This window comes from Streptomyces sp. NPDC019937, from assembly GCF_040631655.1.
Classification (GTDB): Bacteria; Actinomycetota; Actinomycetes; order Streptomycetales; family Streptomycetaceae; genus Streptomyces.
In genome coordinates, this window is record NZ_JBEYAL010000033.1 from 55046 (window position 1) to 104745 (window position 49700).

43 protein-coding genes and 1 pseudogene (1 of these 44 cut by a window edge) are annotated in these 49700 nt (G+C 71.5%); 21 read left to right on the top strand and 23 right to left on the bottom strand.

The genetic code is table 11. From position 1 onward, the window contains the following. Window positions 1-2367, bottom strand: the 5' portion of a protein-coding gene (locus tag ABZ562_RS29390) for a D-alanyl-D-alanine carboxypeptidase (protein ID WP_361485282.1). Its footprint begins 219 nt before the window's first position; 2367 of the gene's 2586 nt are visible here — the first part of the coding sequence; it begins with the start codon at window positions 2365-2367; its stop codon lies beyond the left edge, outside the window. 256 nt (window positions 2368-2623) lie between these two features. On the opposite strand from ABZ562_RS29390, the gene ABZ562_RS29395 reads away from it, so the two are divergent. From ABZ562_RS29395 to ABZ562_RS29405, 3 genes are all read left to right on the top strand, one after another. Then, window positions 2624-3370, top strand: a complete 747-nt coding sequence (locus ABZ562_RS29395) for a GPP34 family phosphoprotein (RefSeq protein WP_361485284.1) — start codon at window positions 2624-2626, stop codon at window positions 3368-3370. Window positions 3371-3782: 412 nt separating this feature from the next. Then, complete coding sequence (locus tag ABZ562_RS29400; protein ID WP_361485286.1) at window positions 3783-4655, top strand: helix-turn-helix transcriptional regulator; 873 nt, start codon at window positions 3783-3785, stop codon at window positions 4653-4655. A gap of 178 nt (window positions 4656-4833) precedes the next feature. After that, entirely contained in the window at window positions 4834-5043 is a 210-nt protein-coding gene (locus ABZ562_RS29405; protein ID WP_055557831.1) for a DUF397 domain-containing protein, read from the top strand. Window positions 5044-5186: 143 nt separating this feature from the next. On the opposite strand, the gene ABZ562_RS29410 is transcribed toward ABZ562_RS29405, so the two are convergent. Beyond that, a complete protein-coding gene (locus tag ABZ562_RS29410; RefSeq protein WP_361485288.1) occupies window positions 5187-6026 on the bottom strand; it encodes a hypothetical protein in 840 nt (279 codons plus the stop codon). 142 nt (window positions 6027-6168) lie between these two features. Here ABZ562_RS29410 and ABZ562_RS29415 point away from each other — a divergent pair, with 142 nt between their 5' ends. The 3 genes from ABZ562_RS29415 to ABZ562_RS29425 all read left to right on the top strand — a co-directional run bounded on the left by ABZ562_RS29415 (window position 6169) and on the right by ABZ562_RS29425 (window position 10348). Continuing rightward, the gene (locus ABZ562_RS29415; protein WP_361485290.1) at window positions 6169-6948 is read left to right on the top strand and encodes an SDR family oxidoreductase; all 780 of its coding nucleotides are present in this window, start codon (window positions 6169-6171) and stop codon (window positions 6946-6948) included. A gap of 315 nt (window positions 6949-7263) precedes the next feature. Then, window positions 7264-8835 carry a sodium:solute symporter family protein gene (locus ABZ562_RS29420; RefSeq protein WP_361485292.1) on the top strand — a complete coding sequence of 524 codons (1572 nt, stop codon included), beginning with the start codon at window positions 7264-7266 and terminating at the stop codon, window positions 8833-8835. Between the two features lie 202 nt (window positions 8836-9037). Further along, a complete protein-coding gene (locus tag ABZ562_RS29425; RefSeq protein ID WP_361485361.1) occupies window positions 9038-10348 on the top strand; it encodes a glycosyltransferase 87 family protein in 1311 nt (436 codons plus the stop codon). Here the strand turns inward: ABZ562_RS29425 and ABZ562_RS29430 are convergent. The 5 genes from ABZ562_RS29430 to ABZ562_RS29450 form a co-directional block, all read right to left on the bottom strand. Continuing rightward, on the bottom strand, window positions 10326-11450 hold the full coding sequence (locus ABZ562_RS29430) for an ADP-ribosylglycohydrolase family protein (protein ID WP_361485294.1): 1125 nt from the start codon (window positions 11448-11450) through the stop codon (window positions 10326-10328). The two genes, ABZ562_RS29425 and ABZ562_RS29430, sit on opposite strands and share 23 nt — an antisense overlap. Window positions 11451-11777: 327 nt before the next feature. Further along, entirely contained in the window at window positions 11778-12086 is a 309-nt protein-coding gene (locus ABZ562_RS29435) for an SCO5918 family protein (protein ID WP_361485296.1), read from the bottom strand. A gap of 6 nt (window positions 12087-12092) precedes the next feature. After that, window positions 12093-12476 (bottom strand): CBS domain-containing protein, encoded by a 384-nt coding sequence (locus ABZ562_RS29440; protein WP_361485298.1) that lies wholly within the window; start codon window positions 12474-12476, stop codon window positions 12093-12095. A 127-nt stretch (window positions 12477-12603) separates the two neighbouring features. Next, complete coding sequence (locus ABZ562_RS29445) at window positions 12604-14055, bottom strand: DEAD/DEAH box helicase (RefSeq protein WP_361485300.1); 1452 nt, start codon at window positions 14053-14055, stop codon at window positions 12604-12606. Between the two features lie 243 nt (window positions 14056-14298). Then, a complete protein-coding gene (locus tag ABZ562_RS29450; RefSeq protein WP_055557837.1) occupies window positions 14299-14502 on the bottom strand; it encodes a cold-shock protein in 204 nt (67 codons plus the stop codon). Window positions 14503-15415: 913 nt separating this feature from the next. On the opposite strand from ABZ562_RS29450, the gene ABZ562_RS29455 reads away from it, so the two are divergent. Together ABZ562_RS29455 and ABZ562_RS29460 are read left to right on the top strand one after the other, a co-directional pair. Continuing rightward, window positions 15416-15763: a MerR family transcriptional regulator gene (locus tag ABZ562_RS29455; RefSeq protein WP_055557838.1), complete on the top strand. Its 348-nt coding sequence runs from the start codon at window positions 15416-15418 to the stop codon at window positions 15761-15763. 57 nt (window positions 15764-15820) lie between these two features. Continuing rightward, window positions 15821-16081, top strand: coding sequence for a hypothetical protein (locus tag ABZ562_RS29460; RefSeq protein WP_361485303.1), 261 nt, complete (start codon window positions 15821-15823; stop codon window positions 16079-16081). 10 nt (window positions 16082-16091) lie between these two features. On the opposite strand, the gene ABZ562_RS29465 is transcribed toward ABZ562_RS29460, so the two are convergent. Further along, window positions 16092-16538, bottom strand: coding sequence for a GNAT family N-acetyltransferase (locus tag ABZ562_RS29465; RefSeq protein WP_361485305.1), 447 nt, complete (start codon window positions 16536-16538; stop codon window positions 16092-16094). Window positions 16539-16605: 67 nt separating this feature from the next. Further along, on the bottom strand, window positions 16606-16962 hold the full coding sequence (locus ABZ562_RS29470; RefSeq protein ID WP_361485307.1) for a metalloregulator ArsR/SmtB family transcription factor: 357 nt from the start codon (window positions 16960-16962) through the stop codon (window positions 16606-16608). A 66-nt stretch (window positions 16963-17028) separates the two neighbouring features. Between ABZ562_RS29470 and ABZ562_RS29475 the strand changes: the two genes are divergently transcribed. After that, window positions 17029-18990 carry a heavy metal translocating P-type ATPase gene (locus ABZ562_RS29475; RefSeq protein WP_361485308.1) on the top strand — a complete coding sequence of 654 codons (1962 nt, stop codon included), beginning with the start codon at window positions 17029-17031 and terminating at the stop codon, window positions 18988-18990. Here the strand turns inward: ABZ562_RS29475 and ABZ562_RS29480 are convergent. Both ABZ562_RS29480 and ABZ562_RS29485 read right to left on the bottom strand, forming a co-directional pair. Then, the gene (locus ABZ562_RS29480) at window positions 18970-21564 is read right to left on the bottom strand and encodes a bifunctional FO biosynthesis protein CofGH (RefSeq protein ID WP_361485310.1); all 2595 of its coding nucleotides are present in this window, start codon (window positions 21562-21564) and stop codon (window positions 18970-18972) included. The genes ABZ562_RS29475 and ABZ562_RS29480 overlap by 21 nt on opposite strands. A gap of 107 nt (window positions 21565-21671) precedes the next feature. Then, on the bottom strand, window positions 21672-22526 hold the full coding sequence (locus tag ABZ562_RS29485; protein ID WP_361485312.1) for an LLM class F420-dependent oxidoreductase: 855 nt from the start codon (window positions 22524-22526) through the stop codon (window positions 21672-21674). A 165-nt stretch (window positions 22527-22691) separates the two neighbouring features. Between ABZ562_RS29485 and ABZ562_RS29490 the strand changes: the two genes are divergently transcribed. Then, on the top strand, window positions 22692-24206 hold the full coding sequence (locus tag ABZ562_RS29490) for a CehA/McbA family metallohydrolase (protein ID WP_361485314.1): 1515 nt from the start codon (window positions 22692-22694) through the stop codon (window positions 24204-24206). A 14-nt stretch (window positions 24207-24220) separates the two neighbouring features. Here the strand turns inward: ABZ562_RS29490 and ABZ562_RS29495 are convergent, their stop codons facing one another. The 3 genes from ABZ562_RS29495 to ABZ562_RS29505 form a co-directional block, all read right to left on the bottom strand. Next, complete coding sequence (locus ABZ562_RS29495) at window positions 24221-25798, bottom strand: AMP-binding protein (RefSeq protein WP_361485316.1); 1578 nt, start codon at window positions 25796-25798, stop codon at window positions 24221-24223. A 204-nt stretch (window positions 25799-26002) separates the two neighbouring features. Beyond that, on the bottom strand, window positions 26003-26794 hold the full coding sequence (locus tag ABZ562_RS29500; protein WP_361485318.1) for an APH(3'') family aminoglycoside O-phosphotransferase: 792 nt from the start codon (window positions 26792-26794) through the stop codon (window positions 26003-26005). Beyond that, window positions 26791-27477 carry a GntR family transcriptional regulator gene (locus ABZ562_RS29505; protein ID WP_361485320.1) on the bottom strand — a complete coding sequence of 229 codons (687 nt, stop codon included), beginning with the start codon at window positions 27475-27477 and terminating at the stop codon, window positions 26791-26793. The genes ABZ562_RS29500 and ABZ562_RS29505 overlap by 4 nt, the downstream gene beginning before the upstream one ends. Before the next feature lie 276 nt (window positions 27478-27753). Between ABZ562_RS29505 and ABZ562_RS29510 the strand changes: the two are divergent. The 4 genes and pseudogenes from ABZ562_RS29510 to ABZ562_RS29525 all read left to right on the top strand — a co-directional run. Next, window positions 27754-28044, top strand: a pseudogene (locus ABZ562_RS29510) (Scr1 family TA system antitoxin-like transcriptional regulator); the annotation flags it as partial. 824 nt (window positions 28045-28868) lie between these two features. Beyond that, a complete protein-coding gene (locus ABZ562_RS29515) occupies window positions 28869-30209 on the top strand; it encodes a VCBS repeat-containing protein (protein ID WP_361485322.1) in 1341 nt (446 codons plus the stop codon). A gap of 473 nt (window positions 30210-30682) precedes the next feature. Next, window positions 30683-30844: a hypothetical protein gene (locus ABZ562_RS29520; RefSeq protein WP_361485324.1), complete on the top strand. Its 162-nt coding sequence runs from the start codon at window positions 30683-30685 to the stop codon at window positions 30842-30844. 63 nt (window positions 30845-30907) lie between these two features. Beyond that, on the top strand, window positions 30908-31081 hold the full coding sequence (locus ABZ562_RS29525) for a hypothetical protein (protein WP_361485326.1): 174 nt from the start codon (window positions 30908-30910) through the stop codon (window positions 31079-31081). Between the two features lie 6 nt (window positions 31082-31087). On the opposite strand, the gene ABZ562_RS29530 is transcribed toward ABZ562_RS29525, so the two are convergent. The 5 genes from ABZ562_RS29530 to ABZ562_RS29550 form a co-directional block, all read right to left on the bottom strand. Then, the gene (locus ABZ562_RS29530) at window positions 31088-31837 is read right to left on the bottom strand and encodes an SDR family oxidoreductase (protein ID WP_361485328.1); all 750 of its coding nucleotides are present in this window, start codon (window positions 31835-31837) and stop codon (window positions 31088-31090) included. Between the two features lies 1 nt (window position 31838). Beyond that, window positions 31839-33581, bottom strand: a complete 1743-nt coding sequence (locus ABZ562_RS29535) for a D-aminoacylase (protein ID WP_361485329.1) — start codon at window positions 33579-33581, stop codon at window positions 31839-31841. A 62-nt stretch (window positions 33582-33643) separates the two neighbouring features. Further along, the gene (locus ABZ562_RS29540; RefSeq protein ID WP_361485363.1) at window positions 33644-34771 is read right to left on the bottom strand and encodes an LLM class flavin-dependent oxidoreductase; all 1128 of its coding nucleotides are present in this window, start codon (window positions 34769-34771) and stop codon (window positions 33644-33646) included. A gap of 105 nt (window positions 34772-34876) precedes the next feature. Further along, window positions 34877-35671, bottom strand: a complete 795-nt coding sequence (locus ABZ562_RS29545) for a glucose 1-dehydrogenase (protein WP_361485331.1) — start codon at window positions 35669-35671, stop codon at window positions 34877-34879. A 10-nt stretch (window positions 35672-35681) separates the two neighbouring features. Then, complete coding sequence (locus ABZ562_RS29550; protein WP_361485333.1) at window positions 35682-36629, bottom strand: LLM class F420-dependent oxidoreductase; 948 nt, start codon at window positions 36627-36629, stop codon at window positions 35682-35684. A gap of 173 nt (window positions 36630-36802) precedes the next feature. On the opposite strand from ABZ562_RS29550, the gene ABZ562_RS29555 reads away from it, so the two are divergent. Beyond that, window positions 36803-37885, top strand: a complete 1083-nt coding sequence (locus tag ABZ562_RS29555; RefSeq protein WP_361485335.1) for an AraC family transcriptional regulator — start codon at window positions 36803-36805, stop codon at window positions 37883-37885. Between the two features lie 21 nt (window positions 37886-37906). Here the strand turns inward: ABZ562_RS29555 and ABZ562_RS29560 are convergent, their stop codons facing one another. Then, window positions 37907-39133 (bottom strand): amidohydrolase family protein, encoded by a 1227-nt coding sequence (locus tag ABZ562_RS29560; protein ID WP_361485337.1) that lies wholly within the window; start codon window positions 39131-39133, stop codon window positions 37907-37909. Window positions 39134-39389: 256 nt separating this feature from the next. On the opposite strand from ABZ562_RS29560, the gene ABZ562_RS29565 reads away from it, so the two are divergent. The 3 genes from ABZ562_RS29565 to ABZ562_RS29575 all read left to right on the top strand — a co-directional run bounded on the left by ABZ562_RS29565 (window position 39390) and on the right by ABZ562_RS29575 (window position 43209). Next, window positions 39390-42326, top strand: coding sequence for a BTAD domain-containing putative transcriptional regulator (locus tag ABZ562_RS29565; RefSeq protein ID WP_361485339.1), 2937 nt, complete (start codon window positions 39390-39392; stop codon window positions 42324-42326). Window positions 42327-42541: 215 nt separating this feature from the next. Then, window positions 42542-42799 (top strand): hypothetical protein, encoded by a 258-nt coding sequence (locus ABZ562_RS29570; RefSeq protein WP_361485341.1) that lies wholly within the window; start codon window positions 42542-42544, stop codon window positions 42797-42799. A gap of 230 nt (window positions 42800-43029) precedes the next feature. Then, window positions 43030-43209: a hypothetical protein gene (locus ABZ562_RS29575; RefSeq protein WP_361485343.1), complete on the top strand. Its 180-nt coding sequence runs from the start codon at window positions 43030-43032 to the stop codon at window positions 43207-43209. Between the two features lie 65 nt (window positions 43210-43274). Here the strand turns inward: ABZ562_RS29575 and ABZ562_RS29580 are convergent, their stop codons facing one another. After that, window positions 43275-44876, bottom strand: a complete 1602-nt coding sequence (locus ABZ562_RS29580; protein WP_361485345.1) for a FadD3 family acyl-CoA ligase — start codon at window positions 44874-44876, stop codon at window positions 43275-43277. Window positions 44877-44979: 103 nt separating this feature from the next. On the opposite strand from ABZ562_RS29580, the gene ABZ562_RS29585 reads away from it, so the two are divergent. Genes ABZ562_RS29585 through ABZ562_RS29595 form a run of 3 tightly spaced genes read left to right on the top strand, consistent with a single transcriptional unit; the run spans window position 44980 to window position 47348 of the window. Further along, window positions 44980-46125 carry a lipid-transfer protein gene (locus tag ABZ562_RS29585; RefSeq protein ID WP_361485347.1) on the top strand — a complete coding sequence of 382 codons (1146 nt, stop codon included), beginning with the start codon at window positions 44980-44982 and terminating at the stop codon, window positions 46123-46125. Between the two features lie 9 nt (window positions 46126-46134). Then, complete coding sequence (locus tag ABZ562_RS29590) at window positions 46135-46584, top strand: OB-fold domain-containing protein (RefSeq protein WP_361485349.1); 450 nt, start codon at window positions 46135-46137, stop codon at window positions 46582-46584. Continuing rightward, on the top strand, window positions 46581-47348 hold the full coding sequence (locus tag ABZ562_RS29595) for an enoyl-CoA hydratase/isomerase family protein (RefSeq protein ID WP_361485351.1): 768 nt from the start codon (window positions 46581-46583) through the stop codon (window positions 47346-47348). The genes ABZ562_RS29590 and ABZ562_RS29595 overlap by 4 nt, the downstream gene beginning before the upstream one ends. A 26-nt stretch (window positions 47349-47374) precedes the next feature. Here the strand turns inward: ABZ562_RS29595 and ABZ562_RS29600 are convergent, their stop codons facing one another. Both ABZ562_RS29600 and ABZ562_RS29605 read right to left on the bottom strand, forming a co-directional pair. Continuing rightward, window positions 47375-47953, bottom strand: a complete 579-nt coding sequence (locus tag ABZ562_RS29600) for a hypothetical protein (protein ID WP_361485353.1) — start codon at window positions 47951-47953, stop codon at window positions 47375-47377. A gap of 131 nt (window positions 47954-48084) precedes the next feature. Continuing rightward, window positions 48085-49700, bottom strand: a 1616-nt coding sequence (locus tag ABZ562_RS29605; RefSeq protein WP_361485355.1) for a PQQ-binding-like beta-propeller repeat protein, incomplete at its 5' end; no start/stop codon positions are given.

The window sequence follows — 49700 nt, forward strand, 5'->3', positions numbered from 1 at the left end:
GACCGGGGTCGTCCCGCCGAGGCCGTCGTCCACCTGGCCGACGACATCGCCCTTCTTGATGACGGTCGCCGAGGTCAGGGCGTCCTGCACGGTGCTGATCAGCTTGTAGCTCTCCGTCTGGGCCAGCTGGAGGCTGGCGTCCAGCGTGGTGGGCGCGCGCTGCTCGAGCACGACGCCGAGGATCCGCTGCTTCTTGCCGTCGATCGTCCGCACCGCGCCCCACATCAGCGCGCCGCCGGCCGGGGTGGACGAACCGGTCTTGATGCCGATCACGCCCGGCTTCACCAGCAGATTGTTGTTGTTGTAGATCTTGCCGTCGAGACCGGGGATCTCGGTGTTCGGCGTCGCCACGACCTCGCGGAACGCGTCGGACTCCATCGCCGCCTTCGCCAGCTTGAGCTGGTCGGCCGCGGTGGACTTGGTGGACTCCTTGAGCCCACTGGGGTCCGTGTAGGTGGTGTTCTTCATGCCCAGGCTCTTGGCCGCGTCGTTCATCTTCTTGGTGAACGCGTCCAGCGACCCCGCGTCCCAGCGGGCCAGCAGCCGGGCGATGTTGTTGCTGGAGTTGATCAGCAGCAGCTGGAGCAGCTGGTGCTGGGTGAAGCTCTGCCCCTTCTTCACCGACGCCCGCGACTCGTCGGCGGACTCCGCCTCCTTGGCGGCCGTCGCGTCGATCTCGATGCGCGGGCCCTCGTCGTCACCCTTCAGCGGATGGTCCTTGAGCACCACGTAGGCGGTCATGACCTTGGTGACACTGGCGATCGGCACCGGCTTCTGCGCCCCCGACGTGCCCAGGCTGCCCACGCCCTGGACCTCGGCCGCGGACTGGCCCTCGCCCGGCCACGGCATGGCCAGCTTGTCGCCCTTGAAGGCGTACGACGCGTCGGACGTCAGCTTCAGCTCCGGGTCCGGCAGCGGCCGCACCGCCTGCGCGATCCCCAGCAGCACGACGAGCAGCAGCACCAGCGGCGTCCAGATCTTGACCCGCCGCACCGCCGTCCGGACCGGAGTCTCGGGTTTCGGCGGCTTGTTCGTCAGCTGCGCCAGCAGATCGAGCGGTGCGGGCTGCTTCCCGTCCGGCGTCTGCGGCGGCAGCGGCTGCTGCTTGGTGCGCTCGGTCTCCGGCAGCTCGCCCGGCTTCGCCGGTGCCGCCGTCTCCGGCTTCGCCGGTGCTTTCGCCTCTGCCTTCGGCTCGGTCTTCGGCTCTGCTTTCGCCTCGGTCTTCGGCTTCGCCTTCGCGGGGGCGGGATCGTCGGCGGAGCGCAGCGGTACGAACTTGCTGGTGCGCTCGTTCTCGCTCTCGGCCCGCTTCTTGGTGCCCTTGGCGTCGTCGCCGGGGAGCGCCTTGATGGCGGTGGTCGGCTGGTCGACGCCCTTCTTCTTCTCCGGGAGCACGCCGAACGCGGCGGTGGGCCGGTCGATGGGCTTGTCGTCCACCTTGGGCGCGCGGAAGACGGCGGTCTTCTGGTCGACGGACCGGCCGGCCGACGGCTTGTCGTCGCCGTCGTCCGACGCGGCCTTCGCGTCGCCCTCGTCCTCGTCCCCGTCGTCATCGGCCCACGCCGGACGCCGCCCACCGGAGGCGCGCTCGTCGTCGGCCTTGGCGGCCTTGGCGTCCTTGGCGTCCTTGGCGTCCTTGGCGTCCTTGGCGTCGGCGTCCTCGGCCTCGTCCTTGGCGCTGGAGGCGTCGTCCTTGCCGTCCTCATCGCCCGCGTCGTCATCGTCGGCGCCCGACGTCGCCTCAGCCGTCCCCTTGGCGTCGGAGGGTACGTCCGTCGTACGGAACACCGCGGTCTTCCGGTCGACCGGCGCCTCCGAAGGGGCATCGCCGGACGTGGCCTCTTCGGCGTCGTCGTCGCCCTTCGGCTCAGCGGGCACGTCCTTCGTACGGAGCGATGTCGTCCGCTGGTCGACCGGCGCGTCCGACGGCTTGCCCTCGTCCTCCGCCTTCGCGTCCGCGTCCGCGTCCGGATCGTCGGACCCGACCCGCTCCGACTTGTCCGTCTCACCGGATTCGCCGGATTCGTCAGACTTGCCCGCCGCATCCGACGAGGGCGCCTCGCCCTTGGGGCGGACCGGCGGCCCCGACTCGGCCTCCGCGTCGCCCGACTCCGCTTCCGCTTCGACCGATTCACTGCCTTCGCTTTCGCGAACACCAGGCGTATCGTCGCCACCCACAGCTTCCGGACGCTCCGATTCCGGTTCCGCGGGAGCCGGCTCGGACGCGCCCTCGGCGACGGCGACCGCCGAACGCCCGCCGTCGGCCTCCTCTTCACGGGAGGCCGTGAGCCGCGGATCGCGTGCTCCCCTGGCCGTCTCCCCCGACGACTTCTGCTGATCCGACTTGCCGGGGGACTCGCCCGCCACCGATGCCTCCTCGATACGTCACACGGGACGCCGGGCGCCTCCTGACGCCGCGTCCCGCATTACAACCATCAACCAGTGTCCTGTGTGTCCGGCGCGCAGCCGCGCAACGCCACCGCCGGAGAGCGCCTCAGAGTGATCACTCACCTGCTAGACGAGAAAGACATACCTACCGGTTCCCATCCAAATCCCCCAGGCACTCTCGACAGACCAATGTGGCAGGGGTCACCCTGTCATTCATCCACGCGGGGAGGCATGGATGGGCAGGAGCCGCAGAACAATTCCGGAGGAGCTTCTGCTGCTCGCCTTGGACCCGACCACGGGTACCACGGCGCAGCCGCAGTCGCTCGACCTCGGTCTGGCCGGGGCACAGCTAGTAGAGCTGGCCTTGGCCGGACGGATAGCCCCTGACGGGGATCGTATCGCCGTGGTGCTGCCACGGCCGACCGGAGATCCAACTCTGGACTCCGCACTGGAGCTGCTGCGTCGTCGCGGCAGCCCGGTTCGGGCCGTCCACTGGATCGGCGGGCCCCGGCTGGGGCTGCGCCAGACGTATCTCACGCACCTGGAGCGGTGCGGCATGGTGCATGCCGTGGCGGGCCAGATGTGCGGGGTGCTGCCGACGACTCGCTACCAGGCGACGGACACGGCGATCAGCCGGGAGATCAGGTCCCGGCTGGACAGTGCGATCCGCACCGGCGTACCGCCGGACCCGCGGACCGCGGCGCTCGCCGCCCTGGCCCACGCGGTCGGGCTCGGCAAGCACCTGTATCCCGGGAACGAAGGGCGCTCCTCGCGCTCCAGGCTCCGGGATCTGATCAGGCACGACCCGATGGGCGGTCTGGTGGCGCACGCCGTGATGGACGTGCAGAACGGTGTCGCGGCGCAGCCACGGCGCGCACCGGCCCCGGGCCGACAGCCGGCAGCACGCGCCGCGGAGCCCGCGGCCGGGGTTCCGGCTCAGCCGTCCCGCCGCGGGAGCATGGCCCGCGTCGGAGCGCGCTGACCCCTTGACCGGAGGCCCCCAGGGCGCCCCAGGACGCCGCGCAGCGCCGCGAGCGCCCCACCGCACCCCGAGGAGCCCCCGGAGCACCACAGCGCACGACAGGGCAGCACAGGGCACGCATCCAGGGCACCACCCGGGCTCGCCAGAGCCCGCAGAACCGATACAGCACCACCGAGCACCAGTCCGCTCCACCGACCGCACCGCAGTCCCCACCGACCCGGTCCGGGAGCCGCTGAAGCGCGGGGTGGTGGGACGGCCGTTCCGGACGACCGGCCGTCCCGCCGCCCCGCGCGCGCGTTCGACCGCCCTTTGTACGGTCTTTGTCGGGCCATTTCCCAGCGCGGCCGGGTCCGGTAGTGGCAGGCTGCTGAACAGCATGTATCAGCAGTACGAAGCCGGAGGTGCACGTCCCGTGACATCGAACGTCGGCCCCACTGTCCGGCGACGCCGGTTGGGCCAGGAACTGCGCAGGCTCCGCCAGGAGAAGGGCATGACGGCGGAGGAGGTGGCGGAGGAGCTGATGGTCTCCCAGTCGAAGATCAGCAGACTGGAGAACGGCCGTCGCAGCATCAGTCAGCGCGATGTGCGCGACCTCTGCCGGACCTACAAGGTCGAGGACAAGGCCCTGGTCGATTCCCTGATGCAAATGGCGAAGGAGTCGCGCCAGCAGGGCTGGTGGAACGCCTTCGGCGACGTCCCGTACAGCGTCTACATCGGGTTCGAGACGGACGCGGCGTCCCTGCGGGTCTACGAACCCCAGGTGATGCCGGGGCTGTTGCAGACCCCGGAGTACGCGGAGGCGGTGATCAGCGGGGCGCTGCCCGAGGTCGCCCCGGACCAGATCGCCCAGCGGGTGCAGGTGCGGCTGCGGCGACAGGAGCGGATCACCGATCCGCTGGCCCCGCTGCGGCTGTGGGCCGTGGTGGACGAGGCGGCGATGCGGCGCGTGGTCGGCAACCACAAGATCATGAGCGATCAGCTGGAGTATCTGGTCCGCATGAGCCACGAGCCGCATGTGACCGTGCAGGCGCTGCCGTTCGGCATGGGCTCGCATCCGGGCATGAGCGGGCAGTTCACCATCCTGGAGTTCTCCGACGAGTCGGATACGAGCGTCGTCTATCTGGAGGGCGTGACGAGCGACCTCTATCTGGAGAAGCTCACCGATGTGCAGAGCTACAGCATGATGTACGAGCATCTGCGGGCCCAGGCGCTGAACGTGGACCAGAGCCGTCAGTTCATCACCGAGGTGGCGCAGGACCACGCGCGTCGGCACGGGGAGGGCTGACGACGCCGGTCGGGAGCGAGCGCGGAGCGTACACCTCCGCACTTCGCCGCGGAAGGGGCCGGTGGAATATGCCACCCGGTCGAGTGAATGGCCACCTTTCCTGACGATGTTGACGAGTAACGTCGGCCTCGCCTCCAAACGGGGGTGCATCTCGTCAACAAAACGCATCGGAGCAATTGTGTCCATTCAGCAGGGAAAGACGAGTACCTGGGTGAAATCCTCGTACTCCGCAGGAAACGGCGCATGCGTAGAGGTCGCCTCCCCGGTCGTCGACGAGATCGCCGTGCGCGACTCCAAGGACCCGCACGGACCGACGCTCAGCTTCGCCCCCGCCTCCTGGTCGGCCTTCGTCGCCGACGTCCACGGCGGAGCCTTCGACCTCGGCTGATCCTGCTGTTCGACCGGCCGCGGCAGCGCGGTCCGGCCCCGCAGAACCGCAGTTTCGCCGCAACGCCACCGAGCCCTCTCGACCGGCCGCCGTCCCTGCCGAGAGGGCTCGTCGCATGCCTTCCCCCGCCTTATCGCCCGCCGTCATCGAAGTTCCGCGACGTACCGGTCCGTCCCGGGAATCGTCGGAATGAACGGCGCGACGAATTCCACCCGGCCCAGACCGGACCGTTCCACATCGGTGTCGAGACCCGTCATGAATTCCTCCCAGCACATCCGTGGATCGCGCTGCAGGAACCACAGCAGCGTCAGCCTGGTGTCGACGCCCTCCACCTGCTTGACGTACGCCATGCGGTCCGACGGCAGCGGGGTGGGGCGGAAGACGGTCACCAGCGCGGCGGGCGAGCCGGCCAGGCGGCGGGGCAGATGGCGGGCCGTGAGCCAGTCGAGCAGCTCCCCGCGCCGCTCGGGGCTCTCGCTCTCGATGACCTCCAGGACCAGCCCGGCGTAGGGGTGGTCGAGGGCGTGGTGGTCGCGCGGCCCGGCCGCGCCGTCCCGGTAGACGGTCGCCTCCCGGTCGTGGAAGGCCGTCAGGACGTGCGTGCGCTCCTGGAACACCCGGCCGTCCCGGTTCAGCCGCTTGTTGATGCCGACCGTCCACCGCATGTGCTCCGCGTAGCGGTCCTCGGTGAGCCAGTAGACGGTGAGGTAGCAGCCCGCGGTGACCGGCTGGGCGACCGCCGACTTCGCCGGGTAGCGCAGCCGCTGGAGGTCGCGGGTGGCGACCCAGCGGCGCCCGGCGTAGATCCACGGCATGGCCATCGCGCCCGCGATGAAGTGGTCGTCCTCGTACCAGCGGTTGTACGCGTACTCATGGCCCGGATGCGGCTCGACCATCGTGATCAGGGCGTGCCCCGGGCGCACCCCGTAGGGGCCGACGGAAGCCAATTGGGCGTACAGGTCGCCGCTCGCGTCGCTCGTCATGCCCATCAGGTGTAGCTGACGCGGCGTCAGCTTGGGAGAGGTGCGACACGATCCGCGCCGTACGGCATTCGGCGCGAACCGGGTCTGGTCATATCAGGTCCGCGCGCCTAGCCTGACGCCGCGTCAGCCCCGAGGAGGCCCCATGCTGAGCGGCAGAACGGTCATCGTCTCCGGTGTCGGCCCCGGCCTCGGCCAGCGCGTCGCCGCCGCATGCCTGCGCGAGGGCGCCAACGTCGCCCTCGGCGCGCGGACCGCGGAGCGGCTGGCCGAGACCGCCGTGGAGCTGGACCCGGGCGGCACGCGCACCGCCCACCGGGCCACCGACATCGCGGACGAGGCCCAGTGCGAGGCGCTGGCCGCGCTCGCCCTGGACCGCTTCGGCCGGATCGACGCCGTCGTCAACGTGGCCGCCCTGGACAGCCACTTCGGCGGGCTGGAGGACGCCGACTTCGCGTCCTGGGGGCGCGTGGTGGACGTCAACCTGTTCGGGACGCTCCGGATGACCCGGGCCTGCCTGCCCGCGCTCAAACGGAACGGTGGCGCGGTGGTGCTCATCGGCACGCAGTCGTCGCTCGCCGCCCCCACCGAGGTACGGCAGACCGCGTACGCGGCGTCCAAGGGGGCGCTCACCTCGGCCATGTACGCGCTCGCGCGCGAGCTGGGCCCGCACCGGATCCGGGTCAACACCGTGCAGCCCGGGTGGATGTGGGGGCCGCCGGTGCGGGCGTACGTCCAGTTCGCCGCGCACGCGGAAGGGCTGCCCGAGGCCGAGATCGAGCAGCGGCTCGCGGGCCGGATGGCGCTGCCCGATCTGGCGACGGACGGCGATGTGGCGGAGGCCGCGGTGTTCCTGGCCTCCGACCGGGCCCGGGCGATCACCGGGCAGTCGCTGCTGGTGAACGCCGGTGAACTGATGCGCTAGCGCGACTCCTGTCCGGCCTTTCGGGATCCCGCTCCCGTACCGACCCCTCGATGCGTGGGTGTGCGTCTGACGAAGTGCCCGCTCATCCTGGATTCACGGACGCGTGCACGACAACGCCTGAGAAGGTCAAGAAACCGTAAAATCGTTCTTCTCTCTGATTTGTGTTCACATTCGTGACCTCTCGAACCCTTGACCGGCCGCCCGGACAAGCGGTTCAATCCGGGAAGTACCCCGCTCCCGCTCGGGGGAACCGCCCCAAAGGAACGTCGCGGCGAAGTGCGCACCCGTTCACAAGGCGGACCCCTGGGAGGGGACATGAACAGTCTCGACTGGGCTGTACTCATCGGCTACTTCGGCGTCATGGTCGGCATCGGCGTCTGGTCCCACAAGCGCGTGGACAACGTCAGCGACTTCTTCACCGCCGGCGGCAAGATGCCCTGGTGGCTGTCGGGCATCTCGCACCACATGTCCGGCTACAGCGCCGTGATGTTCACCGGTTACGCGGCCATCGCCTACCAATACGGCATCACCTCTTATGTCACCTGGTCCTTCCCCATCGCCATCGGCATCGCGATCGGCGCGAACCTCTTCGCGCCGCGCCTCAACCGGGTGCGCAGCAAACTGGGCGTCGCCTCGCCCCTCGAATACCTGAAGAACCGCTACAACCTGCCCACCCAGCAGGCGCTCGCCTGGTCCGGGGTGTTACTGAAGATCGTCGACGTGGGCGCCAAGTGGGCGGCCATCGCCACCCTGCTCTCCATCTTCACCGGCGTCTCGCTCAACCAGGGCATCCTGATCACGGGCGCGGTCACCGCCGTCTACTGCACCGTCGGCGGGCTGTGGGCCGACGCGCTCACCGAACTCGGCCAGTTCGTCATCCAGCTGGTGGCGGGCATCGCGATGCTGATCGCCGTGCTCAACGAGCTGGACGGCTTCAGCACCTTCTGGACCGTCTGGGACGACCTCCCCGACAGCCACGCCGAACCGACCGTCGGCCCCTACACGCTGATCTTCTTGCTCTCCTACCTCTTCATCAAGACCTTCGAGTACAACGGCGGCATGTGGAACCAGGCGCAGCGCTACATGGCGACCGACAGCGCCCACTCCGCCAAACGCTCGGCCCGGCTGTCGGCCGTCCTGTGGTTCGTCTGGCCGCTGGTGCTGTTCTTCCCGATGTGGGTCGCGCCGCTCATCATCAAGACGGACAAGCCCGCCGACTCGTACGCCGAGATGGCCGAACACCTGCTGCCGCACGGTCTGCTGGGGCTGGTCATCGTCGGCTTCTTCTCGCACACCATGGCGATGTGCTCCTCCGACGCCAACGCGATCGCCGCCGTGGTGACCCGCGACATCATGCCCGCGATCTTCAAGTCCGTACGGCAGTGGAGCACCCGCACCGGCCTGCTCGCCGCCCGCTACACCACCCTGCTCTTCCTCGCCCTGTCCATGGGCATCGCCACCCAGGTGAACTCCGACTTCTTCGGCGACATCATCACCGTCGTCATCAAATGGGTCGCCGGTCTGATGGGGCCGATCGCGATCCCGCTGATGCTCGGCATGCTGCGGGCCTTCCGCAAGTCCGGGCCGACCGCGGCGCTCACCAGCTGGGGCCTCGGCCTGATCGCCTTCTACCTGGTCAACTACCCGATCAACGACGCGATCGACGGCGGCGTCAACCTGGAGTACCAGGTCGCCGTCCCGCTCGCGGTCTCGCTCGTGCTCTTCATCGTCGTCGGCTATCTGAAGCCGGAGGACACCCCCGAGCGCGACGCCATCCTCGCCTCGCTCAACTCGGACGGCGACGGGCCGGGTGCGGCGGGCGCCGCGCGCTCGGTTCCGGCACCGGACGCCACCGGCCGTACGACGGTCGCGGGCGCGTCCGACTGACGCCCCGCCGCGCGGCGGCAGCCCCACCGGGCCCCGGTCACCCTCGCTCCTTCGGTGACCGGGGCCCTGAAGTGGGGCTTTACGCACGTACAGGCAACCAACACCCCGCCACGGGCCATCATCCGGAACGTACTATCGTCGGCCGCCTGTGCCGTTTGCCGCCCTCACGCACCTCTGGAGCGACCCCGTGACCGCGACACAGATGATCGCCCGGCGTCCCGTCCTGTGCGCGGCGGTGTTCTGTCTGCTGTCCTTCACGGGCTTCTGGATCGCGCAGCGGGCCGCCCAGGTGTCCATGGTCGATCTGCTGGTCTACCAGGCCGAGGGCTGGACCGTACGCAACGCGGCGGACCTGTACGACATGCGGGCGACCGCGCACCATCTGCCCAACACCTACCCGCCGTTCGCGGCCATGCTGTTCACCCCGCTGACCGTCATGGGCACGGGCGTCCTTCGCACCTTCGGCACCGCCGCCAACCTGGCCCTGATGGTCGCCCTCGCCCATCTGTCGCTGCGGCTCGTCGGCCGCCCGCGCCGGGCGCCGCGCGCCGCCGCCGTGCTGGCCCTGGCCGGAGTCGCGGTGTGGTGCGAACCGGTGTGGACGACCCTGCGCTACGGCCAGATCAACCTGGGCATCGCCGTCCTCGTGCTGTGGGACCTGACCCGGCGGCCGGGCCACCGCTGGGCCGGGTTCGGCACCGGCATCGCGACCGGGATCAAGCTGACCCCCGGGCTCTTCGTGGTCTTCCTCGCCGCCGCCGGGCTGATCGACGCCGTCCGGCGGCTGCGGGCCGGGCACGGCTTCGCAAGCGACCACCTGCGGCGGGCGGGCGTCGCCACGGCCGCCTTCGCCTGGACGGTCTGCCTGGCGGCGCTGGCGCTGCCGTACGACTCGAACCGCTTCTGGACCGAGATCGTGTTCGCCACCGACCGGCCCGGCGACGTCGAGGGCTCGGGCAACCAGAACCTGCTCGGCGCCCTCGCCCGCCTCCTGCACACCCCCGACCCCGGCCCGTGGTGGCTCGCCGCCGCCGCGCTGACCGGCTGCGCCGGCCTGGCCACCGCCGTCGCCGCCCAGCTCGCGGACGACCGCGCCCTCCCGCACGCCCGCGCCTGGGCCGCCGTCAGCTGCGCCGTCACCGCCCTCATGGTCAGCCCGGTCTCCTGGTCCCACCACTGGGTGTGGGCGGTCCCGATGGTGCTGCTGCTCGCCGTCGAGACGGTCCGCCGGGCGTCCCGCGCCTGGGCGGGCTGGACGGCGCTGACCGGGCTGCTCTTCTGCTCCTTCATGATCTGGTACGCCCCGCACAGCGTGAAACAGCGCGTCGAGCTGCACCAGACCCCGCCCCAGATGCTGATGACGGCCGTCTACCCGATCATCGGCGTCGCCTTCCTGACGACCGCGGCGTGGGTCATCTTCCGCGCCCTGCGCGGCGGCGGGGGCACCCCCGCTCGGCCCGTGGCGCCGCGTCGTCCCCAGTCCCGCACGCTCACGCGCGCGGGTAGCGGCTGAGCCAGGCGGGGGCCGAGTTCTCGGGGCCGTGCAGGGCGGGGCCCTGGGTCATCTCCATCGCGAAGTCGTCCGCCAGCTCCAGGATCGTGCCGCGCCCCTCCACCTCGGCGAGCCACACGGGCGGCAGTGCCGTCTCGCCGTGCAGCACGCCCAGCAGATTGCCGCAGATCGCCGCCGTGGAGTCGCTGTCCCCGCCGTGGTTGACGGCCAGCAGCAGACCGTGCCGCACGTCCTCGGCGACCAGGGCGCAGTACAGCCCCATGGCCAGCGCCTCCTCGCCGGTCCAGCCCTCGCCGAGGGATTCGACGCGCTCGGGCGTCGGCAGCCCCTGGCGTACGGCGCCCAGCGCCCGCCGCAGCGCGTCCGTGGTCTCCTCGTGGCCGGGGCGGCCCGCCAGATGGGCCAGGGTGCGCTGGACGGCGCCGTCCAGCGCCTCCCCGCGCGCCAGCCCGTGCACGATGAGGGCGAACGCGCCGGCCGCCAGATAGCCCGTGGGGTGGCCATGGGTCTGCGCCGCGCACTCGATGGCCAGCTGGAACACCAGCTGCGGCTCCCAGCCCACCAGCAGCCCGAACGGCGCGGAGCGCATGACGGCGCCGCAGCCCTTGGAGTCGGGGTTCTTGGGGGCCTCCAGGGTGCCCATGGTCGCGTCCCCGAGCCCGGTCAGACAGGCCCGCCCGGGCGCGCGCTGGGCGTACAGCCACTCCTGGCGGGCCAGCCACCCGTCACCCTCGCGCCGCTCGTCGGGGCCCCAGTCGCGTTGGGTGGCGTACCAGCGGCGGTGCGCGGCGTGGATGTCGGTGGGCGGATGCCAGGCGCCGGTGTCGCGGCGCACCTGGGCGCGTATCAGGCCGTCCACGGTGAACAGCGTCATCTGGGTGTCGTCGGTGACCGCGCCGCGCCGCCCGTACGCGGGCAGGAAGTCCGTCACGCCCTGCGCGCCGTGGTTCGCCCGGATGTCGGCCAGCGAGGAGAACTCCACCGCCGCCCCCAGGGCGTCCCCGATCGCCCCGCCGAGCAGACAGCCCCGTACCCGGCTACGGAAGTCCTGCTGTTCGGCGCGGCCCCAGACGCCGGTCGCTGCGCTGGCGGTTGCGGTCACGACCTTTCCCCTCTTCTTCGATATGTGTATGGCCCTGGAGTGTCTTTGAACTGTAATGGACACTCTTTGATCGAATCCGGGTGCCGTCCATGGGGCGGCGAATGGTGAAGGCGTCATCACGGATAGTGCGACGGACCTCCTCATTCCGAAATGACGCACCGGATAACGGACAGCGCACAACGCGCAGCGGCGTTCCCATCGCGCGGCAGATCTTACGGGGAAGCCCGGCATTCCCGAGACGGCGGAATGCGACCCGCCGCGGGCACGGATGAGGGCCCCGACCGCCGTGCGGTCGGGGCCCTCATCGTGCGGGCGTGTCGGTCCCGGTCAGGCAGGTTCCGGGGAGCCGAGCAGCGCGGACGCGGCCTCAAGTGGCGTATGGCCCGCGTCGGGTGTGGATACGGGAAGGGAACGGCAGGTGAAACCGAGACGGGTCAGTGCTCGGGTGACCTCGTCGGCGGTGAAGTCACGGCGGTCCTGACGGGTGATGACCGCGCCCACTTGCTTGACGGGGTATTGACGGCGGCCGATGAGCACGGAGTCTCCCGTGACGGTTTCGGGTTTGATACCTGCCATCGCTTGCTCGACCTCACTCTTGATCAGATCGAAGGGGAAGCGGGCGATAACACAGCGCATAATGCCTCAACAGGGTCGAAGAGAGGCCGAAATCGGATGACCGGCCGGAGAGATCAGCGGGGCGAGGGCGAGGACTCCCAGGGCGTAACCGTCCTCGTCGACCACCGGTGAAGCCCGCAGCGCGCGCTCGCGCATCCTGCGTTCTGCTTCACCCACAGCCGTCACGGGCGAGGTGAAGGGCCCCCGGTCGTGCGGGATGTCCCGCAACCGGGTTTCCTCGGTGTACCAGGAGGCGCCGCGGTGGGCGCTCAGCTGGGCACGGGCCACCAGTCCGGCACACCGGCCGTCCTCGTCACGGACGAGGAGATGGTCGGCGCGGGCGCCCGCGAGGACCGACAGGGCCACGTCGACGAACATGTCGTCTCCGGCCTGCGGCCCGAGCGGGCTCATGGCGTCATCGGCTGTCCTGGGGGAACAGCTCGTCGGGCTGGGGTGCGGGTGAACCATCGTCAAGGAGAGCCTCCGTGCTGTGGTGGTCCGACGAGCCGTAACCGAGCGTCAGCGTCCGGTCCGGGGCCTACGCGGCCGAGCCGAGGGTGGACCGCCGCTGCGAGGCCCCCGCCCCCGTCCGGGTCGATCCGGCGGCGCGGCGGGCCCGGGCCGGTCGGCTGCGCCGCCCCCGCGAGGACGAGCCGCCCCGCTTGGCGCGTTCGACGACCGGCATGGCGATGGTGACGGGGATGCCGGAGGGGGCCTGGGCGCCGGTGATGCGGCTCAGTTCCGCTTCGCCGGAGCGGACCTTGGTGCTGTGCGGGGTGATGCCGGCCGTGCTCATGAGCCGGGCCATGTCGCGGCGCTGGCCCGGCAGGACGAGGGTGACGACGCTGCCGGACTCGCCGGCCCGGGCGGTGCGGCCGCCGCGGTGCAGGTAGTCCTTGTGGTCGCTGGGCGGGTCCACGTTGACGACGAGGTCGAGGTTGTCCACGTGAATGCCGCGGGCCGCGACGTTGGTGGCCACCAGTACCGTCACGTCGCCGGTCTTGAACTGGGCGAGCGTGCGGGTGCGCTGGGGCTGGGACTTGCCGCCGTGCAGGGCGGCGGCGCGGACGCCGCTGTTCAGCAGGTGCTGGGTGAGCCTGTCCACCGCGTGCTTGGTGTCGAGGAACATGATCACCCGGCCGTCACGGGCGGCGATCTCAGTCGTGGTGGCGTGCTTGTCCGCGCTGTCGACGTGCAGCAGGTGGTGTTCCATCGTGGTGACGGCCCCCGCCGAGGGATCGACGGAGTGGACCACCGGGTCGGCCAGGTAGCGCCGGACCAGAAGGTCGACGTTGCGGTCCAGGGTGGCCGAGAAGAGCATCCGCTGCCCTTCGGGCCGGACCTGGTTCAGCAGCGCGGTGACCTGAGGCATGAAGCCCATGTCGGCCATCTGGTCCGCCTCGTCCAGCACGGTGACGCCGACCTGGTCCAGGTGGCAGTCACCGCGGTCGATGAGGTCCTTCAGCCGCCCGGGGGTCGCGACAACGACTTCGGCTCCGCCGCGCAGAGCGCTGATCTGCCGGCCGATCGCCATACCGCCGACGACGGTGGCCAGCCGCAGCTTCAGCGACCGGGCGTAGGGGGCGAGCGCGTCGGTGACCTGCTGGGCCAGCTCCCGGGTGGGAACCAGGACCAGCCCCAGGGGCCGGCGGGTCTCGGCGCGCTGTCCGGCGGTACGGGCCAGCAGGGCCAGGCCGAAGGCGAGGGTCTTGCCCGAGCCGGTACGTCCACGGCCCAGGACGTCGCGGCCCGCGAGGGAGTTCGGCAGCGTGGCGCCCTGGATCGGGAACGGCACGGCCATGCCTTCCGCGGCCAGGGCCGCCAGCAGCGCGGGCGGCATGTCCAGTTCGGCGAAGGTCTCGGCCGGAGGCAGAGCGGGGGTGCGCGTGACGGGCAGGGCGAACTCTCCCTGCGGCGCGGCGGGACGACGGCCGTTCCCACCGGAGCGGGGGCGGACGGAACGGTTGTTCGTTCGGACAGTGCGTTTCATGCGGCCTTCCTCGATGCGGCACGTCGAGGAATTCTCGGCAGCAGTGAGCCGCGCAGAAAAGAATCGCAAGAACGAACCGAATAGGTAAACGAAACGAAGTGGGGCGGAAGAGGTGCGCCCACCGCTTCGAAAGATGATCGACGTACACCGGCAAGGCGGACGCTCAAGATGCCGGATCGCCGGGGAAAACGAGTGGGGCCCGCACCCAAGGTGCGGGCCCCAGCGTCGCTGTACGCGTCAGCGTCAGGCGGGAACGATGTTCTCGGCCTGCGGGCCCTTCTGGCCCTGCGTGAGGTCGAAGTTCACCTTCTGGCCCTCCTGCAGCTCACGGAAGCCCTGGGCGGCGATGTTCGAGTAGTGGGCGAAGACGTCGGGGCCGCCGCCGTCCTGCTCGATGAAGCCGAAGCCCTTTTCCGAGTTGAACCACTTCACGGTGCCAGTAGTCATGCTATATCTCCTTCGGGCGCAGTGCCCGGAGCCCACACTTTGCGGACCCCGCGTCGCCGCGATGATCACCCCTCCGGAAATACACCGGAAATACAAAAGCATTCCCGCCGTGTACGACGGCGAGGACACTTGAAGTCTGGGAACCACAACTGCAACTGACAACGACGGTAGCACGGCACGCCGGGTCCTGCACGATAATTGAGAGTCAAGCTCGGCACGGCAAAAACTCCCCACCAATTCAGAGGTTATTTCTGCAGTCGCGGCATTACATATTGGGCATCGGCGGGGAGAACGCCACCGAGGACCGGCGGGCCGCCGGGAAGACGGCCGCACGGTGGACGGCGGGGGTGACGACCGAGGCCCCGCCACCGCACCCTCACCTCCACCTCCCCGGCCCATGGGGTCGGGCCCCCTGGGCCTGTTACGGCAGTAGAGGTAAATCTGCACCGGCCGCAGTAGACATGCGGCGCTCCAGTGGCTAGTGTTTCTCGCGTAGCCAACGACGTCAGTCAGGCGCGGCAGAGACGAACTGCCGCGAGCAGAACACGGCACGACAGCGGAGTGGCGGGGCCGGGAAGTGCAGGAAGGTCCCGCCACTGGCTGCCGGGCCGGGTGGCCGCAGGGCCGCCACGCATGACGCACGACAGCAGTTCCAGCAAGAGCAGCGAGAGAAAAAGGAGAGGAGGAGACGCCATCAGGATCGCCCGGGCACGGACCTGGTCCGCTCGGGTACCGCAGGCCCCGGATTGGAAGGTGGTCCCCGGTCACGCAGCCGCGATCCCCGCGCCTCGCCCCCAGGGCAGGCAGCGGAAACAGAAGGCCGGCGCACAGCGCCGGTAGATGGTGTTGAACCCTCGGGGCCCTGGTGCCAAATGGCACCAGGGCCCCTCGACGCGTCCCACAGAGAGGTGCGATGAATTCGAAGCCCCGAGAACGAGCCACCGACAAATTCGATGACGACGATTACCCCGCGTACACCATGGGCCGCGCAGCGGAGATGATCGGCGCCACACCCGCCTTCCTGCGCGCCGTCGGCGAGGCCCGCCTCATCGTCCCCCTGCGCTCCGAGGGGGGCCATCGCCGCTACTCCCGCTACCAGCTGCGCATCGCGGCACGCGTTCGCGAACTCGTCGACCAGGGCACTCCGATCGACGCCGCCTGCCGCATCGTCATCCTCGAAGATCAGCTGGAGGAAGCCCGGCGGCTCAACGAAGAGCTGCGGGGGCCCGTCGCCGAATCGAACCAGCCCGAGGCTTCCTGACCATGCCCCCGCCCCGGCCCCCGGGGTGATCTGATGTCCTGATGTATCGTCACCCACATGGGAACCGGGGTACTGCGCTGCGGGGTATGCGGATCGAGTCGGCTGAGCCCGGTCGCTCAGCTCAGGACGCTCGAAGGCCAGAACGACCGCCTCCGGCTCACGTTCCCCCGCCCGCGCGCCTACAAGCTCCGCCCGGCGTTCGACGTCGACTTCGCCCGCGCCTGCCTCGACTGCGGCGCCGTGCTGCCGTTCCTCAGCGATGTGGACCTCAAGCAGCTCAACGACGACGCCGATGGCCTGACCGGCTACGACACCTGAAGCGCCGCCCCTACGGTTCGCCGGTCAGCCGCTTGAACAGGTGCACGTCCGCGTGCCCCCCGGGGATACCGGGCGTCCTGCCGGTCTCGGCGTAGCCGTGGCGCTCGTAGAATCCGGGAGCCTGAAAGGTGAACGAGGACACGGCAACGCGATCGCAGCCGCGCCGACGCGCCTCGGTCTCGGCCGCCCGCAGGATTCTGCCGCCCCAGCCGTCCTGACGACTGTCCTCGCGCACCCACAGCAGCTCGATGCCGCACAGGCCACCCCACGTCCACGCGGACAGCCCACCAACCAACTCGCCCGCTCGATCGGCGACCTTGACCGAGAACGCGCCACGATCGGCCGCGCCCGTGGCGGCCGTGTTGAAGGCGACCAGTTCCTCGGTCAGCCGCCTCTCGAGTTCGCTGTCACGCCCGCCGGTGGTCAGGGTGGGGCCAGGTCCGTCATCGGTTGTCATGGCGCGCAGCATGGCAGCCCGCCGAGCCGCACGGCACGCGTTTTCTGCCCGCCCGTCGGGCGCGGGCTCAGTCCGTGACGCCCAGGCGGAGGTGCTCGACGTGGTGGAGGGCCTGGTCGAGGAGTTCCGCCACGTGGTTGTCGTGGAGGGAGTAGACGACGGAGCGGCCCTGGCGGGTGCCGGTGACCAGGCCGAGGTTGCGCAGCAGGCGGAGTTGGTGGGAGCAGGCGGACTGCTGCATACCGACGGCTTCGGCGAGTTCGGTGGCCGGGCAGGGGCCCTCGCGGAGGTGGGCCAGGATCAGCAGGCGTGAGGGGGTGGCGAGGGCCTGGAGGGTGGCGGCGACCGTCGGGGCGTTATCGGGGGTGAGACGGGCGCGCGGGGCGGCGGCGTCGCCGGCGGGGGTTTGTGCTCCATGGCCCATGGGCTCATCCTACGGACCACTTATGCATGAATACTTGTTCAAGTGTTGCTGGTACGGTGTGCCGCCATGACGTCCACGCTCACCACCCGGTCCGCGCCCCCGACGGCCCGGCCCGCGGCCGTACCCCGCCGCCGTACCCACGTACTCGCCCTGCCGGAGGCCCGCTGGGCGCTGGCGGCGCTCGTGCTGTTCCTGGTCGCGCTGGCGGCGCAGCTCGGCGGGGCGCCCGGCTGGGCGTGGGGGCCGCTGTACGGGGCGGTGTACGTCACCGGGGGCTGGGAGCCGGGGTGGGAGGGGCTGAAGGCCCTCAAGGACAAGACGCTGGACGTGGATCTGCTGATGGTGGTCGCGGCGCTCGGCGCGGCGGCGATCGGGCAGGTGCTGGACGGCGCGCTGCTGATCGTCATCTTCGCGACCTCCGGCGCCCTGGAGGCGGTCGCCACCGCGCGGACCGCCGACTCGGTGCGCGGGCTGCTCGACCTCGCGCCCGCGACCGCCACCCGGCTGCTGCCCGGCGGCGGCGAGGAGACGGTGGCCGCCGACGCGCTGGCGGTCGGGGACACCGTCCTGGTCCGGCCCGGGGAGCGGGTCGGGGCCGACGGGCGCATCCTGGACGGCGAGAGCGAGGTCGACCAGGCCACCATCACGGGCGAGCCGCTGCCCGTCGCGAAGGCGGCCGGGGACGAGGTGTTCGCCGGGACCGTCAACGGCACCGGGGCGCTGCGGGTACGGGTCGAGCGCGACCCGTCGGACTCGGTGATCGCCCGCATCGTGCGGATGGTCCAGGAGGCGTCGGAGACCAAGGCGCCCACCCAGCTGTTCATCGAGCGGGTCGAACAGCGGTACTCCCTGGTGATGGTGGCCGCCACGCTCGCCCTGTTCGCGGTCCCGCTCGCGCTCGGCGCGGCGCTTCAGCCGACGCTGCTGCGCGCGATGACCTTCATGATCGTCGCGTCCCCGTGCGCGGTGGTGCTGGCCACCATGCCGCCGCTGCTGTCGGCGATCGCCAACGCCGGACGGCACGGCGTGCTGGTGAAGTCCGCGGTCGTCATGGAGCGGCTGGGCCAGGTGGACGCCGTCGCCCTGGACAAGACCGGGACCCTCACCGAGGGCACGCCCCAGGTGACCGAGGTGCGCCCGCTGCCCGGTGCGGGGCTGGACGAGGACGCGCTGCTGCGCCTCGCGGCCGCGGCCGAGCGGCCCAGCGAACACCCCCTGGCCCGCGCCGTCGTGGACGCGGCGACGGGACGCGGGATGCAGCTGCCGGACGCCGAGGGGTTCGCCTCCACGCCCGGGCTGGGGGTCTCCGCGACCGTGGAGGGGCGCGAGGTCCGGGTGGGGGCGCCCGCCCGGGTGCTGCCGGAGGCGTACGCGGAAGTCGCCGAGGTGGAGGCGGCCGGGCACACCGCCGTCGCCGTCCTCGTGGACGGCCGGGCGGCCGGGGTGCTCGACCTCGCCGACCGGCTCCGCCCCGGCGCGGCGGAAGCCGTCGACGGCCTCACGGCGCTGACCGGCTCCCGGCCGGTGCTGCTCACCGGCGACAACCGGCGCGCCGCCGACCGCCTCGCCGCGGAGACCGGCATCGCCGACGTACGCGCCGGGCTGCTGCCGCAGGACAAGGTGGCGGCCGTACGGGAGCTGGCGGGAGCCGGGCGCCGCGTCCTGGTCGTCGGGGACGGCGTGAACGACGCGCCCGCCCTGGCGGCCGCCCACACCGGCGTCGCCATGGGCCGGGCGGGCTCCGACCTGGCCCTGGAGACCGCCGACGCCGTCGTCGTACGGGACGAACTGGCCGCCCTGCCCGCCGTCGTACGGCTCTCCCGCACCGCCCGGCGGCTGGTCGTCCAGAACCTGGTCATCGCCGGTGTCTGCATCACCGCGCTGGTCGTCTGGGACCTGACCGGGCAGCTGCCGCTGCCCCTCGGTGTCGCCGGGCACGAGGGCTCCACGGTCCTCGTCGGCCTCAACGGGCTGCGGCTGCTGCGCGAGTCCGCGTGGCGGAAGGGCTCAGTCGCCGAGCACCGGTAGCAGCTCCGGAAGGTGCCCGTCCGAGGCGAGGGCCGCCGTCTGCCGCTCCTCCGGCACGTTGGCGTAGGTCGTCGTCCGGGGGCGGGCGGGGCGGCCCGCCAGGTCGGCGATGCCGATGAGGTCCTGGATGGAGCGGTAGGAGCCGTACGAGGAGCCCGCCATGCGGGAGATGGTCTCCTCCATGAGCGTGCCGCCCAGGTCGTTGGCGCCGGAGCGCAGCATCTCGGCCGCACCCTCGGTGCCGAGCTTGACCCAGCTGGTCTGGATGTTGGGGATGTGCGGGTGGAGGAGGATCCGCGCCATGGCCGTCACGGCGCGGTTGTCGCGGGTGGTGGGGCCGGGGCGGGCGATACCGGCGAGGTAGACGGGGGCGTTGGTGTGGATGAAGGGGAGGGTGACGAACTCGGTGAAGCCGCCCGTCTCCTGCTGGATCTCCGCCAGCAGCCGCAGATGGCCCAGCCAGTGGCGCGGCTGGTCGACATGGCCGTACATCATCGTCGAGGACGAGCGGATGCCCAGCTCGTGCGCGGTCTTGATGACCTCCACCCAGGTCGCGGTCGGCAGCTTGCCCTTGGTGAGGATCCAGCGCACCTCGTCGTCGAGGATCTCGGCCGCCGTGCCGGGGATGGTGTCGAGGCCCGCCTCGCGCGCCGCCGTCAGCCATTCGCGGATGGACATCCCGGTGCGGGTGGCGCCGTTGACGACCTCCATCGGGGAGAACGCGTGGACGTGCATCCCGGGGACGCGCTCCTTCACGGCCCGGGCGACGTCGAAGTACGCCGTCCCGGGCAGGTCCGGGTGGATGCCGCCCTGCATGCACACCTCCACCGCGCCCACGTCCCACGCCTGCTGGGCGCGGTCGGCGACCTGGTCCAGGGAGAGGGTGTACGCGTCGGCGTCGGTGCGGCGCTGCGCGAAGGCGCAGAAGCGGCAGCCGGTGTAGCAGACGTTGGTGAAGTTGATGTTGCGGGTGACGATGTACGTGACGTCGTCACCGACGGCCGCCCGCCGCAGGTCGTCGGCGATGCGGGTGAGCGCGTCCAGCGCGGGCCCGTCGGCGTGCAGCAGGGCCAGCGCCTCGGGGTCGGTGAGCTTGGTGGGGTCGTCGGCGGCCTGCGCCAGGGCGGCCTTCACGTCCGCGTCGATCCGGGACGGGACCATGCCGGGGGCGGCGGCCTCGCGCAGCGCCTCCCAGTCGCCGTACACCTCGTCGAAGTCGTCGCGCCGGTCGCCGGTGCGGCCCTCGGTGTCGATGGTGCGGTGCAGATCGGTGCGGCCCGAAGGGCTGAAGGCCTCGTCGGGCTCCTGCCAGGGCAGCCCGGCGGGCCGGGCGTCCGGGCGGGCGAGCCCGGTGGCCGGGTCGGCCAGCGCGCGCACGTGCGGCAGCAGCCGCGGGTCCAGCCACGGCTCGCCGCGCTGGATGAACTCGGGGTAGACCGCGAGCCGTTCGCGCAATGCGAACCCGACGGCGGCGGACCGCTCGGCCAGCTCGTCCACCTGGGGCCAGGGGCGCTCGGGGTTGACGTGGTCCGGGGTGAGCGGGGAGACGCCGCCCCAGTCGTCGATACCGGCGCCGATCAGCCGCTCGTACTCCGCGTCGACCAGGTTCGGCGGCGCCTGGATGCATCCGGAGGGGCCCAGGATGTGCCGGGCGACCGCGACGGTGGCCACCAGGTCGTCCAGCTCGGCGTCCGGCATCCCGCGCATCGCCGTGTCCGGCTTGGCGCGGAAGTTCTGGACGATGACCTCCTGGACGCCGTGGTACGAGCGGGACACGCGGCGCAGCGCGAACAGCGACTCGGCGCGCTCCTCGTACGTCTCCCCGATGCCGATCAGCAGCCCGCTGGTGAACGGCACGGAGCTGCGGCCCGCGTCCTCCAGGACGCGCAGCCGGACGGCCGGTTCCTTGTCCGGCGAGCCGTAGTGCGGGCCGCCGGGCTCGCTCCACAGCCGCTCGGACGTGGTCTCCAGCATCATGCCCATGGACGGCGCGACGGGCTTGAGCCGCTGGAAGTCCGTCCAGCTCATGACGCCGGGGTTGAGGTGCGGCAGCAGCCCGGTCTCCTCCAGGATGCGGATCGCCATGGCCCGTACGTACGCGATCGTGTCGTCGTACCCCTCGGCCTCCAGCCACTCGCGCGCCTCGGGCCAGCGGTCCTCGGGGCGGTCGCCGAGCGTGATCAGCGCTTCCTTGCAGCCCATTTCGGCGCCGCGCCGGGCGATGTCCAGCACCTCGTCGGGGGACATGAACATGCCGTGGCCTTCGCGGCGCAGCTTGCCGGGGACGGTGGCGAACGTGCAGTAGTGGCACTTGTCGCGGCACAGCCGGGTGAGCGGGATGAAGACGCTGCGCGAGTAGGTGATGACCCCGGGGCGGCCCGCGGCCTCCAGACCGGCGTCCCGCACGCGCGCGGCGGAAGCGGCCAGATCCATCAGGTCGTCCCCGCGCGCCTGGAGCAGCACCGCCGCCTCGGCGGTGTCCAGCGCCACGCCCTCGCGGGCGCGCTTGAGCGCACGGCGCATCGCGTTGGCCGTGGGGGGCGTCGATTCATTTCCCTGCGCGCTCGTGGTCATCCTCCGAGCATACGAGTGGTGTCCGACACCGCCAGACCGGCCGGGCCTGCGGTTTTGTGGGTCTGATCACGACAATTCGGCCCTGGTGCCGGGAATACGATTGCGCGCTACAAATACCGCGCGCAGGCGTCCAGGGTGTGCAGGACCTCCGTCTCGTCCCCGGGCGGGAGCTGCACGACGACCTCCTCGACGCCGAGGTCGGCGTAGTGGGCGAGCTTGCCGGGCGAGGGGCGCACCGCGTACGGCACCACCTCCAGCGCCGCCGGGTCCCGCCCCGCCTCCGCCCAGACGCGACGCAGTTCGGGGAGGGCTTCCGTGAGGCCACCACCGCCGATCGGCAGCCAGCCGTCCGCGTACGCGGCGATGTGCGCGAACAGCCGCGGCCCGGCCGCCCCGCCGATCAGGGTGCGCGGCCCGGTGAGCGGGTCGCCGGGCGGGCGCTCCCGGATCACCGGTTTGGGGTACGCCAGGCTCGCCCGCACCGACACGTACGGGCCCTGATGGGCCGTGGGCTCCTCCGCCCACAGGGCGCGCATCAGCGCCATCCGGTCGCGGACCAGCTCGCGGCGCTCCGCCCAGACGGTGCCGTGGTCGGCGGCCTCCTCGACGTTCCAGCCATACCCGATACCGAAGGTGAAGCGTCCGCCGGACAGGAAGTCGAGGGTGGCCACGCTCTTCGCGAGGCCGACCGGATCATGCTGGGCGACCAGGCAGATGCCGGTGCCAAGACCCAGCCGCTCGGTGACGGCGGCCGCCTGGCCGAGCGCCACGAACGGGTCGAGGGTGCGTCCGTACGGGCGCGGCAGCGGCTCGCCCATGGGGGCGGGGGTCTCGCGGCTGACCGGGATGTGGGTGTGCTCGGGCAGATACAGCCCGGCGAATCCGCGCCGCTCCAGCTCGCGCCCGAGCCAGGCGGGGCGGACGGTCTCGTCGGTGAGGAAGACGGTGGTCGCGATGCGCATGAAGGGGCCGCTCCTGCCGCCGGGGACGTGTGTGACGTACGAGAGACGCGTGGGGGACGTATGTTCCCTCTCCGCCTTCGAGTTATCCACAGGCCTTTCCGCGGATGTCATCGACGCGTACAACGGTGGGACGCGGGTGACACGAATCCGAGTGTGGGGGCAGGCATGCAGCGACGGGACGTACTCAGACTCTCCGCGCTCGCGGGGGCGGCGGGCGTGCTCACGCTCGACCCGGTGTCGTTCGCGCAGGCCGACGACGCGGACGATGGCGACGGGAAGTCCCGTACGATCACCGGCCATCTGCCCACGGGCTCCCCGGACTTCGTCTATCTGCCGGTGGAGGTGCCGTCCGGGGTCCGCGAGATCGCGGTCTCCTACTCGTACGACAAGCCGACCGTGCCTCCCGGCACACAGGGGAACGCCTGCGACATCGGCATCTTCGACGAGCGCGGTACGGAGCTGGGCGGGCGCGGCTTCCGCGGCTGGTCGGGCGGTGCTCGTACGGAGTTCGCGATCAGCGCCGCGGAGGCCACCCCCGGCTACCTCGCCGGGCCGGTCCGGGCGGGCACCTGGCATGTCGTCCTCGGCCCCTACACGGTCGCCCCGCAGGGCCTGGACTACAAGGTCACCATCACCCTGCGGTTCGGCCCGCCCGGCACCACTCCCAAGCCGGTCTACCCGCCGCAGCGCGCCAAGGGGCGCGGCCGGGCCTGGTACCGGGGCGACTCCCATCTGCACACCGTGCACTCCGACGGCAAGCGCACCCCGGCCGAGCTGGCCGCCGCCGCCCGCGCCGCCGGGCTCGACTTCATCACCACCACCGAGCACAACACCACCTCCTCCCACGGCGCGTTCGAGGGCCTGTGGGGCGACGACCTGCTGATCATCACGGGCGAGGAGATCACCACCCGGAACGGCCATGTGGTCGCCCTCGGCATCGCCCCGGGCACCTTCATCGACTGGCGCTACCGCGCCCGGGACAACCGCTTCGGCCAGTTCGCCCGCAAGATCCGCCAGGCGGGCGGCCTGGTGATCCCGGCCCACCCCCACGGCACGTGCGTCGGCTGCAACTGGAAGTTCGGCTTCAACGAGGCCGACGCGGTCGAGGTGTGGAACGCCGACTTCGGCCCGGACGACGAGGCGACCGTCCTGGAGTGGGACAACACCCTGGTCGCCGCCGCCCGCGGGGACGGCCGCTGGCTCCCCGCCGTCGGCCACAGCGACTCCCACCGCGAGCCCTCGCCCGTCGGCCTCCCCCAGACTGTCGTCCTCGCCGACGACCTGTCGCGCGACGCCCTCCAGGACGGCATCCGCTCCGGCCGCTGCTGGATCGCCGAGTCGTCCGAGGTCGACCTCACCTTCGAGGCGGTGGACGGGCGCGGCCACCACGCCGGCATCGCCGACCGGCTGGCGGTCGCCGCCGACGTGGAGGTGACGGTCCGTCTGAAGGTCACGGGCGCGGGTCCGGGCCGCCAGGTCCGCTTCATCACCGACCAGGGCCCGCTGCACACCACCACCCTGCCCGACTCCGGCTCCGGCACCGTCGAGTGGAAGACCACGCCCTCCTACGCCGCCTACGTCCGCGCCGAGATCCGCCACCCGGCGGCGGACGGCGGCGCGTCGGGCATACCGGGCCCGATGGTCGCCCTGACCAACCCGATCTGGCTGGGCCGGCGGTAGATGTCGAGCCCCCGTCAGGGCTGGTCCTGCGCGCGGGCCGTCAGCAGGGCCGCGCGGAGGGCCTTTTTGTCGGTCTTGCCGACGGCGGTCCGGGGGAGGGAGTCGGTGATCGAGTAGGAAGCAGGCTCGTAGAGATCTCCCAGAGCGTCCACGATCTCGCCCGTCAGCCGGGCACGATCCGGGGCCTCGGCAAGGTCCTGGGGCACCAGGACGACGTGCACGGTCTCCTTGTCGTCGTCGCCGGGCAGACCGATCGTGGCGGCTTCCTTGATGGCGGGGTGTGCGATGAGGAAGTCATCGAGGAGGCGCGAATAGACGTTGTCGGCCGTGTTGCCCGTCACGATGATGTCCCGTGCCCGGTCGACCAGGTACAGGTAGCCGTCGTCGTCCTGCCGGGCGATGTCTCCGCTGCGGAACCAGCCCTCGTCGTCCAGTACCTCGGCGGTACGTTCCGGGTCGTTCCAGTAGCCCTCCATCACCGACCGACTGCGCATGTACAGCTCACCGAGTTCCCCCACCGGCACCGGCTTGCCGTCCTCGTCGCGCAGCTCCACCTCGACTCCGGACACGGGGCGTCCGCAGCTGGTCAGCGACTCGGGGCGGTCCAGGTCGTGGTCCTGTGGGAAGAGCCGGGCGACGAGTCCGTTCTCGGACGCTCCGTACATTTGGTCCATCACCGGACCGAAGCGCTCGATCGCCTGCCTCAGACGGGCGGGGGAAGCCGCCGCACCGGTGTAGTGGAGGGTCGTCAGCGCGGGGAAGCGACCGGGGAGGCAGTCCGGGTGGTCCAGCAGCTCGTACAGCATGGGCGACACCAGCATCACCCTGCTGACGCGCTCCCTGGCCATCACCGACAGGGCCGTCCCCGCATCGAACGTCCTCAGCAGCACGATGGTGTAGCCGCCCAGGAGGCCCAGCAGGAAGGCGCCATGACCGCTGGAATGCGTCACCAGCGTGCATATCAGCCACACAGGGTCGGCCGCCTCGTTGGCGTTCGCTTCGGCGTCCTCGCTCGACGCCTCCACGTAGCCGTCGTAATAACCGCTGCGGTGAACGACCAGCTTGGGCACGCCGGTCGTACCGCCGGTGTAGAGAAGCGTCGCGACGTGGCGGCCATCGGCGGCCTCGTGAAGCGAGCCGACGGTGTCGGGGGCTGCCGTCAGGAAGTCGGGCGCGATCGAGGACGCGCCGATGCTGAAGACATGTGGAATGTCGATCCGGCTGGTGATCCGCTCGGTCCGCTCCTCGAAGATGGGGTCGAACAAGAGCATCTTGACGTCAGCGCGCTGGATCAGCGCTTCGAGTTCGCCGTTGCCGGGCTCCGGCGGAACGAAAACCAGTCGACAGCCCACGAAATGAACGGCCAGCTGGAGCTGTAGCGCCTCCGGAGAGTTCACCACGAACAGCGCGACTCCGTCCCCTTCCACCAGTCCGCTGTCCCGCAGCGCCGCAGCGAAGCGCAGGACCCCGCTGACGGCCTCGGTGCCGCTGATGCGCCGCTCGCCCGCGACGATCGCGTCACGACCGCCTTTCTCCGCAAGCCGTTCCAAGACCGAGACGGTGTAGTTCTCGCTGGCAGTGACTGTGTTCATGATCCTTCTTCGTGCTGGGGCTTGCTGCCCGGGGGGCGACCCCAGGCGTTGTGTGACCACCCATCACCAACGCTACGAAGGCTGCGAAAAGTCCTGGTCCACCCGGTGGACGTGCTCGCCCGGACCCCAGCGCCCCACTCGGGCCGATCGCTCTCCGGAGGCCGACGGCCGGCGAGGCCGCCTCATTGCTGGGCGAGCCTGTCGCTATCCCCAGGTGAGCGGGTCGAGGTGGAGGTAGAACCGCTCCCGGTCCCGGTCGAGGACGATGCCGTAGCGGTCGGCGAACGCCTCCTCCGCGGCGTCGGCCCGCCGGTCGTCGGCCCATGTCTCCCGGGCGGTGGCGAACAGGAGGGCGATGTCGGCGCAGGGGTCGGCCCGCCCGAGGCGGCCGAGGTCGATGAAGCCCGCCACGGTCAGGGTGCTCGGGTCGAGCACGATGTTGGGCAGGCACAGATCACCGTGACAGACGACCGCCTCGGCGGCTTCCTGCGCGAGACGGTCCTCGATCTGCGGGGCGAGACGCGCGAGCAGTTCCCCGGGCGGGGTGTCCTGCTGGTCGACGGGCAGGAACTCCGGGTTGACCGCGCCCCGCGCCACGACCTCGCGTGCGGTGGCGAACATCTGACGGAGGTCGCGGCTGAAGGGGCACGACTGGAGCGGCAGGTCGTGCAGTCGCCGCACGGCGTCGGCGATCGGCTCCCACGCCGCGTGGAGCGTGGCAGCCGGGACACGGTCCGCGGGGACGCCTGCCACGGTGCTGGTCACCAGGCAGCCGCCCGCATCGGTGACGCGCCAGTCGAGGACTTGGGCGCCCGGCACACCCCGCGCGTGAAGCCACGCGACCCGGTCCCGCTCCGCCTCCAGCGAGGCCACCTGGGGCGCGGGCACACACTTCGCGTACCGCGAGCCGTCATCGGAACGGAAGACGGCCGCCCCGGACTCCCCGGCGGTGACGGGCTCCCACCCGCCGCCCCAAGCGCCCGCGGGCGGCCTCAAGAGGCAGCCGCTTCGGCGAACTGGTTGGTGTCGAAGAGCTGGTTGATGTGTCCGCCGAGTTCGGACCAGTGCTGTCCGGAGAGTTCGGCGGCGGCACGCGCGTCACCGGTGGCGCAGACGTCGACGAGCTGGTCGTGGTGCTCGATGGTGTTGCGGCCGCCGAGCAGCGTGGAGAACTTGCGGTGGAGGATGCGGTGGATCTGGGGGTGGACCTGTTCGACGATGCGGCTGAGGACCGGGTTGTCAGCGGCCGCGATGGGGACGGCGTGGAAGCGGTCGTCGGCGGCGAGGACGGCGGCGATGTCGTTGTCGGCGACGGCGCGCTCGAAGTCCCGGTTGGCTTCGCGCATCTGCCGCAGATCCTGCTCGGTCATGACCGGCACGGCGGTCTCTATGGCCAGCTGGTCGAGTGCGCGCAGGACCGCGAGGGTCTTTTCGGCATCGCGACGGTTGAGGGTGGTGATGCGGGTGTAGACGCCCGGTTTGGCCTCGACGAGTCCGATGTCGGCGAGCCGGGCGAGCGCCTCGCGCACCGGGGTGCGGCTGAGCCCGAGACGCTCGGCCAGCTCGCTGTCCTTGACCTTCTCCCCCGGGGGCAGTTCACCGCGCACGATGGAGTCGCGCAGGCGGTGGAAGACCTCATCGCTGAGGAGGCGGCGGGACACGGGGCTGTCGAGTGACATATTGCGCACCATACATCGCCCTCTCCGTGGTGCACCGGCCTTCCTCATCGCTCAGGCTGCTCGGGCCCGACGGACGAGGGCCCGGGTCAGGAGGGCGGCCGGATCGATGAGGGGGACATCGACGGCGTCGGCGGGAAGCCCGAGGGGGATCCCGGCCCCCTGACGATACGTCACGATTACGCTCTGTAGCGACGCATGCGCCTAAAGTTAGACATGCAACCCCTACAGTCGCAAGTAATCTCATGCAAGCTTGCATTTTCGTGACCCTGTGTGATCGTGTCCTCCACGGCCAGGATTCGGCGTAGGCGGCGGTTTGCAATAGGCCATTACCGCAGGGCCGAGCACCCGCTGCTGAACTCGGAGATTCACCGGGAGCAGTTGTCGACCATCCTCGATGTCGCGGGCAGGCAGAACGTAACCCTTCAGGTCCTACCGTTCACTGCGGGAGTGCTGGCCGGTACGACCTCCGCGTTCTCTTCCTTCAGCTTCGATTCCGACCCGGCCGTTGAAGCCGTGGCCATGGAGAACCTGAGGGGCACGTCGGTGCTTGAGGACCCTGAGGATCTGAGCGCTTACACACTTCACCGGTGTAGGGATGGCGGGCGTTCCTCCTCGGCATCGAGCGCGGAAGGTTCGAGGTCCAGGAACAGCGCAGGCGCACGGTGGGCCCCGGCGCGCGCCGGGGCCCACGGCGTGCCGAACACCGTCAGTAGCGGACCTTGCCGTAGTCGACCAGCTGTTTGCGTCGCCGGTGGAGCAGAACGTACTGGCGGCCGTGTGCCCCATGGTCGAGGTGGGTGAGCGGCACGTCGGTGACCCTCCCGGCCTTCGCCTCGTCCGGCGAGAGTCGGAGCCACGCCCACGTCGTCGGGCGGTCCGAGGCACGGGCGTGACGCTGTGGCGAATCAGGTCATGGATCGCGCGATGGAAGGCGAGGCAACGGACGACGTTTCCGTGAGGAGCCCTAAGGCCTCGTCCCACATGGTGAGTTGGCGGAAGCGTCTGTAGCAGCACAGTACGGCTGCCAGCCCGAGAAAGGCCCCACCGCCCGCTTCCGTGAAAGCGATCTACCCCAACGCGCCATGGAGGGCACTGTCTCAAGCGTTGGGCCGCCCACATGAAGATCCGTATCGTCGGCCTTCCGGGCCCGGCCCGCGGCGTTGACGACCGCGTCGGCCCCGGCGTCGGCGACGAGCGCCGCGATCCGCTCCGGTCCTGCTGTCACACATCGAAGCCCGCGGGGCTACCCGGACGATGCGAGACCCGGCCGGAAGAAGCCCTGGCTCACCGCGTACCCGTGGGGCGAGGGGGCGGGACCGTGGTGCATCACCCCCGTAACGAAATGATCCACTTCCTTGTGCGGGCCCCGTCCACGCCCGTGAAGTGAGCTGATGCACTTTCCGACAGCAGGCGGTCCGTTCTTCCGCCACTTGCGCATGTGGCACGCCGTGGCGGCCTCCCTCGTCGTGGTGGCGGTGGTGGCGTTCCTCGTCCTCCGGCCGTCCGGCGGCGCGCGTGCGGTACCCAACAGTCCCTGCCGGGCGGTCGATTCGGCGCGCGAGGCCACGCCCGCGACCCCCGACCTCGACGGGGACGGCTTCGTCGATCTGGTGCACGAGATCTCCGAGACGGAGAACTTCGACCTGTTCGTCGTGCCCGGCTCCGAGCACGGTCCCGATCCCGACCGCACGACCGTCTTCGCCCACGACGACCTCGGTGTGCCGCACGACGTCCAGACGGGCGACGACCCGTTGCAGCCCACGGTCGCCGACCTGGATGAGGACGGCCACGCCGACCTCGTCGTGAGCGGCGCCGCCCAGGTCCTGTGGGGAGGCCCCAAGGGCCCGCGGGTCGGCGGAGCGCACGGGCGTGTGCCACTGCCGGGCAGCGGATACCACACCGCGCCGGTCGCCGGCGACTTCGACGGGGACGGCCACAGCGACCTCGCGGTGTTCAGGGACTCGAACGAGGCTCGGGAACTGGTCGTCCTCAAGGGACCGTTCAAGCGCTCCGGCGCCCCGGTCAGGACCGTGGAGATCCCCAGCCCGGTCCACGAGGGCGCGTCACCCGTACTGGTCGCCGGGGACGCGAACGACGACCGAGCCACCGATCTCGCGCTCTACGACTCTCCGTGGGATCCGCCCCTGCTGTTCACCGGCGGCGCCCGTACCGCCGGCGGCCTGAGCAAGGAACCCGAGCGGCTGCCGGAGGGCGAGAACATCGTCTTCGGCGATTTCGACGGGGACGGGCGCCAGGACATCGCCATCGGTCGGAGCTTCGTCGACAGCTACGACGAGGTCGACACACCGCACCGGCGCGGCCAGGTCAGCGTCCGCTACGGGAAGGAGCCGGGGAAGTGGGTCACCATGGACGGCGGCGACTTCAAGGAGGGCTTCGGCGCCAGGCTCGCCGTCGGGGACTTCAACGGCGATGGCTGCGACGACCTGGCCGTACAGCTCACCAAGAAGAAGGAGGCGGGGGACGCGCGGATCGAGGTGCTGCGGGGCGGCTCCGAGCACGGGCTCGGATCGAAACCCTGGCACTCCATCAAGCGGTCCGTGCCGGGTGACGACGGCCCCGACGACGGCACGCTCTTCGCCGTCCACGACTGGGACGGCGACGGCCGCGCGGAACTGACGCTTCTCGGCGCGGACAGATGGTGGATCACCGACGGTACGGGCCGCGACGAGGCTTCCTTCCCGGTCGCCCCCAGCAAGGATCAAAGTTCGTAGGTACATGCTTGCTGTCCCGGGCACGTAGTTCCGGGCCCGGTACCGGGTGCCGCTCTGCCGCCTCGGCGATCATGCCCTCCGGCAGAGCCTCGAAGACTCCGGCGTCCCGCCACTGGACTCCCGAGCGGAACTTCCAGATCACGCCGGGTCGAACTGCGGCCGCAGCCGCTCGCTGGGCTGTGTGAGTCGAGGAGTTGGGTGGTCAATCGTTCTGCCCCTGAGCACAACAGGCAGTGGGGGCGGTAGCCACTACCGCCCTGCAACGGCGAGTACGAGTGGTGAGCAATCAGCATGACTGAGCTCCTGCCCCTGCCGGCAAGTACATCTTCGGGCCCGAAGTTGCGGAAAAGCACACAGAACGGCAGGCAAATGGCTGCGTCTCCGTCGTGTGGGGCGTTTGCGCACTGAGCGCCAGCGCGTACATCGCATGGAAGCTGTCGGCGCACTACCAGCTGTCGACGGTACTCCGCGCCATGTTGGTAGCGGCAACAGCACTCGTCCCCGGTGGGGGCGCCGCGCTGATCTCCGGCCTGGTGGCGCGGCGCGGAACGGAGGACAAGCGGGTCGCACAGCTCCGCGCGGAGTACGGAACCGAGGAGAGCGACAGCGATCCGCAAGGGGACGCCGAACGATGAGCAACCGTGGAGGACTGCGCTGCTCGGGTCCAGCTTCGTAACTGCCGCTTCGGACTGGCGGGCATGCGCGAACGCGTCCTCCAGGCCGACGGCCAGTGCGACACCGGGCCGTCCGAGGCCGGGGCCAAGACCCACATCAACCAGATCTTCGCCAAGACGGGCAGCCGCGACCGTTCCCAGGCCATCGTCTACGCCCACCGGCACGCGATCACCGCGCCCGAGGAGTCGCATCAGTAGCAGGTCTTATACGGGGCGGTAGGCCGCGCGGACTCGGCGGCCGCCGTCGACCACCAGGTCGGTGCCGGTGATCCAGGACGCCTCGTCGGAGACCAGCCAGCGGACGGCGCTCGCCACGTCCTCCGGTTCGCCGATGCGGGCCAGCGGGAGGGTGGCGGCGATGGCGGGTTCGTCGCGGTCCCAGACGAAGCGGGCCATCTCGGTGCGGATCAGGCCCGGGGAGACGGCGTTGACGCGGACGGACGGGGCGAGTTCGGCGGCGAGTTGGCGGGTGAGGCGGAGGAGGGCGGTCTTGCTGGCGCCGTAGGCGCCGACGCCGGGGCCCACGCCGTGGGTGCCCTCGGTGCAGATGTTGACGATCGCGCCGCCGTGGTCGCGCATCCAGGCGCGCCAGGCCGCCTGGATCAGGCGGAGCGGGGCCTCCACGTTGACCGTGAAGGCCGCGCGCCAGGCGAGCGGGTCGGCGTCGATCAGCGGGCCGAGCGGGGCGTTGGTCGCGGCGTTGTTGACGAGGATGTCGAGGCGGCCGAAGGCGGCCAGAGTGCGGGCGACTGCCTCCTCGAGGTGGTCCGGGTCCGCCACGTCGCCCTGGCAGGCGAGGGCGTCAGGGCCCAGCTCGCGTACGGCCGCGTCCAGTTCGGCGGCACCACGTGCGGTCACGCACACCGCCGTACCATCGGCGGCCAGGGCCTTCGCCACGGCCAGGCCGATGCCGCGCGAGGCGCCGGTGACGAGGGCGACGCGGGGCGTCGGCACCTCAGCCCCGCGTGGACACGCTGTGGGTGTCACGGCCCGAGCGCAGCACCCTCCCCGGGATCGCGCCGGTGATCTCGTCGTCGCGGATGGTCTCGACGCCGCCGACGCGGACGCTCACCATGCCCGCCGCCCGGGAGTCCAGGCGGGGGCTGTCGCCGGGGAGGTCGTGGACGAGGCGAGCGGGACCTGCGTCGATGCGGTCGGGGTCGAAGAGGACGAGGTCGGCGTGGTAGCCCTCGGCGATCCGGCCGCGCTCGCGCAGGCCGAACAGCCGCGCCGGGTCGTCGGTCAGCATCCGCACGGCCCGCTCCAGGCCGACCAGTTTCCGGCCGCGCAGGCAGTCGCCGATGAAGCGCGTGGTGTACGGGGCTCCGCACATCCGGTCCAGGTGGGCGCCCGCGTCGGAGCCGCCCAGCATGACGTCCTCGTGTTCCCAGGTCTGCCGCCGCAGCTCCCAGCTGGCCGGGTCGTTGTCGGTCGGCATCGGCCACAGGACGGTGCGCATCTCGTCGGCGGCGCAGATCTCCACCAGGGTGTGGAAGGCGTCCTGGCCGCGCTCGGCGGCGATGTCGCGGACGACGCGGCCGGTGAGTCCGGCGTTGGCCTCGCTGTAGGTGTCGCCGATGACGTACCGCCCGAAGTCGGCGAGCCGCCGGAAGACCCCGGCCTCGGGGCTGTTCGCGCGGCGCAGCATCTCCGCCCGTACGGACCGGTCGCGGAGCCTCGCGATGCGCTCGGGGACGGGCAGGCCGAGGATGTCGCCCCAGCCCGGGATGAGGTTGAGCGCGCAGAACGTGCCGAGGGACATGTTCATGGGGGTGAGGATGGGCATGGTGAGGGCGACGATGCGGCCGCCCGCCGCACGGGCCCGCTCGCTCGCCAGGAGCTGGCGCGGGACGCGCTCGGGGACGGCGGCGTCGATGGTGAGGACGTTCCAGTTGAGGGGGCGCCCGGCGGCGGCGCTCATCTCCACCAGCAGGTCGATCTCCTCGTCGGCGAACCGGTCGAGGCAGCCCGCCACGATGGCCTCGATCTGGGTGCCCTCGTGCTCGCCGACGGCCCGGGACAGGGCGAGGAGTTCCTCGGGCTTCGCGTGCCGGGAGGCGACGGGCTGCCCGTCGCCGTCGGCGTGGGTGGAGGACTGGGTGGTGGAAAGACCCCACGCCCCCGCGTCCATCGCCTCGTGGAGGAGCCGCAGCATCGCCTCCATCTGGCCGGGGGTGGGCTGTCCGCCGATCGCGTCCGGGCCCATGACGTGGCGGCGCAGCGCGCAGTGGCCCACCATGAAGCCCGCGTTGACGGCGGTCCGGCCCTCCAGGGCGTCGAGGTATTCGCCGAAGCCGTGCCAGTTCCAGGGCGCGCCCTCCTCCAGGGCGACGAGCGACATGCCCTCGACCCGGCTCATCATCCGCCGCGTGTAGTCGGCGTCGCCGGGGCGCTCGGGGTTGAGCGGGGCGAGGGTGAAGCCGCAGTTGCCGCCCGCGATGGTGGTGACGCCGTGGTGCATCGAGGGGGTGGCGTACGGGTCCCAGAAGAGCTGGGCGTCGTAGTGGGTGTGCGGGTCGACGAAGCCGGGCGCGAGGACGAGCCCGGTGGCGTCCTCGCCGCCGCGGGCCGGTTCGGCGACGGAACCCGGCTCGGCGACGGTGACGATCCGGCCGTCGCGCAGGCCGACGTCGGCGGTGTACGAGGGCGCGCCCGTGCCGTCCACGACGGTGGCGCCCTTGATGAGGTGGTCGAGCACGGGTGGGGTCCCTTCTGGCGTCAGCCGTTATCTGTATGACATCAGCTGATATCTGTCAGCTGTCATCCGTTCGCTGTCCGGCGGAAGCGGGTCGTGCGGTGCACCGGATCGGTGTCGATCTTCGGGATGACGTGCTCGCCGATGAGCTTGATGGTGTTCATGGTGTCCTCGTAGCCGATGCCGATCGGCAGCCCGAAGGAGAGCTGGTCGGCCCCGGCCTGTTCCCACCGCTTGCACTGCCGGAAGACCTCGTCCGGGTCGCCGCAGATCATCAGCTCCTCGGCGATGAGCAGTTCGATGATCTCCTCCGTGTATTCGGGGAGGAGTTCGGGCCACTCCGGGATGCCGTCCGGGCGGGGGAAGGTGTCGTGGTAGCGGAAGAGGAGGGACTGGAGGTAGTTGAGGCCGCCGCCGAGCGCGATCTCGACCGCCTTGGCGTGGGTCTCGGCGCAGATCGCGGTCGAGGTCACCATGACGTTGTCGTTGACGAAGCCGCCGACCGGGTCGGCGTCCTTGACGGCGTTCTTGTAGGAGTCGAGGACCCACTCCATGTCGGACACCTTCTGGATGGAGAAGCCGAGGACGCCGAGGCCCTTGCGGCCCGCCATCGCGTACGAGGACGGGGAGCCGGCCGCGTACCACATGGCCGGGTGGCCCGCCCCGTACGGCTTGGGCAGCACCTTGCGGGGCGGGAGCGACCAGTGCTTGCCCTGGAAGCCCGGGTACTCGTCCCGCAGCCACATCTTGGCGAACTCGCCGATGGTCTCTTCCCAGATCTCCTTGGTGTGGTTCATGTCCGTGACGCCCGGGATGAACCCCAGGATCTCGTGGCTGCCCGCCCCGCGCCCCGAGCCGAACTCGAACCGGCCGCCGGAGAGGTGGTCGAGCATGGCCACCTTCTCGGCGACCTTCACCGGGTGGTTGACCTGCGGGAGGGGGTTGAAGATGCCGGATCCGAGGTGGATGCGCTCGGTGGCGTGGGCGAGGTAGCCGAGGAAGACGTCGTTCGCGGAGAGGTGGGAGTACTCCTCCAGGAAGTGGTGCTCGGAGGCCCACGCGTATTTGAAGCCGGATCGGTCGGCCTGGATGACGTACTCGGTCTCCTCGATGAGGGCGTGGTGCTCGGCCTCGGGGTCGGCGCGGCGTCGGCGCTCCGGCACGTATCCCTGTACGAACAGTCCGAATTCCAAGGGGGTCACCGCCTCTGCTCTATCTGACGTACCGTCAGATTTGGGTTCGACCATGGCACCGGCGGGGTTGGGCGTCAAGGGGCACGCCCGGCCCCGGGGGAGCCGTCAGAAGACCGAGACGCCGCACAGCCAGCCACCGTCGGCGACGAGCGGCTGGCCGGTGATGTACGAGGAGTCGTCCGAGGTGAGGAAGAGCGCCAGGCGGGCGACCTCCTCGGGGCGGCCGATGCGGCCCATCGGGACCAGCTTGCGATAGAGGCCGTCGACCGCCTCCGACGCCTCGGCCACCCGGGCCGTGTCCGCCGCCGGGTCGAGCCGGGCCGGGTTGCTCATGGGGGTGTCGATCGCGCCGGGGCACACCGCGTTGACCCGGATGCCCTTGCCCGCCAGCTCCATCGCGGCCACCCGGGTCATCCCGACGATGGCCGCCTTGGTGGCGGCGTACGAGGTCAGCAGGGCCATGCCGGAGAGGGCGACGTAGGAGGCGGTGTTGACGATCGTGCCGCCGCCCGCCGCCGCCAGCTCCGGGGCGACGGTGCGCATCCCGAGGAAGGCGCCGACCTGGTTGACCTGGACGACGGCCAGATACTCCTCCAGCGGGGTGCTGGTCAGCTCGTTGAAGCGGAGGATGCCCGCGTTGTTGACCAGCCCGTTCACCGCGCCGAAGGCGTCTTTCGCGAACGCCACGGCGGCCGCCCAGTCGTCCTCGCGGCTCACGTCCAGATGGACGTAAGCGGCGGACTCCTCCCCCAGCTCCTTCGCCACGGCGCCGCCCTGGTCGTCGAGGACGTCCGCGAGCACCACCTTCGCGCCCTCGGCTGCGAACAGCCGCGCCTCCTGTTCGCCCTGCCCGCGCGCCGCACCCGTGACGATCACGACGCGTCCGTCCAGCTTGCCCACGATGGCCTCCTCAAGGATTGAGTTGCGGGGCGACGTCGGCCGCGAAGGCCGCCATCTGGTCGGTCAGTTCGGCGCGGCTCCGGCTGCGGAACCGCACCTGGATCTGGTCCACGCCCATGGCCGCGTACGCGCGCAGGGACTCGGCCAGCCGCTCCGGCTTCCCGGTGAGCGTGCGGCACCCCACGCGCCAGGACGGCTCGCCCACGTACAGCGGCTCGGCGATGGCGCCGATCTCGGCGGGCTCCTCGATCCCCGCTGCCTCGCGCAGCGCGCGCAGCCGGGCGATCCGGGCGGGGAGCCGGTCGCGCGGGTCGCCCTGCGGCAGCCAGCCGTCGCCCCGGACGGCGGCCCGGCGCAGCGCGGCGGGCGAGGAGCCGCCCACCCACAGCGGGGGGCGCGGCGTCTGGGCGGGGCGCGGGGCCTGGCCGAGGTCTCGATACGTGAAGTGCTCACCGTGGAAGTCGGCGAACTCCTCCGGCCCCAGCGCCGCCTTCAGCGCGTCGACCGTCTCGTCGAGCAGCGGCCCGCGCGCGTCGAAGTCGACGCCGAGCGCGTCGAACTCCTCGCGTACGTGCCCGGCGCCGACCCCGAGGATCAGCCGCCCGCCGGAGAGGTGGTCGAGCGTCGCGTACTGCTTGGCGGTGAGCAGGGGGTGCCGGAGCGCGGCGACGGCGACATGGCTGAGCAGCCGCACCCGCTCGGTGGCCGCGGCCAGGTAGCCGAGGGTGGCGACCGGGTCGTACCAGATGGTGCCCATCGCGGCGGCCAGCCGCCGCGGGATCGCCACGTGGTCGCAGACGGCGACGTAGGCGAAGCCGGAGCGGTCGGCGGCGCGGGCGACGGCGACGAGGTCCTCCGGACCGGCGGCCGCCTCCCACGGTTCGGCGTAGAGGGTGCTCTGTGACTGGATCGGCAGCTGCATGCCGTAGCTCAACCGACCCCGGGGCAGGACGCGCATGCCGGGCCTCCTTGTCGGTGGACCGCAGTGGACCGTGGTGGACCCTCGGTGGACCGCCATCGTCGTATCTGACGGTTCGTCAGACAAGCCCTGGTGCTAACGTACGGTGGCTGTGGCCCGACCTTCACCCGCTGTAGCGCACACCCGTATGAGGGCAGACACGAGGGCACGTGATGATCGAGACGGTGTTCCGGTGCGACGAACTCCCCCGAGCCGACCGGTTCGACTTCTGGCGCGAGCAGATGGCGAAGCTCATGGCCCCCATGGAGATGAGCACCGAACACACCGCTGACTTCCGCGGACAGGTCCGCATCCTGGAGGTCGGCCCGGCCCACGTATGGCCCACGAAGTTCCACCCGATGACCTTCCGGCGCACCCCGAAGCTCATCCGGCAGTCGGACCCCGAGCTGTACCACTTCTCCTTCCTCGAAGGCGCGAACCTCCAGGTCTCCCAGGCCCGCGAGGAGGCGGCGCACTCCGCCGGCGGCCTGTACGTCGTCGACACCTCGCGCCCCTACGACTGCGTGGCCTTCGGCGGCCCTCCCCAGGGCGTGGGCCTGGAGATCCCCAAGGCGCTGATTCCGGTCCCCCACGACCGGATCGACCGGCTGCTCGCCCGGCCCATCCCGGGAAGCGAGGGGGTCGGCGCCCTGCTGACCGGGTTCCTCAGCCGGCTGTCCGCGGACAGCGGCTCATACCGCCCTTCCGACGGGCCGCGACTGGGGGCCGTGCTGGTCGACCTGGCCACGGCGCTGCTCGCGCACGCCGCCGAGTCCGAGGACGCCGTACCTCCCGAGACGCGTCAGCGGACCCTGTTCCTGCGCGTGCGGAACTTCATCCAGCGGAACCTGCACGACCCACAGCTGACCCCGGCCGCCGTCGCCGCCGCGCACCACATCTCCGTCAGCTATCTGCACCGGCTGTTCCGGGCCGAGGAGACCACCGTCTCCGCCTGGATACGGCAGCAGCGCCTGGACCGCGTACGGCGGGACCTCGACGACCCCGGGCTGTCCGCCGTGCCCCTGCACGAACTCGCCGCGCGCCGAGGCTTCTCCCATCCCGCCGTCTTCAGCCGCGCGTTCCGCGCCGCGTACGGGATGCCGCCGAGCGACTACCGGCAGCTGGCCCTCAGGTCGCGCGCACCGGACGCACCCCCGTGGCGTCCGGCACGCGGCGAACCCCGGCGCCAGGCCTCCAGCCTGCCGGAGCGCCCGGCGGGTGTCATTGACCGGCAGTGCACACTTCCTTGCTCCTGAGTGAACCGGCGCGCGTACCCGCTACGCGCCCGGTCCGGCCCAGAGCCCGTCCGCGGTCAGCCCCAGCAGCTCGATCGCGTTGCCCCGTACGATCCGCTCCACCACGTCCGGCGCGAGGTGGCCCATCTGCGCCTCGCCGACCTCCCGGGACTTCGGCCAGGTCGAGTCGGAGTGCGGGTAGTCCGTCTCGTACAGGACGTTGCCCACGCCGATCGCGTCGAGGTTCCGCAGCCCGAAGGCGTCGTCGAAGAAGCAGCCGTGGACGTGCTCGGCGAACAGCTCGGACGGCGGCCGCAGCACCTTGTCGGCGACCCCGCCCCAGCCGCGGTTCTCCTCCCACACCACGTCGGCGCGCTCCAGGATGTACGGGATCCAGCCGATCTGGCCCTCCGCGTACATGATCTTGAGGTTGGGGAAGCGCTCGAACGTGCCGCTCATCAGCCAGTCGACCATCGAGAAGCAGCAGTTGGCGAAGGTGATGGTGGAACCCACCGCCGGGGGCGCGTCGGCGGAGGTCGAGGGCATGCGGGAGGACGAGCCGATGTGCATGGCGATGACCGTGCCGGTCTCGTCGCACGCCGCGAAGAAGGGATCCCAGGCATCGGTGTGGATGGAGGGGAGCCCGAGGTTCGGCGGGATCTCGGAGAAGCACACGGCGCGCACCCCGCGCGCGGCGTTGCGCCGCACCTCGGCGGCGGCCAGCTCCGCGTCCCACAGCGGGATGATGATCAGCGGGATGAGCCGGCCCCGCGCCTCGGGGCCGCACCACTCCTCCACCATCCAGTCGTTGTACGCGCGCACCCCGAGCAGCCCCAGCTCGCGGTCGTCCGCCTCGGTGAAGGTCTGCCCGCAAAAGCGCGGGAAGGTCGGGAAGCACAGCGCGGACTGGACGTGGTTGACGTCCATGTCGGCGAGCCGGTCGGGCACCGCGTACGACCCGGGCCGCATCTGCTCGTAGGTGATGGCCTCCAGCCGGACCTCGTCGCGGGCGCAGCCGACGGCGGTGTCCAGCCGGGTGAGCGGCCGGTGCAGGTCCTCGTACACCCACCAGTCGGCGATCGGCCCGTCGTCGCCGGGCGCGCCCATCGTCGGGGCGAACTTGCCGCCGACGAAGGTCATCTCCTTCAGCGGCGCCCGGACGACGCGCGGGCCGGTGTCGCGGTACTTCGACGGGAGGCGGTCCCGCCAGACGTGAGGGGGCTCAACCGTGTGGTCGTCCACCGAGATGATCTTCGGGAAGCTCTCCATGCCGTTCACGGTAGCGCTGATCTGACGGAGTGTCAGTTATCGGGTGCGGGTTCCCTCCGGGTTCACCACGCGTTTCCCGCGCCCCCTCCCCCGCTCCCGGCAAGCCCCTCCCGTCGCAAGCGTCGCGCCACGCACCATGGCCACTTCGGCCAACTATGGCGGGCTTGTGGAGGACGTGGGGGCCCTACTGACGCGGACGGCGTTGACAAGGCAAACTGGCCCGTGCGAACGGGGAAGGACAGGCGAGGGGGAGACCATGGACGGCGAAAGGGAGCGGGTGCCGGGACAGCACTTGTACTTCACCGTGCTGGGCCCCGTCCGGGCCTGGCGGGGCGAAGAGGCGATCAACACCGGGTCGCCACAGCAGCGCGCGCTGCTGGCCGCGCTGCTGCTGCGCGGCGGGCGCACCGCGACCGCGCCGGAGCTGGTCGACGGCCTGTGGGGCACCGAGCCGCCGGAGGCGGCGATCGCCGCGCTGCGCACGTACGCCTCGCGGCTGCGCAAGGCGTTCGGGCCGGACTCCGAGATCCTGGTGAGCGAGTCGGGCGGCTACGCGATCCGGATCGGCCTGGGCGCCCTGGACACCGACGTGGCCGAGCAGCTGACGGCCGAGGCGGAGAAGGCGCAGCACTCCGGGGACCGCACGCGGGCGCGCGAGCTGTTCAACAAGGTGCTCGACCTGTGGGACGGCGAACCGCTGGCCGGAGTGCCGGGTCCGTACGCGGAGACCCAGCGCACCCGACTGGACGAGTGGTACCGCTCCCTGATCGAGACCCGGCTGGACCTGGACCTGGAGCTGGGCCACCACTCCGAGGCGGTCTCCGAACTGACCGCGCTGACCGCCTCGTACCCGCTGCGCGAGCGGCTGCGGGAGCTGCTGATGCTGGCGCTGTACCGCAGCGGACGGCAGGCGGAGGCCCTGGCCGTCTACGCCGACACCCGGCGGCTGCTCGCCGACGAGCTGGGCGTGGACCCGCGCCCCGAACTGTCCGCGCTGCACCAGCGGATCCTGGAGGCCGACGCGGAGCTGGCGGTCTCCGCGCACGCCGCCGAGGAGCCGAGCGGCGGCGCCGCGAGCTTCGTACGCCCCGCCCAGCTGCCCGCGACGGTCTCGGACTTCACCGGGCGGGCACCCTTCATCAAGGAGCTGAGCGATCAGCTCGCCACCGCCGAAGGGCGTGTCATGGCCGTGTCAGCGGTCGCGGGCATCGGCGGCGTCGGCAAGACCACCCTGGCCGTGCACGTCGCCCACGCCGCACGCCACCAGTTCCCCGACGGCCAGCTCTACGTCGACCTGCAGGGCTCGGGCCCCCTGGTCGCCGACCCCGGCGCCGTGCTGGGCTCCTTCCTGCGCGCGCTCGGCACCGCCGACAACGCCATCCCCGACGGCGTCGAGGAGCGCGCCGCGCTCTTCCGCTCCCTCCTGGACGGCCGCCGCGTCCTGACGCTTCTGGACAACGCCCGCGACGCCGCCCAGGTGCGCCCCCTGCTGCCCGGCACCCCGGGCTGCGCGGCGCTGATCACCAGCCGCCACCGGATGGTCGACCTGGAGAGCGCCCACCTGGTCGACCTCGATGTGATGAGCCCCGACGAGGCGCTGGTGCTGTTCACCCGCATCGTCGGCGAGGAGCGGGTCGGCTCCGAGCGCGACGCCGCGATGGACGTCGTGGCGGCCTGTGGCTTCCTGCCGCTGGCCATCCGCATCGCCGCCTCCCGTCTCGCCTCGCGCCGCACCTGGACCGTCTCCGCCCTGGCCGGCAAGCTCGGCGACGAGCGCCGGCGGCTGGACGAGCTGCGCGCCGGTGACCTCGCGGTCAAGGCCACCTTCGAACTCGGCTACGGCCAGCTCGAACCCCAACAGGCCCGCGCCTTCCGGCTGCTGGGCCTGGCCGACGGCCCCGACATCTCGCTCGCCGCGGCGGCGGCCGTGCTGGACATGGACGTCGACGACGCGGAGGACCTGCTGGAGAGCCTGGTCGACACCAGCCTCCTGGAGTCCGCCTCTCCCGGCCGCTACCGCTTCCACGACCTCGTGCGGCTCTACGCGCGTGCATGCGCCGAGCGGGACGAGATGCCGCCGTCCGAGCGGGACGCCGCGCTGTCCCGGCTGCTGGACTTCTACCTCGCCTCCGCCGCCCGGGTCTTCGCCCTGGCCCGCCCCGGGGACCGGCTGGTGGACCACCTGGAGCCGACGCGGTACCCGGGGCTGGACTTCCAGGACTCGGCCGCCGCACTCGACTGGATGTTCACCGAGGCGCACTGCCTGCTGGCCTGCGTCCAGCAGCTGGCGACCGGCGCCACGCTGCGCCGCGCGGCCGACCTCCTGGTGGCGGCGAAGGACCTCGGCGAGTCGGGCGCCAACTCCCGGCAGTACGAGGCGGCGGCCCAGACCGTGCGCGACGCGGGGGAACTCGCCGGCGATCCGCGCGCGGAGGGACGCGCCCGCTTCACCCTCTCCCATCTGCACTGGATGGCCAGCCGGTACGAGCAGGGCGAGTACGAGGGCCGTCAGGCCATGCAGCTGGCCCTGGCGGCCGAGGACCCGGTTCCCGGCTGCGAGGTGCCCAACGAGCGCGGCATCATCGCGCTCTACCAGAAGCGGTACGAGGACGCCGAGGCGTACTTCCGCCAGGCGCTCGAATCGTTCCGCGCCGATGACAACCGGCCGGGCATCGCCGGCGCGCTGTGCAACATCTCGCGGGCCCACTCGGCGATGGGCCGCACCGACAGCGCCATCGAACTCGCCGCCGAAGGCGTCGAGATCTACAGCGGCCTGGGGCTCGCTCTGCGGGTCGCCAACGGAAGGTTCGCCCTGGGCATCGCCCTCCACCAGGCCGGTCGGTACGACGAGGCGCTCGACCAGCTGACACAGGCGCTCACGCTGTTCCGCGAGAACCGGCAGCGCCTCTGGGAAGGCTCCACCCACGCCCGGCTGGCCGAGGTCCACCTCGCGGCGGGCCGTCCGCCGGAGGCGGCCACCCATGCCGAACAGGCCCTCGCGCTGCGCTTCGTGGGCGGTGAGTTCCGTCGCGGCACCGTGCTGAAGGTCTTGGGACAGGCCCTGGACCTGATGGGCCAGACGGACCGGGCCCGGGCCTGCTGGCAGGAGGCCCTGTCCATCTACGAGCAGCTGGACAACCCCGCGGAGGCGGAGGAAGTACGGGCCCTGATGGCGCCCATGGCGACCGCATAGCAGGGCTACCGCGGCACGTTCATCAATCGTTTATCCCGGACCGGCAGTCTTAGTGCTGTCGATCCGTCCCCGCGGGGGGCAGACGGGTCGGTGAAGAGGCCACTTCTTGCCTCGTTTTAGGGTGAGCGGCCTTGTGCCCGTCCGGCGACCCACGGGGGAGTCGCCGGACGGGCGTTGTGCGCCCCAACCGACCGAGTTCAATGGAGTTGATCCTGGTGAGTCAGGACAAGAAGCCCACGTCGGACGCCTACCGGCCACTCGACAGCCACCCGGACAGCCCGTCGCCGCTCAAGGCCGACAGCCACCCGGACGGGGTGGGCATCGGCACGCTCGACAGCCACCCGGACAGCCCGGGCATCGGCACTGAGGACAGCCACCCGGACAGCACGAAGCCGCTCCAGGCCGACAGCCACCCGGATGGCGCCGCCCAGATCACGACGCTCGACAGCCACCCGGACAGCGCGGCCAAGTAGAGACCGTCGGCGGCCGCCGACGGAGCACGGCATGGCGGGACCGGTGTTGGTGGGCCGGAGGGGAGGCCACCAACACCGGTCCCTCGCCATAGTGAGCCGCACATGAGTCGCACATATCGCCGCTTGCGCCATTTATCGATGATTTCAAGACAGTTTCATCGAACACTTATTCACATATCAATAAGCTTGCGTTTCACTTAGCAAACGCCCGTGCAGCTTCAGGAGTTGGTATGACCTACTCGAAGAAGGCCCTCGTCTCCTTCGCCTTCGCAGCAGCGATAGCCGCCGGAACCGCGGCCCCGGCCCTGGCCGACGCCCATCCGGACCGGGTGGGCGTCACGACGCAGGACGCCCACCCGGACTCGCCCCAGCCCGTCTCCGGCGCCCAGGCGGACGGCACCGACGGCTGACCACGCGCCGCCGGACACTCCAGGCGTGGGGCCCAGCCGCTGCGGCTGGGCCCCACGCCGTCGTTTCAGGCCGGGCGGCCCCGGAGGCGGTGCTTGAGCACCTTGCCGCTCGCGTTGCGCGGCAGTTCCGGCACGAACTCCACATGGCGCGGCACCTTGTAGTTGGCCATTTCGCGGCGGGACCAGGCGATCAGGTCGTCGGCGGTCAGGGTGGCGGCCGGGCGGCGGACCGCGAAGGCCTTGGCGACCTCGCCGAGGCGCGCGTCCGGGACGCCGACGACGGCGACATCGGCGAGGTCGGGGTGGCGGGCGAGGAGTTGCTCGATCTCGGCGGGATAGGCGTTGAAGCCGCCGACGATGAACATGTCCTTGATCCGGTCGGTGATCCGCAGATTGCCCTCGGCGTCGAGGACGCCGATGTCCCCCGTCCGCAGCCAGCCGTCCGGCGTGATGGCGCGGGCGGTGGCGACCGGGTCCTCGAAGTAGCCGCGCGTCACGTGGTAGCCGCGGACCCGGACCTCGCCAGGGGTACCCGGCGGGCGCGGGTCGCCCAGCGGGCTCACGACCCTGATCTCGGTGTCCGGGATGGCGCGGCCCGAGGTGGCGGAGATGGTCTCCGGCGGATCACCACGGCGGCACATGGTGACGGTGCCGGACGCCTCCGTCAGGCCGTACGCCGTCAGCACGGTGGCGACGCGCAGTTCGGAGCGCAGCCGCTCCACCAGCTCCAGCGGGACGACGGCGGCGCCGGTGACGACCAGGCGCAGCGTGGACAGGTCGTGGGCGTCGCGCGCCGGGTGGTCCAGGATCGCCTGGTGCAGCGTGGGCGGGCCGGGCAGGACGCTGATGCGCTCGGCGGCGATGCGGGCGAGCGCGGTGTCCGCGTCGAAGACCGGCTGCGGCACCATCGTCGCGCCGCGCATCAGGCAGGCGATGATCCCCGCCTTGTAGCCGAAGGTGTGGAAGAAGGGGTTCACGATGAGGTAGCGGTCGCCGTGGGTCAGCCCCGTCACCTCGCTCCAGGTGTCGTAGACCCGCAGGGTCTGCGCGTGGGTGATGACCACGCCCTTGGGGTCGCCCGTGGTGCCGGAGGTGAAGGTGATGTCGGACGGGTCGCCCGGGCGTACGGAGTCGGCCCGCTCCCGTACGGCGTGAGGCGGCACGGACTCGCCCGCCGCCAGGAAGTCCTTCCAGGTGCGGAAGTCCTCGGGCGCGTCCCCGGCGAGGACGATCACCTCGCGCAGATAGGGCAGCCCCGGCAGCGGCACCCCCTGGCCCGGCCCGCGCTCCGCCGCCCGGCGCAGTGATGCCACGTAGGAGGCGCCCAGGAAGGTGCCGGTGATGAACAGGTGGGTGGCCCGGGTGCGCCGCAGGATGTACGCCGCCTCGGCCCCCTTGAAGCGGGTGTTGACCGGGACCAGGACGCCGCCCGCGGTGACCGCGCCGAGGGCCGCCACGATCCAGTCGGCGGTGTTGGGCGCCCAGATCGCGACCCGGTCGCCCCGCTCGACGCCGGAGGCGACGCACGCGGCCGCGGCCCGTTCGACGCGGGCGCCGAGGTCGGCGTAGGAGATCCGGGCGCGGCCCTCGACGACGGCCTCGGTCGCGCCCCCGTACGTCCGCGCCGCGTCCCGTATCAGCGCCGGGATGGTCCGCCACTTGGCCATGTCCCGCCTCCAGCACAGCGACTCCCACTAGCTGACTACCCGTCAGATTAGCGGTAGCCTTCCCCGCTGTCAGCACCGGTGACCGCGACGTACGGAGGTGGCCATGGGCCTGAAGGACGCGACGGCGATCGTCGGCATCGGCCAGACCGCGTTCGCCAAACGCCTCCCCGCATCCGAGAAGACGCTCGCCTGCCGGGCGATCCTGGCCGCGCTCGACGACGCCGGGATCGCCCCCTCCGAGGTGGACGCCTTCGCCTCGTACACCATGGAGGAGACCGACGAGGTCGAGGTCGCCAAGGCGATCGGCGCGGGCGACGTGACCTTCTTCAGCAAGGTCGGCTACGGGGGCGGCGGTTCCTGCGCGACCGTCGCGCATCTGGCCGCCGCCATCGCCACCGGGCAGGCGGGCGTCGGCGTGGCCTGGCGCTCCCGCAAACGCGGCAGCGGACCCCGGCCCTGGACCAACACCCGCGTCCAGCTGCCCACCCCCGCCCAGTGGACCCGGCCGTACGGGCTGCTGCGGCCCGCCGACGAGATCGGGCTGCTGGCCCGCCGCTACATGCACGAGTACGGCGCCACCCGCGACCACTTCTTCAACGTCGCGCTGGCCTGCCGCAACCGCGCCAACCAGAACCCCGCCGCGATGATGTACGAACGGCCGCTGACCCGCGAGATGTACATGACCGCCCGCTGGATCAGCGAACCGCTGTGCCTGTTCGACAACTGCCTGGAGACGGACGGCGCGCTGGCCTGCGTGATCGTCTCCGCCGAGCGGGCGCGCGACTGCGCCCGCCCGCCCGTCTACGTCCACTCCGCCGCCCAGGGGCTGCCGGCGCAAGCCCACGGGATGGTCAACTACTGGAACGACGACCCGCTCACCGGCCCGTCCTGGACCGCCGCCCGCCGCCTGTGGAAAGGCGCCGACTTCGGACCGCAGGACGTGGACGTGGCGCAGATCTACGACGCGTTCACCCCACTGATCCCGCTGTCCCTGGAGGGCTACGGCTTCTGCGGGCGCGGCGAGGGCGCCGCGTTCACCGAGGGCGGCGCGCTGGAGCTGGGCGGGCGGCTGCCGCTCAACACCGGCGGGGGCGGGCTGAGCGAGGCGTACGTGCACGGCTTCAACCTCATCACCGAGGGGGTCAGACAGTTGCGCGGCACCAGCACCGCCCAGGTCCCCGACGCCGCGACCTGCCTGGTCACGGCGGGCGAGGGGGTTCCCACATCGGCCCTGCTGCTGAGGAGTTGACGACACCCCATGACCGCGGAAACGACGGAACCGCTGCGGCCGGTGCCCGACGAGGACGGCGCGCCCTTCTTCGAGTACGCCGCCCGCGGCGAGCTGCGCGTCCAGACCTGCGCCGGCTGCGGCGAACCGCGCTTCCCGCCCCGGCCCTGCTGCCCGCACTGCCAGTCCTTCGACAGCCTGTGGACGAAGACGAGCGGGCGTGGCCGGATCTGGTCATACGTCCTGCCGCATCCGCCGCTGCTGCCCGCCTACGCGGCGCAGGCCCCGTACAACGTGATCCTCGTCGAGCTGGCCGAGGCCCCGCGGATCCGGCTGGTGGGCAACCTGGTCGCGTCCGCCGGTGCCGCGCTGAACTCCGTCGACCCGGCGCGGATACGGATCGGGGCGCCGGTGCGGGCCGCCTTCCACCCCCTGCCGGGCGGGCCCACCGTGGTGCGCTGGCTGCTGGAGCGGCCATGACGGTCGCGGTGGAGCCCCGGGACGACGGGGTCGCGGTGGTCACCCTGGACCGGCCCGAGCGCCACAACGCCATCGACCTGGCGACGGCCGCCGAACTGGCCTCCGTGTGGCGGGACCTGCGCCGGGACGAGTCGGTGCGGGCCGTGGTGCTCACCGGGGCGGGCGAGCGGGCGTTCTGCACCGGGATCGACCGCTCGGTCGCGGTCCCGCAGCCGCCGTCCCCGTACGCGATGGACGATCCGCTGCGGGACATCGGCCCCAAGGCGAACGACCTGTGGAAGCCGGTCGTGGCGGCCGTGGGCGGGATGGCCTGCGGCGGGGCGTTCTATCTGCTGGGCGAGGCCGAGTTCATCGTCGCCGACGAGACAGCGACCTTCTTCGACCCGCACACCTCCTACGGGATGGTCAGCGCGTACGAGGCCGTCTACATGGCGCAGCGCATGCCCGCCGGGGAGGTCGCGCGGATGGCGCTGATGGGCACGGCCGAGCGGGTCTCGGCGCGGCGGGCGTACGAGACGGGGCTGGTCAGCGAGGTGGTGCCGCGGGGCGAGGCGGTGGCGGCGGCGGTGCGGGCCGCCGCCGTCATCGCGTCGCACCCGACGGAGGCGGTCCAGGGGACCGTACGGGCGGTGTGGGCGGCGAAGGAGGCGGCGCTGACGCAGGCGCTCGCCCGGGCCCCGCAGCTGATCGCCCTGGGGAACCGGCCGCCGGACGCGCAGGCCGCGCTCTTCGCGGCCCGCACGCCCGGCTTCCGCACCCGGTGACCCGCATCCGGTGACCTGGGCGCGCGTCAGCTGCTCGTGGGCGACTTGCTGGCCAGGCTGATCTGGCAGGTGTACTGGGTGCGCTTGGTGATGGTGTAGCTCGCGGCGGCCGTGAACGTCTCGCTCTGCCCGGGCAGCACGGTCACGTCCTGGCTGTCGTAGCCGAGCAGCCCCTCGTCCGCGTAGTCGTTCCACTTGGTGCTGATCGAGTAGCGGAAGCTGCGGGTGGTGTCGGTGTTGGTGACCGTCACGTCGTACTTGAACTGGCTGGTCGACTGGTCGTAGCGGCAGTTGGTGCCGCTCGTCTCGCTGGTCGCGTCCGGGTTGTAGGTCGGCGGCGCGGAGTAGGAGTAGGGGTCCGAGGGCGTCGGGGCGCCGTACGACGGCAGGTCCGAGGGCCCGCTCGACAGGTCGGTGGGGATGTCGCTGGACAGTCCGCTGGGGCCGGAGGCGGGCTCGTCGCCGCCGGTGCCGCCGGAGACGAATCCGTCGTTGCCCCCTCCGAGGCCGTGGCTCTTCTTCTTTCCGCATCCGGTGAGCGATCCGGTGAGTGCGAGAAGTCCGACCAGGGCGACGGCAGGCAGGCGCAAGGAACGGCGTTGCATGGAATTACCCCCGTGGAAAAGCTGCAATCAAGCCAACCTGTGGTTGGTTGACAAGTGCACGCCACCCTAGCAACGCCGTCCCGTACCCCATAGTCACTTCGGGGGGCACAGGACCTCTGGGTACACGCCCGTTACGGACGGGGTGCGGGGCGCGACTGGCCGGTGCCCTTGACCGCGTCCAGCGCGTACACGCAGCGGTCCTTGCTGCACGCGTACACCACACCGCCCGCCGCCACCGGCGAACCGGTGATCTCACCGCCCGTGGCCAGCTTCCAGCGCAGCTGGCCGCCTGCCGCGTCGACGGTGTAGAGGCAGTGGTCGGCCGAGCCGAAGTGGACGCGGCCGTCGGCGACGACCGGGGAGCCGATGACGTCGCCGCCCGCCGCGAAGCGCCACTTGGGGGTGCCCGTGACCGCGTCGAGCGTGTACAGGGCGCTGCCGCTGCCCAGGTGGACGGAGCCGTCGGCCACCAGGACCGGCTCGATCGAACCGCGCGCCTCGGTGGCGATGCGCCAGCGGTCGCGGCCGTTGGCGGCGTCGAGCGCGTAGACCGTGCCCAGGTAGTCGGCGATGTAGACACCACCGCCGGTGACCGCGGGCCCCGGCGCGTACGCCGGGGCGCTCAGGAAGACGGCGGGCGCCTCGAAACGCCACCGCACCTCCCCGCGGGCGATGTCGATCGCCAGCACCCGGGTACCGGCCGAGACGTACACGACCCCGTCGGGCGCCGGGAGCAGCCGCAGCGGCACCCCGCCGCAGGAGGCCGTGTCACCGACCGGGTACGACCAGCGCTCCGCGCCCGTACGCGCCTCCAGTGCGCGCAGCCGGGCGTCCGACCACACGAAGACCGTGCCGTCGTGCACGGCCGGGCCGGACTCGGGCGTCTCGAAGTCGGTCTGGATGCCCTGCATCTCCCACAGCAGCTCGCCGTTGGCCGCCTCCCAGGCCTGGACGCCGCCGCCGCGGGTGCCGGTGACGACCGTGCCGCGGTCGACCTTGAGCGAGTAGACCCAGCCGTCCGTGGACAGCCGCCACCGCTCGGAGCCGTCCGTCGCGTCCAGCGCGTACAGGGTGGGGCCGTCGGAGGCGTGGATACGGCCGCCCTCCACGGCCATCGCCCAGGCCACGTCGCGGGTCTTGAACTGCCGCCGCCCGGTGCCCACGTCCAGCGCGTGCACCTCGAACGAGGTCACGTAGAGCAGGTCGCCGGCGACCGCCGGGGTGCCCCACACATCGTTCGACATGCGGAACCGCCAGGGGCGCCAGCGGCCGTGGCCCGCCGCGCCCGGCGGCTCGGCCGCGTCGGTGGACGGGGAGTGGGTGGGCGGCGGGACCGCGCCCGTGGCGGCGGCCTCTCCCCCGCCCGGCCCGCCGTGGGTCATCCCCGGCGGCCGCACCCAGCCCGTGGCGGGGCCGGTGTCGTGCCGTGCGTGCGGGTCGCGCGTGTCGGCGGCGCGCAGCCCGGGGCCGATGGCCACCTGGGAGTTGTGCAGCCGGACCGGCCCGTCGGCCCCGGTGGTCAGCGGGGCGGGCGCCGGAGCGGGCGCGCTCGCCGACGGGACGGGCGCGGACGGAGCGGACGGGGACGGGGCGGACGGCGCGGCCGCGGAGGGGGCGGCGTGCCGCCCGGGGCCGATGGAGCTGAGCGCGTTCGACGGGCCGGGCGCGTCGGGCGCGCGCAGGCCGCCGCGCGGATCACCCGTGCCCGCCGGCTCCCAGCCGCCCGCTCCGGCGGGCGCCCCGTGCC

Bases quoted from the DNA above. Each gene is read 5' to 3' on its own strand.
- ABZ562_RS29455 (WP_055557838.1), top strand. From the start codon at position 15,416: ATGAATTCGAAGCCCCGAGAACGAGCCACCGACAAATTCGATGACGAC.
- ABZ562_RS29470 (WP_361485307.1), bottom strand. From the start codon at position 16,962: ATGGGCCATGGAGCACAAACCCCCGCCGGCGACGCCGCCGCCCCGCGC.
- ABZ562_RS29445 (WP_361485300.1), bottom strand. From the start codon at position 14,055: ATGAAACGCACTGTCCGAACGAACAACCGTTCCGTCCGCCCCCGCTCC.
- ABZ562_RS29395 (WP_361485284.1), top strand. From the start codon at position 2,624: ATGGGCAGGAGCCGCAGAACAATTCCGGAGGAGCTTCTGCTGCTCGCC.
- ABZ562_RS29550 (WP_361485333.1), bottom strand. From the start codon at position 36,629: ATGCGCGTCCTGCCCCGGGGTCGGTTGAGCTACGGCATGCAGCTGCCG.
- ABZ562_RS29595 (WP_361485351.1), top strand. From the start codon at position 46,581: ATGACGGTCGCGGTGGAGCCCCGGGACGACGGGGTCGCGGTGGTCACC.
- ABZ562_RS29515 (WP_361485322.1), top strand. From the start codon at position 28,869: ATGCACTTTCCGACAGCAGGCGGTCCGTTCTTCCGCCACTTGCGCATG.
- ABZ562_RS29520 (WP_361485324.1), top strand. From the start codon at position 30,683: ATGTTGGTAGCGGCAACAGCACTCGTCCCCGGTGGGGGCGCCGCGCTG.
- ABZ562_RS29575 (WP_361485343.1), top strand. From the start codon at position 43,030: ATGACCTACTCGAAGAAGGCCCTCGTCTCCTTCGCCTTCGCAGCAGCG.
- ABZ562_RS29485 (WP_361485312.1), bottom strand. From the start codon at position 22,526: ATGCGCATCGCGACCACCGTCTTCCTCACCGACGAGACCGTCCGCCCC.
- ABZ562_RS29440 (WP_361485298.1), bottom strand. From the start codon at position 12,476: ATGAGCCCGCTCGGGCCGCAGGCCGGAGACGACATGTTCGTCGACGTG.
- ABZ562_RS29415 (WP_361485290.1), top strand. From the start codon at position 6,169: ATGCTGAGCGGCAGAACGGTCATCGTCTCCGGTGTCGGCCCCGGCCTC.
- ABZ562_RS29465 (WP_361485305.1), bottom strand. From the start codon at position 16,538: ATGACAACCGATGACGGACCTGGCCCCACCCTGACCACCGGCGGGCGT.
- ABZ562_RS29590 (WP_361485349.1), top strand. From the start codon at position 46,135: ATGACCGCGGAAACGACGGAACCGCTGCGGCCGGTGCCCGACGAGGAC.
- ABZ562_RS29435 (WP_361485296.1), bottom strand. From the start codon at position 12,086: ATGCGCTGTGTTATCGCCCGCTTCCCCTTCGATCTGATCAAGAGTGAG.
- ABZ562_RS29505 (WP_361485320.1), bottom strand. From the start codon at position 27,477: ATGTCACTCGACAGCCCCGTGTCCCGCCGCCTCCTCAGCGATGAGGTC.
- ABZ562_RS29585 (WP_361485347.1), top strand. From the start codon at position 44,980: ATGGGCCTGAAGGACGCGACGGCGATCGTCGGCATCGGCCAGACCGCG.
- ABZ562_RS29495 (WP_361485316.1), bottom strand. From the start codon at position 25,798: ATGAACACAGTCACTGCCAGCGAGAACTACACCGTCTCGGTCTTGGAA.
- ABZ562_RS29565 (WP_361485339.1), top strand. From the start codon at position 39,390: ATGGACGGCGAAAGGGAGCGGGTGCCGGGACAGCACTTGTACTTCACC.
- ABZ562_RS29450 (WP_055557837.1), bottom strand. From the start codon at position 14,502: ATGACTACTGGCACCGTGAAGTGGTTCAACTCGGAAAAGGGCTTCGGC.
- ABZ562_RS29475 (WP_361485308.1), top strand. From the start codon at position 17,029: ATGACGTCCACGCTCACCACCCGGTCCGCGCCCCCGACGGCCCGGCCC.
- ABZ562_RS29600 (WP_361485353.1), bottom strand. From the start codon at position 47,953: ATGCAACGCCGTTCCTTGCGCCTGCCTGCCGTCGCCCTGGTCGGACTT.
- ABZ562_RS29410 (WP_361485288.1), bottom strand. From the start codon at position 6,026: ATGACGAGCGACGCGAGCGGCGACCTGTACGCCCAATTGGCTTCCGTC.
- ABZ562_RS29560 (WP_361485337.1), bottom strand. From the start codon at position 39,133: ATGGAGAGCTTCCCGAAGATCATCTCGGTGGACGACCACACGGTTGAG.
- ABZ562_RS29525 (WP_361485326.1), top strand. From the start codon at position 30,908: ATGCGCGAACGCGTCCTCCAGGCCGACGGCCAGTGCGACACCGGGCCG.
- ABZ562_RS29490 (WP_361485314.1), top strand. From the start codon at position 22,692: ATGCAGCGACGGGACGTACTCAGACTCTCCGCGCTCGCGGGGGCGGCG.
- ABZ562_RS29425 (WP_361485361.1), top strand. From the start codon at position 9,038: ATGATCGCCCGGCGTCCCGTCCTGTGCGCGGCGGTGTTCTGTCTGCTG.
- ABZ562_RS29480 (WP_361485310.1), bottom strand. From the start codon at position 21,564: ATGACCACGAGCGCGCAGGGAAATGAATCGACGCCCCCCACGGCCAAC.
- ABZ562_RS29420 (WP_361485292.1), top strand. From the start codon at position 7,264: ATGAACAGTCTCGACTGGGCTGTACTCATCGGCTACTTCGGCGTCATG.
- ABZ562_RS29555 (WP_361485335.1), top strand. From the start codon at position 36,803: ATGATCGAGACGGTGTTCCGGTGCGACGAACTCCCCCGAGCCGACCGG.
- ABZ562_RS29580 (WP_361485345.1), bottom strand. From the start codon at position 44,876: ATGGCCAAGTGGCGGACCATCCCGGCGCTGATACGGGACGCGGCGCGG.
- ABZ562_RS29460 (WP_361485303.1), top strand. From the start codon at position 15,821: ATGGGAACCGGGGTACTGCGCTGCGGGGTATGCGGATCGAGTCGGCTG.